The organism is Pelagibacterium lacus (assembly GCF_003345525.1).
Taxonomy (GTDB): Bacteria; Pseudomonadota; Alphaproteobacteria; order Rhizobiales; family Devosiaceae; genus Pelagibacterium; species Pelagibacterium lacus.
Genome location: NZ_QQNH01000023.1, coordinates 1 through 41,972, shown reverse-complemented (window position 1 = coordinate 41,972; position 41,972 = coordinate 1). Strand labels below are relative to the sequence as shown.

At 65.9% G+C, this 41,972-nt stretch carries 44 protein-coding genes and 1 tRNA gene; 27 read left to right on the top strand and 18 right to left on the bottom strand.

What is annotated here, in order from left to right; all coding sequences use genetic code 11:
• Positions 1-73 precede the first annotated feature (73 nt).
• The 6 genes from DVH29_RS13285 to DVH29_RS13260 all read right to left on the bottom strand — a co-directional run bounded on the left by DVH29_RS13285 (position 74) and on the right by DVH29_RS13260 (position 5,850).
• Positions 74-574 carry a copper chaperone PCu(A)C gene (locus tag DVH29_RS13285; RefSeq protein ID WP_114646671.1) on the bottom strand — a complete coding sequence of 167 codons (501 nt, stop codon included), beginning with the start codon at positions 572-574 and terminating at the stop codon, positions 74-76.
• Positions 575-603: 29 nt separating this feature from the next.
• Positions 604-1,932 carry an ABC transporter permease family protein gene (locus DVH29_RS13280; RefSeq protein WP_114646670.1) on the bottom strand — a complete coding sequence of 443 codons (1,329 nt, stop codon included), beginning with the start codon at positions 1,930-1,932 and terminating at the stop codon, positions 604-606.
• A 156-nt stretch (positions 1,933-2,088) separates the two neighbouring features.
• The gene (locus tag DVH29_RS13275; protein WP_114646669.1) at positions 2,089-2,772 is read right to left on the bottom strand and encodes an ABC transporter ATP-binding protein; all 684 of its coding nucleotides are present in this window, start codon (positions 2,770-2,772) and stop codon (positions 2,089-2,091) included.
• A gap of 9 nt (positions 2,773-2,781) precedes the next feature.
• A complete protein-coding gene (locus DVH29_RS13270; RefSeq protein ID WP_114646668.1) occupies positions 2,782-3,219 on the bottom strand; it encodes a hypothetical protein in 438 nt (145 codons plus the stop codon).
• Between the two features lie 118 nt (positions 3,220-3,337).
• On the bottom strand, positions 3,338-4,798 hold the full coding sequence (locus DVH29_RS13265; RefSeq protein WP_199562592.1) for an alkaline phosphatase: 1,461 nt from the start codon (positions 4,796-4,798) through the stop codon (positions 3,338-3,340).
• A gap of 137 nt (positions 4,799-4,935) precedes the next feature.
• Positions 4,936-5,850 (bottom strand): LysR family transcriptional regulator, encoded by a 915-nt coding sequence (locus tag DVH29_RS13260; protein WP_114646667.1) that lies wholly within the window; start codon positions 5,848-5,850, stop codon positions 4,936-4,938.
• A gap of 46 nt (positions 5,851-5,896) precedes the next feature.
• Here DVH29_RS13260 and DVH29_RS13255 point away from each other — a divergent pair, with 46 nt between their 5' ends.
• Entirely contained in the window at positions 5,897-8,776 is a 2,880-nt protein-coding gene (locus DVH29_RS13255; protein WP_114646666.1) for an FAD-binding and (Fe-S)-binding domain-containing protein, read from the top strand.
• A 258-nt stretch (positions 8,777-9,034) separates the two neighbouring features.
• Positions 9,035-10,483, top strand: coding sequence for an NAD-dependent succinate-semialdehyde dehydrogenase (locus tag DVH29_RS13250; protein WP_245944984.1), 1,449 nt, complete (start codon positions 9,035-9,037; stop codon positions 10,481-10,483).
• 63 nt (positions 10,484-10,546) lie between these two features.
• On the opposite strand, the gene guaA is transcribed toward DVH29_RS13250, so the two are convergent.
• The 5 genes from guaA to DVH29_RS13225 all read right to left on the bottom strand — a co-directional run bounded on the left by guaA (position 10,547) and on the right by DVH29_RS13225 (position 16,506).
• On the bottom strand, positions 10,547-12,109 hold the full coding sequence (gene guaA, locus DVH29_RS13245) for a glutamine-hydrolyzing GMP synthase (protein ID WP_114646664.1): 1,563 nt from the start codon (positions 12,107-12,109) through the stop codon (positions 10,547-10,549).
• A 284-nt stretch (positions 12,110-12,393) separates the two neighbouring features.
• Entirely contained in the window at positions 12,394-12,882 is a 489-nt protein-coding gene (locus tag DVH29_RS13240) for a TspO/MBR family protein (RefSeq protein WP_114646663.1), read from the bottom strand.
• A gap of 65 nt (positions 12,883-12,947) precedes the next feature.
• The gene (locus DVH29_RS13235; protein WP_114646662.1) at positions 12,948-14,237 is read right to left on the bottom strand and encodes an RsmB/NOP family class I SAM-dependent RNA methyltransferase; all 1,290 of its coding nucleotides are present in this window, start codon (positions 14,235-14,237) and stop codon (positions 12,948-12,950) included.
• A gap of 47 nt (positions 14,238-14,284) precedes the next feature.
• Positions 14,285-15,784: an IMP dehydrogenase gene (guaB, locus tag DVH29_RS13230; RefSeq protein ID WP_114646661.1), complete on the bottom strand. Its 1,500-nt coding sequence runs from the start codon at positions 15,782-15,784 to the stop codon at positions 14,285-14,287.
• A 308-nt stretch (positions 15,785-16,092) separates the two neighbouring features.
• A complete protein-coding gene (locus tag DVH29_RS13225; protein WP_114646660.1) occupies positions 16,093-16,506 on the bottom strand; it encodes a VOC family protein in 414 nt (137 codons plus the stop codon).
• A 189-nt stretch (positions 16,507-16,695) separates the two neighbouring features.
• On the opposite strand from DVH29_RS13225, the gene DVH29_RS13220 reads away from it, so the two are divergent.
• Positions 16,696-16,992 carry a PRC-barrel domain-containing protein gene (locus DVH29_RS13220; RefSeq protein ID WP_114646659.1) on the top strand — a complete coding sequence of 99 codons (297 nt, stop codon included), beginning with the start codon at positions 16,696-16,698 and terminating at the stop codon, positions 16,990-16,992.
• Between the two features lie 55 nt (positions 16,993-17,047).
• Here DVH29_RS13220 and DVH29_RS13215 read toward each other — a convergent pair whose 3' ends face one another.
• Both DVH29_RS13215 and DVH29_RS13210 read right to left on the bottom strand, forming a co-directional pair.
• Positions 17,048-17,878: a metallophosphoesterase family protein gene (locus DVH29_RS13215; protein ID WP_114646658.1), complete on the bottom strand. Its 831-nt coding sequence runs from the start codon at positions 17,876-17,878 to the stop codon at positions 17,048-17,050.
• Complete coding sequence (locus DVH29_RS13210) at positions 17,878-18,843, bottom strand: diacylglycerol/lipid kinase family protein (protein ID WP_245944983.1); 966 nt, start codon at positions 18,841-18,843, stop codon at positions 17,878-17,880. Before DVH29_RS13210 ends, DVH29_RS13215 begins: the two co-directional genes overlap by 1 nt.
• Before the next feature lie 159 nt (positions 18,844-19,002).
• On the opposite strand from DVH29_RS13210, the gene DVH29_RS13205 reads away from it, so the two are divergent.
• A complete protein-coding gene (locus DVH29_RS13205; RefSeq protein ID WP_114646656.1) occupies positions 19,003-20,448 on the top strand; it encodes an MFS transporter in 1,446 nt (481 codons plus the stop codon).
• Here DVH29_RS13205 and DVH29_RS13200 read toward each other — a convergent pair.
• Both DVH29_RS13200 and DVH29_RS13195 read right to left on the bottom strand, forming a co-directional pair.
• Positions 20,445-21,161 (bottom strand): RlmE family RNA methyltransferase, encoded by a 717-nt coding sequence (locus tag DVH29_RS13200; protein ID WP_114646655.1) that lies wholly within the window; start codon positions 21,159-21,161, stop codon positions 20,445-20,447. The two genes, DVH29_RS13205 and DVH29_RS13200, sit on opposite strands and share 4 nt — an antisense overlap.
• Entirely contained in the window at positions 21,151-22,344 is a 1,194-nt protein-coding gene (locus DVH29_RS13195; protein ID WP_114646676.1) for a Ppx/GppA phosphatase family protein, read from the bottom strand. Before DVH29_RS13195 ends, DVH29_RS13200 begins: the two co-directional genes overlap by 11 nt.
• 381 nt (positions 22,345-22,725) lie before the next feature.
• Between DVH29_RS13195 and DVH29_RS13190 the strand changes: the two genes are divergently transcribed.
• The 4 genes from DVH29_RS13190 (at position 22,726) to DVH29_RS13175 (ending at position 24,247) form a co-directional block, all read left to right on the top strand.
• Positions 22,726-23,145 carry a C40 family peptidase gene (locus tag DVH29_RS13190; protein WP_147276091.1) on the top strand — a complete coding sequence of 140 codons (420 nt, stop codon included), beginning with the start codon at positions 22,726-22,728 and terminating at the stop codon, positions 23,143-23,145.
• Positions 23,146-23,259: 114 nt separating this feature from the next.
• Positions 23,260-23,333 (top strand) — tRNA-Gln (locus DVH29_RS13185).
• Between the two features lie 172 nt (positions 23,334-23,505).
• Entirely contained in the window at positions 23,506-23,919 is a 414-nt protein-coding gene (locus DVH29_RS13180) for a hypothetical protein (RefSeq protein WP_114646653.1), read from the top strand.
• Positions 23,920-24,022: 103 nt separating this feature from the next.
• The gene (locus tag DVH29_RS13175) at positions 24,023-24,247 is read left to right on the top strand and encodes a hypothetical protein (protein ID WP_114646652.1); all 225 of its coding nucleotides are present in this window, start codon (positions 24,023-24,025) and stop codon (positions 24,245-24,247) included.
• 80 nt (positions 24,248-24,327) lie between these two features.
• Here DVH29_RS13175 and DVH29_RS13170 read toward each other — a convergent pair whose 3' ends face one another.
• Complete coding sequence (locus tag DVH29_RS13170; protein ID WP_114646651.1) at positions 24,328-24,924, bottom strand: C40 family peptidase; 597 nt, start codon at positions 24,922-24,924, stop codon at positions 24,328-24,330.
• A 253-nt stretch (positions 24,925-25,177) separates the two neighbouring features.
• Between DVH29_RS13170 and DVH29_RS13165 the strand changes: the two genes are divergently transcribed.
• The 3 genes from DVH29_RS13165 (at position 25,178) to DVH29_RS13155 (ending at position 27,546) form a co-directional block, all read left to right on the top strand.
• Positions 25,178-26,320, top strand: coding sequence for an alanine racemase (locus DVH29_RS13165; RefSeq protein ID WP_114646650.1), 1,143 nt, complete (start codon positions 25,178-25,180; stop codon positions 26,318-26,320).
• 9 nt (positions 26,321-26,329) lie between these two features.
• Positions 26,330-27,244: an ornithine cyclodeaminase family protein gene (locus tag DVH29_RS13160; RefSeq protein WP_114646649.1), complete on the top strand. Its 915-nt coding sequence runs from the start codon at positions 26,330-26,332 to the stop codon at positions 27,242-27,244.
• Between the two features lie 86 nt (positions 27,245-27,330).
• Positions 27,331-27,546: a hypothetical protein gene (locus tag DVH29_RS13155; RefSeq protein ID WP_114646648.1), complete on the top strand. Its 216-nt coding sequence runs from the start codon at positions 27,331-27,333 to the stop codon at positions 27,544-27,546.
• 13 nt (positions 27,547-27,559) lie between these two features.
• On the opposite strand, the gene DVH29_RS13150 is transcribed toward DVH29_RS13155, so the two are convergent.
• Positions 27,560-27,895 carry a hypothetical protein gene (locus DVH29_RS13150; protein WP_114646647.1) on the bottom strand — a complete coding sequence of 112 codons (336 nt, stop codon included), beginning with the start codon at positions 27,893-27,895 and terminating at the stop codon, positions 27,560-27,562.
• 285 nt (positions 27,896-28,180) lie between these two features.
• Between DVH29_RS13150 and DVH29_RS13145 the strand changes: the two genes are divergently transcribed.
• The gene (locus DVH29_RS13145; RefSeq protein ID WP_114646646.1) at positions 28,181-28,375 is read left to right on the top strand and encodes a hypothetical protein; all 195 of its coding nucleotides are present in this window, start codon (positions 28,181-28,183) and stop codon (positions 28,373-28,375) included.
• A gap of 29 nt (positions 28,376-28,404) precedes the next feature.
• Here DVH29_RS13145 and DVH29_RS13140 read toward each other — a convergent pair whose 3' ends face one another.
• Entirely contained in the window at positions 28,405-29,106 is a 702-nt protein-coding gene (locus DVH29_RS13140) for a GntR family transcriptional regulator (protein ID WP_114646645.1), read from the bottom strand.
• Positions 29,107-29,223: 117 nt separating this feature from the next.
• On the opposite strand from DVH29_RS13140, the gene DVH29_RS13135 reads away from it, so the two are divergent.
• From DVH29_RS13135 to DVH29_RS13070, 15 genes are all read left to right on the top strand, one after another.
• Entirely contained in the window at positions 29,224-30,243 is a 1,020-nt protein-coding gene (locus tag DVH29_RS13135; protein ID WP_114646644.1) for an ABC transporter substrate-binding protein, read from the top strand.
• Positions 30,244-30,245: 2 nt separating this feature from the next.
• On the top strand, positions 30,246-31,052 hold the full coding sequence (locus DVH29_RS13130) for an ABC transporter ATP-binding protein (RefSeq protein WP_114646643.1): 807 nt from the start codon (positions 30,246-30,248) through the stop codon (positions 31,050-31,052).
• Positions 31,049-31,894: an ABC transporter permease gene (locus DVH29_RS13125; RefSeq protein ID WP_114646642.1), complete on the top strand. Its 846-nt coding sequence runs from the start codon at positions 31,049-31,051 to the stop codon at positions 31,892-31,894. The genes DVH29_RS13130 and DVH29_RS13125 overlap by 4 nt, the downstream gene beginning before the upstream one ends.
• A 21-nt stretch (positions 31,895-31,915) precedes the next feature.
• A complete protein-coding gene (locus DVH29_RS13120; protein WP_114646675.1) occupies positions 31,916-32,851 on the top strand; it encodes an acetamidase/formamidase family protein in 936 nt (311 codons plus the stop codon).
• Between the two features lie 46 nt (positions 32,852-32,897).
• Positions 32,898-33,722 carry a fumarylacetoacetate hydrolase family protein gene (locus tag DVH29_RS13115; RefSeq protein WP_114646641.1) on the top strand — a complete coding sequence of 275 codons (825 nt, stop codon included), beginning with the start codon at positions 32,898-32,900 and terminating at the stop codon, positions 33,720-33,722.
• Between the two features lie 376 nt (positions 33,723-34,098).
• The gene (gene ccoN, locus DVH29_RS13110) at positions 34,099-35,751 is read left to right on the top strand and encodes a cytochrome-c oxidase, cbb3-type subunit I (RefSeq protein ID WP_114646674.1); all 1,653 of its coding nucleotides are present in this window, start codon (positions 34,099-34,101) and stop codon (positions 35,749-35,751) included.
• Positions 35,752-35,757: 6 nt separating this feature from the next.
• Positions 35,758-36,546: a cytochrome-c oxidase, cbb3-type subunit II gene (ccoO, locus tag DVH29_RS13105; protein ID WP_114646640.1), complete on the top strand. Its 789-nt coding sequence runs from the start codon at positions 35,758-35,760 to the stop codon at positions 36,544-36,546.
• A gap of 5 nt (positions 36,547-36,551) precedes the next feature.
• The gene (locus tag DVH29_RS13100) at positions 36,552-36,716 is read left to right on the top strand and encodes a cbb3-type cytochrome c oxidase subunit 3 (protein ID WP_114646639.1); all 165 of its coding nucleotides are present in this window, start codon (positions 36,552-36,554) and stop codon (positions 36,714-36,716) included.
• On the top strand, positions 36,713-37,597 hold the full coding sequence (ccoP, locus tag DVH29_RS13095; RefSeq protein ID WP_114646638.1) for a cytochrome-c oxidase, cbb3-type subunit III: 885 nt from the start codon (positions 36,713-36,715) through the stop codon (positions 37,595-37,597). The genes DVH29_RS13100 and ccoP overlap by 4 nt, the downstream gene beginning before the upstream one ends.
• A 1-nt stretch (position 37,598) precedes the next feature.
• Positions 37,599-37,802: a hypothetical protein gene (locus DVH29_RS13090; RefSeq protein WP_114646637.1), complete on the top strand. Its 204-nt coding sequence runs from the start codon at positions 37,599-37,601 to the stop codon at positions 37,800-37,802.
• Between the two features lie 13 nt (positions 37,803-37,815).
• Positions 37,816-38,628, top strand: coding sequence for a DUF2189 domain-containing protein (locus DVH29_RS13085; RefSeq protein ID WP_114646636.1), 813 nt, complete (start codon positions 37,816-37,818; stop codon positions 38,626-38,628).
• Between the two features lie 11 nt (positions 38,629-38,639).
• Positions 38,640-40,853 carry a heavy metal translocating P-type ATPase gene (locus DVH29_RS13080; protein WP_114646635.1) on the top strand — a complete coding sequence of 738 codons (2,214 nt, stop codon included), beginning with the start codon at positions 38,640-38,642 and terminating at the stop codon, positions 40,851-40,853.
• A gap of 1 nt (position 40,854) precedes the next feature.
• Positions 40,855-41,085 (top strand): cbb3-type cytochrome oxidase assembly protein CcoS, encoded by a 231-nt coding sequence (gene ccoS / locus DVH29_RS13075; RefSeq protein WP_439331626.1) that lies wholly within the window; start codon positions 40,855-40,857, stop codon positions 41,083-41,085.
• Between the two features lie 2 nt (positions 41,086-41,087).
• Positions 41,088-41,213 carry a hypothetical protein gene (locus DVH29_RS16695; RefSeq protein WP_281270831.1) on the top strand — a complete coding sequence of 42 codons (126 nt, stop codon included), beginning with the start codon at positions 41,088-41,090 and terminating at the stop codon, positions 41,211-41,213.
• Between the two features lie 169 nt (positions 41,214-41,382).
• The gene (locus DVH29_RS13070; RefSeq protein ID WP_114646672.1) at positions 41,383-41,898 is read left to right on the top strand and encodes a ferritin-like domain-containing protein; all 516 of its coding nucleotides are present in this window, start codon (positions 41,383-41,385) and stop codon (positions 41,896-41,898) included.
• Positions 41,899-41,972 lie beyond the last annotated feature (74 nt).

Here is a 41,972-nt window from a genome sequence, read left to right as displayed (position 1 = left end):
CGCGCGACCCACTTCCTAAGCTTCTTGCAACTCGCCGCAGCAATGCTGTGGATGCGATGAATGTCGATTCAGCCTAGTGATTGTGCCCGGCATGGCTGTGCTGGGTGGCGGAGGCGGATTCGATTTCCACGACCGCGTGCAGATGCGTGCCGCCAAAGCCCAGTTCGATCTCGAAGGTCTCGCCCTCGATGAGCGGGCCGGTCAGGCCGGACAGGCGGATGGCGAGGGCGTTGGGCGAGAGGACGATGCTCGATCCGGCGGCGATCGGCATCTCGGCGATCGGCTGGAAGCTCAGCTCGCCGCCGCTATTGGTCAAGCCGACCAGCTCCGCCGACGCGGCGATATCGCTCTCCACCTCGGAGAGGATCACCGTCTCCCCGGAAGTGTTCTCCAGTTCGATATAGACGAAGGCGCTGGACGCGTCCCCGGCATTGGCCCAGCCATGAATGGCGCGGATGCCTTCCGCTTCGGCGACGTGATGGTCGTGGTCGTGATCATGATCATGATCATGATCGTCCTGGGCATAGGCCGGGGCGGCCAGCAAGGCCAGGGAGAGGAGGATGGCGCGGATCATTGGGGCACGTCCTTTTGTCGATGTGCGGTTCAGCTGCGCAGATCAGTAACCACCGGCCGTGACAGGGCGATGAAGGCGGGCACCAGGGCAAGGATCACCGTCAGGCTGACGAATGCGCCCACCAGATGGAATTCCGGCCAGCTCAGGGTGGCGGTCACGAGGATATCGGTCTGCGCGCTGACCACGCGGGAGATGAGGGCCGCCGCGCCATAGCCGATGGCGACGCCCAGCACCGCCCCGGAAAAGATCAGCGTGGCCGCATAGGACCAGACCACCGAGAAGACGAAGCGCCCCGGCGCGCCGAGCGCCCGCAGCAGGGCCAGCCGGCGGGCGAACAGCCGCGTGAGGATGACCAGCCCGGCCAGCACCCCCGCCGTCACGAGGATCTGGGTCACCACCGCCATGATGCTCATCACCTGCCGGACGTCGCCCATCAGCGAATAGAGATTGGCGAGCACCGTGCCGGGAAAGAAGGCCATGGTGCGGTCGGTGGTGAACTGCGCCCGCAGGGCGTAGTTGACGTAAAGCTGTTCGGCCGAGACCAGGATGGCCGGGGTGCCGGGGAAATAGTCGGGGTCGAAGGGCGGGCCCAACTGGTCAGCATTCTCGGGCGCGTGGCCATTGGCGAGGCCGTGGATTTCCCACACCGCCTCCACCGGCACGATGATAGCCCGGTCCCAGGGGCTGCCCGTGGGCTGCATGCGCCCAGAGACCACATACTCCACATGGGCGTGGGCGTCATGTTCGGCCGCGTCGCCCACCCCATGGGCCGGGGTGAAGCTGTCGCCGAGGGCGAGGTCCACCCGCGATCCGATCACCGCCTCGAGCCGGTCGGCGAACATCGCCCCTTCGGCCAGATCAGGCGAGAGATGGGTGACGAATTGCGCCGTGGAGCCGACCACGGGCGAGGACACATAGCTGTCCCCGAAGGCAATGGGCGCGGCCAGCGTGACATCGGGGGCATTGGCCACCTCGTCATAGATCTCGCCCGACAGCAGCGGCACGTCCGAGGGCTGGAGATAGACGGCGGCGAACATCATGGTGATCTCGCTGCCCGGAGCGGAAATCACCAGATCGAACGGATCGGCGGCGCGCGCCGTCCCCTGCCGCAGGCCGCGCTCCTGCGCGATAAGGCCCACCCCGAGCCCCACCGAAACGGCGATGAGAAGGACGAACAGCGCATTGGTCCACCGGAAGCGCCACAGCATGGCGCGCACCAGGGGGAAGGGACGGAACCCGACCAGCACCAGCGCCCCAACGATCAGGGCCGGCATCACGAGAACCACGAGCACGGTGATGTCCTGGGCCAGCACCGGCATCCATTCGATCGCGCGATAGAGCGGAGCGAGGGGGTTCATCGGACGGCCCTCCGGCGGTCATGGGATTGCAAGGCCGCACCCGTCTCATGAAGCGTTTCAGAAAGCAGCAAGCGGCGGCAGGAAGAGCCCCCTTCTCCCCCGCTGGGAGAAGGGACCGGGATGAGGGCGGTGCTGAGGCTGTGGCGAAATTCCGATCTAGCCATCCCGTACCTCGTCGGAGACGATCGCGCCGTCGACGATTTCGATGACCCGGTCCATGCGTGTATAGACGGCCGGGTCGTGGCTGACCGCGATGAGGGTCTTGCCCTCCTCCCGCACCATGCGCACCAGATCCTCGATCAGCCGATCGGCCGTCTTGCGGTCGAGGCTGGCGGTGGGCTCGTCGGCGAGGACGATTTCCGGATCGGCGGCCAGCGCCCGGGCGATCGCCACGCGCTGGCGCTCCCCGCCGGAGAAGCTCTCCACCGTCCGTCCCCCATGGGCGATGCCGAGCCGGTCGAGCACGTCGCCCGCCTTGCGCGCGATGACCGCCTGGCGGGCGCGCCGGGAATAGGCGCCGGGCAGCGCCGCGTTGGCGGCGGCCGAGAGTTCTTCGAACAACAGGAAATCCTGAAACACCATGCCGATGTGATGGCGGCGGAATTTCGCCCGCGCTTCGGGCGACAGCACCATGAGGTCGGTCCCGCCCCAGGCGATGGCGCCGCTGCTGTTGGCGCCGAGCCCGGCGAGGGAAAAGAGGAAGGTCGACTTCCCGGCCCCCGAGGGCCCCTTGACCCCCAGGCACATGCCGGCGGCGACGGAAAGCCGGGGCACGCTCAGCAGCACCCGCCCCGAAGCCGCCCTGACCTCGAGGTCATCGATCTTGAGATCAAGGCTCATGGAATTTAGCTATGCCCGTTCCTGCACCGCATCGATCAGCCGGACGCGGCTGACAAAGCCCAACTCGGGGTCGGTATAGGTGCCCAGTTCGAGCGTGCCGCGGGTGATGATCTTCACGTTGAACGGGATGACGTTGACCACGCGCTGGGCGTAGACGGCCAGAATGTCGTTGGGCCATTCGGCTTCCGACGAGCAGAACGGGCAAACCGCCATGGGGATATTGGTCAACACGTAGAAATTGGAATCGGCCTTGAGCGGCGGGGCCATGAAGCCTTCGATCGCCACCCGTGTCCCCGCGTTTTCGAGGGCGAAGGGGGTGAAGCTCATGTCGCGCTCATAGAGCTCGCGCAAGCGGACCTGCGGTTCGGCGGCGGCAGCGCCGGTGACGATGAAGGGGGCAGCGAGGACGGCGCCCGTGGCAGTGGCGAAAAATCCGCGGCGGTTCATGGAAACTCTCCTTTGCCTGAACGTGGCCCGACGATAGCAGCGGCGCGGGCGAACTGTGTGACAGTTCAATGAAAAGAGGGCCGGCAGCCGGCCCTCTCCCAAGTATGTGATCGCTGGCTTATTCGGCCGAGCCGAACGCGGCGTGGTTCATGACGTGGAAGATGGTTTCCTGGTCCATGGTGCCGCCGAACAGGTGCGCCCAGGGGCCGGTGGCCCACAGGCCGACGTCGACGCCCGAGTGGGTTTCCGAGCTCATCGGGATCAGCGCCTGCTGGAGGTAGTCCGGATCGAGGACCTCTTCCTGGGTCAGCGCGGGGCGCGCACCGGCATAGGTGCCGTCTTCCTGCTCGATGAGGACCGAACCGGCGCCGTTGCCGAAGGTGACGACGGTGTAGGGCAGGCCGTCATCGGCAAGCGCGGGCTCGCCGGAGTGCTCGATCTGGCCGGACGCGATATCCATGCACAGGCCGGTGATCGGGGTGCCACGGCCGCAATAGCCCTGGAAGTTGATCACGTGCTCGTGGTCGGCAGTGACGATCACCAGGGTCTCTTCGAGATCGACCATGTCGAGGGCGGCCTGGATGGCCTCGGCGAAGATGGCGCCGTCGGTGAAGGCGCGGTGTGCGTTGCCGCCATGCAGGGCATGGTCGACGCGGCCGGCTTCCACCATCAGGTAGAACCCGTCTTCATTGGTCTGGAGCTGTTCGATGGCCGTGACGGTCATGTCGAGCAGCGAAGGCTCGCCTTCCGGGCGATCTTCCTGGTAGCTCATGTCCGAATTGGCGAACAGGCCGATGATCGGCTGGCTGCGGTCGGCGGCAGCGAGGGTTTCGGCGTCGTGGACGTACTGAACGCCAAGGCCATCGAGACGGGCCAGCAGGTCCTGGCCGTCGAGGCGGCGGCCCGTGCCATTGTCGAGCGCGGTGCCTTCGGGAGCGAAATCGCGGATGCCGCCGCCGAGTGCAACGTCGATGACGCCGGCTTCGAACTGGTTGACCAGCTGGAGGGCGATGTCGTCACAGCCTTCCGGAGCGTCGTGGAACCAGTTGCGGTTGGCGGTCTTGGCATAGACGGCGGCCGGGGTGGCGTGGGCGACCGAAGCGGTCGAGATGATGCCCACCGACTTGCCGGCATCAGCGACGATTTCCGAGAACAGGCGCAGCGGCACTTCGCTCGAGCAATCGTCATAGATCGCGGTGTCGTCGAGGTTGATGGTGTTGAAGACCTGCTTGACGCCGGAGTTCATCGCACCGGCGGTCGGGGCGGAGTCCGGGGTCTGGGCGTTGATGTTGTAGGTCTTCATGATCGCCGAATGCGGGAACAGATCGTGCGGGAGGTTGTACTCCTCGCCGAGCAAGCCCTGCTGCTGGCCGGCAAACAGGCGGATGCCGTAATTGGGGCCGATGCCCATGCCGTCGGCGACGAACAGGATGACGTTCTTGGCGGTGTTGGTGTTGGGCTCAGCCGCAACGCGCTCGGCGATCAGAGCCTGGCCGGCGGTGAAATATTCACTGCCTGCCTGGGGCAGATCCTGAGCGATGGCGGTGGATGCGCAAAGCGCGACGGAAAGGGTAGACACTAGCGTCCGACGAAACATGGTTGCCTCCATGGGGTTTCGATCGAGGCGGACGCTATTCAGGCGCCATGACCTTTCCATCTCGGTTTTGTGAAGGTTTGTTGAAGCACGGCGACGGCACCCTCGGATGGTGCGATCCCTCAATAGGCCGAAATTCTCGCCCTCGCCTCGGAGATCAGTCGCTCCGCCGCCGGGGGAAAGGCCGTGCGGGCGCGCGTGATGATGCAGATAGTGCGCCGAAGCTGCAGGTCCGCCACCTCCACGGCGCGGATGTCCGGACTCTGGATCACGGCCGCGGCAAGGCGGGACACCAGCGCCACGCCCAGCCCCTGCGACACCATGGTCAGCTGCGCGATGGTGTCATGGGCCTTGAGCCGGCCGCGCTTCAAGCTGTCGGGCACGTGCCGGGCCTGCGCGATGGCCTTGCCGATCCCGGTATCCCCGTCGAGGCTGATGATGTCGTCGGCCGGGATATCGGCCAGTTCCACTTTTCCCCGCCCCGCCAGGGGGTGGCCGGCATGGCAGGCCAGCACGAAGGGGTCGTCCTGCAGCGGCTCATGGGTGAGCTGATCGGTATCGTGCCAGCGTTCGGCGATGCCGAAATCGACCTCGCGGTCCAGCACCAGCGTCCCCACCCGCTCGGCCACCGCCGCATGCACCATGATCTCGACGCCCGGATGGAGCCGGCGGAAATCGGCAATGAGCGGCGCGAAATGAAAGCGCACCACCGAGGGCGCCGCCGCCACCCGCACCGTGCCCTGCTCGATTCCGGCCAGGCTGCGCATGTCGTGCAGCGTGCCGTGGAAATCGGCGACCACCCGGCGCGCCGCTTCGAGGAAATCCTCGCCAGCCTGGGTCGGCCTCACCGGGCGCTGCTGGCGGTCGAACAGCAAAAGCCCGACATCCTCCTCGAGCTGCCGTATGGTCTCGGTCAGGGCCGAAGGGACCACCCCGATCCGGTCGGCGGCCTTGGTGAAGGATTGCGCTTCCGCCAGGGCCAGCGCGGCGCGGAAATGGCGGATGTTAATGCTCGTATTTTCCGAATGACTTTTCATTTCATTCTAATTCTACGAATGAGCCGGATATGGTTCAAGGGTCCGCATGACCCTGCACGTTTCAATCCCCGGCCCGGCCTCCGCTTCCCTGTTCCACAAGGCGTGCGCCGCCATCATCGAGAGCGGCTTTGCCGGCGACGTGACGTTCGACTTTTCGGCCCGCGCCGCGGTGTCGACCGATAACAGCGTCTATGAGATCATGCCCGACCTCGTGGTCGCCCCCCGCGATTCCGACGATGTGCAGCTTCTGATGGCGGTGCTGGCCCGGCCCGAATTCGCAACGCTGCCGGTAACCGCCCGGGGCGGCGGCACCGGCACCAACGGGCAGAGCCTCAATCGCGGCGTCGTGGTGAATTTCCAGCGCTTCATGACCCGCATTCTCGAGGTCAACTCCGCCGAGGGTTGGGCCGATGTCGAACCGGGCATCGTGCTCGATGAATTCAACGCCGCCATCGCCGCGACCGGCCTCCAATTCGCGCCCAACACCTCGACGTCGAGCCGCTGCACCATCGGGGGCATGGTCGGCACCGACGCCTCGGGCAAGGGCTCGCGCCTTTACGGCAAGACCAGCGACAACATCCTCGGACTGGAGGTGGTGCTGGACCGGGGGCGCAAGCTGTCCAGCCTCTCGGGCGACCGGTCCGACGCGCCCGAGCTTTATGCCGAACTGGCCGCGGCCTGCGACGAAGGCCGCGAGGCGCTGATCGCCAACACGCCGCGCATCTCGCGCCGCTTCACCGGCTATGACCTCGAACGCGCCCGCCCCGACACGGACCGGCTGGACTGGTGGCGGCTGTTTCTCGGCGCCGAGGGTACGCTGGGCCTCGTGACCCGCATTCGCGTGCGGCTGGTCCCCCTGCCCCGGCACGAGCGGCTGGTGGTCGTCGCCTTCGACAGTTTCCGGCAGGCTCTGGCGGCGGGATCGGCCATTCTCGAGCACGACCCCCTCGCCATCGAGATCATGGACGAATGGGTTCATCGCCTGGCGCGCGAGGCGGGGCTGATGGCGCGCCTGCCGGCCCATGTGCAGGGCACGGGCGGCCAGCCCATCGCGCATATGTTCGTCGAATTCGTCGGCGCCGAGCCGGATACGCTCGACGCGCAGGTGGAGGGTTTTCTCGCCCGCGCCGCCACGCTCCCCGGCGTGGTGGGCACCCATGTCGCGGTCGATGCCGCCGAGCGGCAGGACCTGTGGGGCATTCGCTCCGCCGCCGTGGGGCTTTTGGGCAAGCGCGAGGGCACCCGCCGCCCCATCGCCTTTGTCGAGGATTGCGTGGTGCCGGTCGAGCATCTGGTTCCCTTCGTCAACGGCTTCGACCGCATCATGAAGCAGCACGGGCTCAATTACGGCATCTATGGCCATATCGATGTCGGATGCCTGCATGTGCGCCCCTCGCTCGACCTCGACGATCCGCTCGACCGCGACACCTTCCGCGCCATTTCCGATGCTGTCTATGCGCTGTGCAACGCCCATGGCGGCATTTTCTGGGGCGAGCACGGCAAGGGAATCCGCGGCGCCTACCTGCCCGATTTCGTCGGCCCGGTGGCCTATCGCGCCCTGCAGCGGGTCAAGGCCGCCTTCGATCCCGCCGAGCGCTTCAACCCCGGCAAGCTGGTGGTTGTCGACCGCGCGCGGCTGGGCATTTCCGATCCGGCCTTCCGCAAGGGCAATGCCCCGGGCGACGCGTTCGAGAAATCCTATCATTGCAACGGCAATTCGGCCTGCCTCAGCCATTCGCGCTTCACGTCCATGTGCCCCTCCTACCAGGCCACCCGCGACAATCGCCTGTCGCCCAAGGGCCGCTCGGACGCGCTGCGCAACTGGCGGGAGGCCCAGGCCGGACAGGCGGACGATCTCGACGCCATCGAGGCCAGCGTCCTTGCCACCCTCAATGACTGTCTGGGCTGCAATGCCTGTGCCAGTTCCTGCCCCGTGCAGGTCAGCATCCCTTCGATGAAATCGGCCTTTCTCGATCACTATTACCAGCGCCACCGCCGCCCCCTGCGCGACCATGCGGTCGCCGCCATCGAACCGATGGCGAGAACCGTCGATGCCCTTCGCCCGCTCGCCTGGCTGGGCATGGCCCTGGGTCGCGCCATCGCGGCCCGCGCCACCGGCATGGTCGACCTGCCGCGCATCGCCCCCCGCTCGCTGCGGGCACTCGGCCATCCCGTGCGCCGATGGGATCGGCTCGCGGCAACTGAGCTGACGGCCAACACCGTTCTTCTCCTCGAAGACGCCTTCACCACGACCTTCGATACCGACGCCGTCGCCGCCGTCGCCGGGGGATTGGCGGCGCTCGGCTATCGCCCCGTCATCGTCACCCTGCCCCCCGGCGGCAAGGGCGCCCATGTCAAGGGCATGACCCGGCGCTTCCGGGCCCGTGCCGCCCGCCAGATCGCCGCGCTCAAGGCCGTGGCGGCATTGAAAACGCCCATGCTGGGGATAGATCCCGCCTTCGTGCTGCTCACGCGCCAGGAATATCGGCGTCTGGACTCCGGCGTGCCCGCCCTCCTCCTCGTCCAGGAATTTCTCCATGGCGAGATGACGCGCGGTGCCGACTGGCCCAAAGCCCGGCCAGCGGCGCCCCTAAAACTGATGCTGCACTGCACGGAGGCCTCCGCGCTGCCCGCCTCCGGCCAACTCTGGCGCGACGTGTTCGCCGCCCTCGGCATCGATCTCCAGCCGATGAAGACCGGCTGCTGCGGCATGTCGGGGACCTTCGGCCATGAGCGCGAGCATCAGGAGATGTCGCGCAATCTGTTCGACGCGACCTGGCGCCCGCTCGTCGAGGGCGAAACCAGCGTATTGGCCACCGGCTTTTCCTGCCGCTGCCAGATTGAGCGCCTCAGCCCCGCCTCCGCCCTTCATCCCATGGCGGCCATCGTGGCCAATTTCCCACCAACCGGCGCTCAGGGAACCTGATACGTCTGCAAACGATAAAATCGGCCGGACTTATAGGTTTCATATATAAATCATATCTCTGCCAACACCGTGCGAATTTTCCTCCGCGCGCCGAATGCGTTACGCTTTGCCTCTCAGAGCGGCCAAGCGTCCGGTAATGGCTTGATCCCGGGCCCGCTTTGGTATTTGTGCCCATGCAAGGGCATGGGCTTGGAGGCGGAGGGCATGCTGCCGCCTGATGCTTTGCACTATCCGGAACGTTTAACCTGGGGAATGAACTTGGCCGAATCCGAGACTTTTCTGCGCCAGCAAATCCATATCGATGGGCACTGGTTCGATGCGGACACCCGAGAAACCATAGACGTCACCAATCCCGCCACCGGTGAGGTGATCGGCACCGTGCCCAATGCGGGCGCCGCGGAAACCCGGCGGGCGATCGAAGCGGCCCATCGCACCTTCCAGAGCTTTTCGCGCACCACGGCGGAGGAGCGGGCCGCCAAGCTGCGCATTCTGCATGGCCTGCTCGTCGAACACCAGGAAGCCTTGGCGCGCCTTCTGACCCTTGAGCAGGGCAAGCCGCTGCGCGAAGCGCGCGGCGAGATCGCCATGAGCGCCAAATATATCCTCTGGTTCTCCGAAGAGGCACGGCGGCAATATGGCGACATCATCGAATCGCCCTGGCCCAACCGGCAGTTGCAGGTGATCCACGCCCCGGTCGGCGTCGTCGCCGCCATCACGCCGTGGAACTTCCCCTCCTCCATGCTGGCCCGCAAGATCGGCCCGGCGCTGGCCGCCGGGTGCACCCTGGTCATCAAGCCGGCGACCCAGACGCCCTATTCGGCGCTGGCCTGGGCCATATTGTGCGAGCGCGCCGGTTTTCCGGCCGGCGCCGTCAACATTCTCACCGGCTCGGCCACGGCGATCGGGGGCGAGCTCACCGGCAATGGCCTGGTGCGCAAGGTCACCTTCACGGGCTCGACCGGGGTCGGCAAGCAGCTCCTCGCCCAATGCGCGGCCAGCGTGAAGCGGGTTTCCATGGAACTGGGCGGCAACGCGCCGTTCATCGTTTTCGACGACGCCAATCTCGACCGCGCGGTCGAGGGCGCCATCGCCTCGAAATTCCGCAATTCCGGCCAGACCTGCGTCTGCACCAACCGCATCTATGTGCAGTCCGGCATCCATGATGCCTTCCTCGACAAGCTGAGCGCGGCGGTGGCCGAGCTCAAGATCGGGCAAGGGCTCGACGAGGAGGTCGATTTCGGCCCCCTCATCGACGCCAAGGCCGTGGCCAGCACCGAGGCCTTCGTCCAGGATGCGGTCGCCAAGGGCGGCCGGCTGGTGGCCGGCGGCAAGGGCCTGGGCGGCAATTTCTTCGCCCCCACCATCATCGGCAATGCCACCAGCGACATGCTGTTCGCCAAGGACGAGATTTTTGGCCCCGTCGCCCCGATCTTTACCTTCGAGACCGAAGACGAATCCTTAGCCCTCGCCAACGACACCGAATACGGCCTCGCCTGCTACGTCTATACCAGCAGCCTGGGCCGCGCCCATCGCGCCGCGCAATCGCTCGAATATGGCATTGTGGGCATCAATGACGGGCTGATCACCACCGAAGTCGCCCCCTTCGGCGGCTTCAAGCAATCCGGCGTCGGCCGCGAAGGCTCCAAATACGGCATGCAGGACTACCTCGAAACCAAATATGTCAGCTTCGGCGCCCTGGACGAATAACCCATAAAAAACACCCGCTTCCCTTCGCCCGGGAAGCGGGTGTTTTCCGTTAGATGAAGGGAATCACTCCCACTCGATCGTCCCCGGGGGCTTGCTCGTGACGTCGTAGACGACGCGGTTGATGCCTTTGACCTCGTTGATGATCCGGGTCGCGGCGCGGCCGAGGAAGCTCATGTCGAAGGGGTAGAAATCGGCGGTCATGCCGTCCACCGAGGTCACCGCGCGCAGGGCGCAGACCGCTTCATAGGTGCGACCGTCGCCCATCACGCCCACCGTCTGCACCGGCAGCAGCACCGCGAAGGCCTGCCAGATGGTGTCGTAGAGGCCCGCCTTGCGAATCTCGTCGAGATAGATGGCGTCGGCCTGGCGCAAGATGTCCAGCTTTTCCCGCGTCACCCCGCCCGGCAGGCGGATGGCGAGGCCAGGGCCGGGGAACGGGTGGCGGCCCACGAAATGCTCGGGCAGGCCCAGTTCGCGCCCCAGCGCCCGCACCTCGTCCTTGAACAATTCGCGCAGCGGCTCGACGAGCTTCATGTTCATGCGCTCGGGCAGGCCCCCCACATTGTGGTGGCTCTTGATGGTCACCGAAGGTCCGCCGGTGAACGACACCGACTCGATCACGTCGGGATAGAGCGTGCCCTGCGCGAGGAACTCCACGCCGCCGATCTTGGCGGCCTCCTTCTCGAAGGTCTCGATGAACAGGCGCCCGATGATCTTGCGCTTGGCCTCGGGGTCGACCACCCCCTCCAGTTCGCCGATGAAGGTGTCGGCGGCATCCACATGCACCAGAGGAATATTGTACTGGTTGCGGAACATGGAGACCACTTCATCGGCCTCGTTCCTGCGCATCAGCCCGTGGTCGACAAAGATGCAGGTGAGCTGGTCGCCGATCGCCTCGTGGATCAATATGGCCGTCACCGAGGAATCGACGCCCCCGGACAGCCCGCAGATCACCTTCTTGTCGCCCACCTGCTCGCGGATCGCGGCGATGGCCTGGTCGCGATAGGCGGCCATGGTCCAATTGGCCGCGCAGCCGCAGATGGCGTGCACGAAATTGGCGTAGAGCTTCGCCCCGTCGGGCGTGTGGTAGACTTCCGGGTGGAATTGCACGCCGAAGAATTTCTTCTCCTCATTGGCGATGATGGCGAAGGGCGCGCCGGGCGAGGTGGCGACCGCCTCGAAACCCTCCGGAATGGCCGCGACCTTGTCCCCATGGCTCATCCACACCTGATAGGAATGGTCGAGCTCCCACACCCCGTCATAGAGCGAGCAATCCTTTTCGATGCGCACCTCGGCGCGGCCGAATTCGCGCACCGTGCCGGGCTCGACCATCCCGCCCAGCGCCACGCACATGGCCTGCTGGCCGTAGCAGATGCCGAGCACCGGCACCCCCTGCGCGAGCAGGCGCGGATCGACCTGGGGGGCGCCCTTCTCGATCACGCTGGCCGGGCCACCCGAGAGGATGATGCCCTTGGGCCGCAGCGCCTCGAGCCGGTCGGCGGCGAGGCTGAACGGATGGATTTCGCAGTATACGCCGGCTTCGCGCACCCGGCGCGCGATGAGCTGGGTCACCTGGGAGCCGAAATCGACGATGAGGATGGTGTCGGTATGGGGGTCTTGCTGCATTGGCGAGGCTTTAATCGGAAAAAGACGATCAGGCAATGGCCGCATAAAGCAATAAATCACGGAATGGGTGCAACCCAGCTTCGTCTGCCGCGTTATGGAGCCAAGACGCAGCGCCTTTTCGCGGTGCTGATGGAAAAACGGGCCAGCGCGCCATCCCCCATAAGCGTCCCACTCCGCGCTCCCCGGTCAAAAGGCCCCAGCGGTCCCATGCCCAAGGCCTTTTGCAGCCACCCCGGATGTCCCTCGCATCCGGGGTGGTTCCGTTTTGGCGCGGGGGGAAACCTTCAGGAATTGAGCATGGCGAGGGAGAGATTGAGCAGGGTCGCGAACCCCACCCAGGCGGCATAGGGGACGAACAGCAGCGCGCTGAGGCGGTCCGGGGTCCAGCGTTCGACGATGAAGGCGAGGATCGCCACCAGCATGGGGACGATGACCGCCAGCGCCAGCCACAGGTTTTCCGCGCCGAAGAACACCGGCGACCACAGCCAGTTGAGCAGCATCTGCGCCACCCACAGCCCCATCGCGGCGCTGATCGCCCCGACCATGAAGCTGCGCCAGCCGGCTATGGCGATCAGCACGTAGAGCGTGAACCAGACCGGACCGAACACAAAGTCGGGCGGGTTGAAGCTGGGCTTGTCCAGCGCCCTGTACCAGGGGCCGGGGGTGTTCTGGGTACCGATGAGGGCGCCCACCCCGACCACGACGACGAGGAATGCGGCCAATATGATGAGGGCGCGCGGCGATTTGAGGCTGGGCTGGATGACGGTGCTCATGACCGCCTTAACGGCCTTGGGGCCCTTTGGTTCAGGGCCTCGGGTTTTCCCCTTATGCGCCGGCCCTATTCCCGCCTCAGCACGGCGCAGAAAAACCCGTCCGTGCCGGTCGTCGCCGGGGTCAGCGTCACGCTGTGCCCGTTGCGGCTCAGGGGCGGCGCGGCGCCCGGAAAGAGCTCGGCCCAGCGCGCTGTGAGGGACACCGGGGCGAACGCGGCATGCTCGGCCAGGAAGTGTTCGATCTGGTCGTCGTTCTCCTCGAGGAGGATCGAGCAGGTGATATAGACCATCTCCGCGCCGGGCCTGACATAGCCTGCTGCTTCGGCCAGCACGGCGCGCTGGTCGGCGATCCGCTGTTCGAGCTGGGCCGGGGTGAGCTTCCATTTGGTGTCGGGGCGGCGGCGCCAGGTTCCCGTGCCGGTGCAGGGCGCGTCGACCACCACCCGGTCCATCCGTCCCGCCAGCCCGTCGAGAGCGCCGGGATCGGGGTTGCGGACCTGCACATTGCGCACGCCATTGCGCTTGAGGCGCTCATGGATGGGGGCCAGCCGCGTGCGGTCGGCGTCATAGGAAAAGATCTGCCCCGAATTGTGCATGGCGGCGGCCAGCGCCAGGGTCTTGCCGCCGGCCCCGGCGCACAGGTCCAGCACCTGCTCGCCCGGCTGCGCCCCGGCCAGCAGCGCCACGATCTGGCTGCCCTCGTCCTGGATCTCGAACCAGCCCTTCTGATAGCCTTCGTCGGCCTGCACATTGGCGGTGCGGGCATCGGCCGGGCCGGCGGCAAGGCGCAGGCCGTCCGGGGCGATCGCGGTGGGCGCGGGCCCAAAACGCGCCAGCGATTTCTCCACCCGCCTGCGATCCGCCTTGAGGCTGTTGATCCGCATGTCGAGCGGCGGGCGCGTGGTCATCCCCTGCCCTTCTTTCACCCAATCCGCCCCGAAATTGCGGGCCAGCGAGGGGGCCAGCCAATCGGGCACATCGGCCCGGACGGGGTCGGGCGCATCGGACAAAGCCGAATCGGAACAAAGTCTTGCGGCCTCGGCCTCCGAAATCGATTCCGGCGCGAAGCGGTCGGAGCTGAAGTCCTGATTCAAGGACTTCACGTCCTGAGTCCAGTCGTTGACCACTACCGAGAGGACGAGCGCGCGGGGCGTGTCCTCGCCCATGCGCCAGGCGTGCGAAGCCCGCTTGCGCAGCGCGTCATAGACGAGGTTGCCGATGGCCGCGCGGTCCCCCGCTCCGGCGAAGCGGTGGTCGAGCGCCCAGCCCTTGAGCGCCTCGGAAGCCGGACGCTTGCGGGCCTCCATGTCGGCCAGCACTTCGATGGCGGCGGCGATGCGCCCGGGGAGACGCATCAGAGGACCGCCTTTACGGACAGGGGATTTGGTTCACGCATATCCATTCACTTGCCGCGATAATTGGGGCTTTCGCGGGTGATCGTCACGTCATGGACGTGGCTTTCATGCAGTGCCGCGCCCGAGATCCGCACGAAGGTCGCCTCGCGGCGGAAGGTCTCGAGATCCTTGGCGCCGGTATAGCCCATGGCCGCCCGCAGGCCGCCGGCGAGCTGGTGCAGGACCGTGCCGACCTGGCCCTTATAGGCCACCTGCCCCTCGACCCCCTCGGGCACCAGCTTCATGGTGTCGTGGACTTCCTGCTGGAAATAGCGGTCGGCCGAGCCGCGCGCCATGGCGCCCACCGAGCCCATGCCGCGATAGGCTTTATAGCTGCGGCCCTGATAGAGGAAGACCTCGCCGGGGCTTTCGTCGGTGCCCGCGAGGAGCGAGCCGACCATGGCCACCGAGGCGCCCCCGGCCAGCGCCTTGGCGAGGTCGCCCGAGAACTTGATGCCGCCATCGGCGATCACCGGCACGTCGTGCCGGTCGGCCTCCTCGGCGCAGGCCATCACGGCGGCGAGCTGGGGCACGCCCACCCCGGCGACGATGCGCGTGGTGCAGATCGAGCCCGGCCCGATGCCGACCTTGATGGCGTCGGCGCCCGCGTCGATCAGCGCCTTGGTCGCGTCGGCGGTGGCCACATTGCCCGCCATGATGCGCACCGCGTTGTTGGCGCGCTTGACGCGCTCCACCGCTTCGGCGACGCGCACCGAATGCCCGTGGGCGGTGTCGATGACCAGCAGGTCCACCCCGGCCTCGATCAGCGCCATGGAGCGCTCGAAGCCCTGGTCGCCGGTGGTCGAGGCGGCGGCGACGCGCAGATGCCCCTTGTCGTCCTTGATGGCGTGGGGGTTGAGCTGGGCCTTCTCCATGTCCTTGACGGTGATCAGGCCGATGCAGTTGTTGTGCTCGTCCACCACCAGCAGCTTTTCGATGCGGTGCTGGTGCAGGAGGCGCTTGGCCTCGTCCTGGGTCACGCCCTCGCGCACCGTCACCAGTCTTTCGCGGGTCATGAGCTCGGAAATGGTCTGGCGGTCATTGTCGGCGAAGCGCACGTCGCGATTGGTGAGGATGCCCACCAGCGTGCCCTTGTTCCGCCCGCCGGTGCCGCCATTGGCGACCACGGGGATGCCGGAGATGTTGTAGCGGTCCATGAGCGCGTGGGCATCGGCGAGGACGGCATCGGGGCCGATGGTGATCGGATTGACCACCATGCCGGATTCGAAATGCTTGACCTGCTTGACCTGCTCGGCCTGCTGCTCGACCGTGAGGTTGCGGTGGATGACGCCCAGGCCGCCGGCCTGCGCCATGGCGATGGCCATCTTGGCCTCGGTCACCGTGTCCATGGCCGCCGAGAGGATGGGGAGGTTGAGGGTGATGTCGCGCGTCACCCGCGTCCTCAGGTCCACATCGGTCGGCAGCACGTCCGAGCGCGCCGGCTGGAGCAGAACGTCGTCGAAGGTGAGCGCCGCATCGCCCGTGATGGAGGAAATAATCTTCGCCAAGGCCAGACCCTTTCATGCCCTCATCCGGAACGCCGGATGAAATGATTTGAGCGCTGCCGGCAGGCGGACCATCCGCTTGCGGTTCGACAACGCGACAATTCACTGTTGTGTACGGGAAAGCGCCGACGGCCCCATGACCGCCTGCCAGCCCGCATTCGTCCGCTTGCCGACGGGAAACGAAGGGACTCACGCCGGCTTTGGGTTGGCGAGGGTGATTAACACCGGAAAACCGGTTTGGAAAGTGCCCGCGTGGCGCGGCGCGGCATAGCTGCCATGCGCCACGCCGTGCCGGGCCCCGGGGAAGGCGGTTATTCCTCCGCCATGGCGGCGTTCATATCCATCCAGACCGGCTCGAAGATATTGCCGTCCGGGTCCTCGAAGGCGCGCGAATACATGAACCCCAGGTCCTGCAGGTCGCGTATGTCGCCCCTGCCGCCATTGTCTGCGGCGGTCTTGTTGATCTCGTCGACCGCCGCCTTGCTGTCCATCGAGAGCGCGATCAGCACCCCGGTCGCCGCGTGAGCGTCGGCGATGGGCCGGGTGATGAAGGTCGAGAAATAGGCATGCTTGAGCAGCATGAAGGTGATCTCGTCCGACCACATCATCGAGGAGACGTCGTCATTGGAGAATTCGGGGTTCTTGGTGCAGCCGATCGCCTCGTAGAACCGCGTCGAGGCGGCGAGGTCTTTGACCGGCAGGTTGATGAAGATCATCTTGGGCATGGTTGTTTTCCTTGTTTTGGCGCCGTCCCCCTCCGGACGGCGAATTCTGCCATAGGACGGTTTCGGCGTCTTCCCGCCGACATCGCCCGCGCGGAATTTTCTCCCCCTTGGCGATTGGCCCATGTTGGTGGCGGGAACGGCCGGGCGGGCATGGGGGTTACCCCTCTCCCAAGCCAAAGGAGAAGACCGATGGATCATACCCACCATGTGCGCCTCGCCCCGGGCGAGCTCAACGAAACCATCCTCAAGGACGCCACCATCTATGGCGCGGACGATCACAAGGTGGGCACCGTCGCCCATCTGCACGGCTCGGGCGCCGGCGCGCAGGCCGTCATCGATGTCGGCGGCTTTCTCGGCATCGGCGCCAAGCCGGTGGCCGTGCCGGTCGACCAGCTCGATTTCATGCGCGACGAGAACGGCAAGGTGCATGCGGTCACCGGCTGGACCAAGGACGAGCTCAAGGACATGCCCGAGCATCGCCACTGAGCCGCTTCCGGCCCAATCAAAAACCCCGCTCCGGCGGGGTTTTCTTCGCCTGCCGCTAGGCCGCCTCGCGGGCCCGCTCCCGCGTCCGCCACCCCTCCCCCGCCCATTCGCGCACGGCGATGGAGATGTTCCCCTCGGCGATGTCGATGAGGTTATAGGCATTGGGCTCGCCCCGCAGGCGCGTCGAGGTGGTCGAGGCGGCCTGTGCCACGAGGATATGGGCGGCGGCGCTTTCGCGCGGCCCGGCCGGTTCGGCCTGCCGCACCGATCCGGCGTGTTCGTGCCGGCGAACATAGGACATGTGGAAATGGCCCGACAGCACCAGGCGCACCCCCAGCCGCCCGAAGGTTTCCAGTGCCCTATCGGCCCGGCGCACCCGGTTCTGGTGCCGCGCCATGGGCTCCTCGGGATGCATCAGGGGGTGGTGGGCGACGACGATCCTCACCGCATCCGCGTCCACCTCCGCGAACCGGGCTTCCAGCGTTTCAAGCTGATCGCTGCTGATCGCCCCGTCCGACCAGTTGAGGCTGTGGAGATTGGCGCGGCGCGAGGTCTTCACCCCGGCGATCGCCACCCCGTCGCGATAAAGGAAGGGTTCGAGCTCGGTGGCGATATAGGTCTTGTAATGGCTGTAGGGCGCGAAGAACCGGCGCAGCAGATTGCGCTCGGGCACGTCGTGATTGCCGGGCACGGCGAGAAACGGCGCCGGCAGCGTATCGAGGAATTCGCGGGCGCGGGCGAATTCCCTCGCGCTGCCGATCTGGGTGAAATCTCCCGAGACGACGATCAGGTCGGGGGTGTTGGCGGCGATTTCGGCTTCCAGCGACTGAACGACATCGTCGTCATGGCGGCCGAAATGCAGGTCGGAAAGGTGGATGATCCGCATCAGGCCATCTGCCCCATGGGCCGGGCCGTGCCTTCGGCCTGTTCCTCGGCGATCTCCTCCTTGATCGCCTGCAAGGGGGCGAGCACGGTCAGCGCGCGGGGATAGATCTTGAAATGCAGGGGCACCTCCATGGACTGCACCTCGCCGTCGATCATCAATTGCAGCCTGGGCTTGCGGGCGCGGATGGTGACGCTGCGCGCCGACGAGATGTCGAGGGCGTCATAATCGCGCCAGTGCCCGGCCAGCATGCCCGTGGCCAGTTTCACCATGTCGCCCACATTGAGATGGCGCAGCACATAGATGGTCAGCAGCCCGCTATCGAGCTTGTCGCGATGGAAGAACCGCCCCAGCCCCTCGTCATAGGCATTGGAGGCCACCGCGATGGCCTGCACCCGCTCGATCCGCGCCGGCCCGTCGCCGGGGGCGATCTCCAGCGCCAGCCGGCGGGCCCGGGCGATGCGGCGGAAGAAATAGCGCATATAGCCGATCTTGGCCCCAAAACCCTGCCCGCGAATATATTCGCGCCCCGCCGCCAGTTCGGGGATCACCCCGATCACCGCCTTGTGCAGGAAGATGGTGCCGTTGACCTCCGAGACGTCGATGGCCAGCGGCTCCATCTCGGCCAGAACCGCGATGCAGCTGTCGAGGTCGAGCGGCACCCCCAGGTCGCGCGCCAAAAGATTGGCCGTACCCAGCGGCAGGATGGCGAGGCTCTTGTCGCTGTCGATGATCGCCGTCGCCAGCGCGGTGACCGTGCCGTCGCCGCCGGCCGCGATGATGGTCTCGGCGTCGCTGGCCAGCGCCCGCGCGATGCGCTCGTCAAGGCTCGAATCGGGATCGGCGTCGATGGTCACGTCCAGTCCCTGGGCGGCGAATTTGGCCGTGAGGTCGTCGCCGGTCACCCCCAGGGCCTGCACGGTTCCGGAGTTGACGTTGAGTACCAGATAAAAGCGGCGCTGAGCCATGCCTGTCCTGCCCGATAAGATTGGTCCCGCCCCCATAACGCCCCTACCGGCAAAAGGTTCGTTCGCGACTAGAACTTCCGTCGTTATTGCCTTGTTTCGGCTATGGGTCGATGATGGTGGCTGAAAACTTATTCGTATCAACCTTCCCGGTCCCCAGAGTTGTCCCGTTTCATCCCGCTCATCCTGGCGGTTGCCCTGTTCATGGAGAACATGGACGCGACCGTGATCTCCACCTCGCTTCCGGCCATAGCGGCCGATATCGGTACAACTCCCGTCGCCTTGAAACTGGCCTTCACCGCCTATTTTGTCGCCCTGGCCATCTTCATCCCGATCAGCGCCTGGCTGGCCGACAAGTTCGGGGCCAAGAACGTGTTCCGCGCCGCCATCATCGTCTTCATGCTCGGCTCGGTCGCCTGCGCCATTTCCGGTTCGCTCACCGAATTCGTCTTCGCCCGCTTCCTCAAGGGCATGGGCGGGGCGATGATGACCCCGCTGGCCCGACTGATCCTCTTGCGCACCACCGAGCGCAAGGATCTCATCAACGCCATGGCCTGGCTGACCATTCCGGCCCTGGTGGGGCCCATGCTCGGCCCGCCGGTCGGCGGCTTTCTCACCACCTTCCTGTCCTGGCACTGGATTTTCCTCATCAACATCCCCATCGGCCTGCTCGGGGTGGTGCTGATCAGCAAATATCTGCCCCCTGTGGAATCGGCCACCCAGCGCCCCATGGATTTCCCGGGTTTCCTGCTCACCGCCATCGCGTTTTCGGGGATCACCTTCGGGCTCTCGCTGCTCTCCATGCCGATCCTGCCCCTGTGGATCGCCGCCGTCTCAACCCTTGCCGGCCTCCTCGCCCTGGCGCTCTACGTCCCCTATGCCCTGCGCGTCCCCAATCCCCTGCTCGATCTGCGCCTCTTCCTCCATCCCAGCTTCAGGGCGGTGGTGGTGGGCACCTCCTTCATGCTGATCGGCGCCGGCGCCATTCCCTTCCTCCTCCCGCTGATGCTCCAGGTCGCGTTCGGCTATTCGCCCTTCGAATCGGGCATGATCACCTTTGTCGGCGCCATCGGCTCGCTGCTGCTCAAATTCTACGCCAAGCCTGTCTATCGCCGCGTCGGCTTCCGCACGGCGCTGATGGCGGCGGCGGGGCTCTCCTCGCTCAGCCTCGTCATCAAGGGCACCTTCGTCGCCCAGACCCCTGTTGTGGTGATGATGCTGGTGATCTTCCTCAGCGGGCTGGTGCGCTCCACCTATTTCACCGGCCAGAATGCCCTCGCCTTCGTCGATATCGACGGCGACGAGGCCGGCCCCGCCACCGCCATCCATTCGGTGACCCGCCCCATCGCCACGGCGCTGGCGGTGGCCTTTGCCGGGGCGGTGCTGGAAATGAGCAGCTTCTGGCGCGGCGAGGCGCTGGCGACCGAGGATTTCCGCATCGCCTTTTTCGCCGTCGCCGCCGTGTCGGCGCTGGCCGTCATTCCCTATTGGCGGCTCGCCAAGGAGGCGGGCAGCGAGGTTTCCGGGCACATGACCGCGGCCCAGCGCGAAGCGGCGCTCGAAAAGACCAGCGCCGAGGGCTATGAGGGCCGCTCGCCGCGCTTTTAATCCTGCCGCTCGCCCCTGAAGCCGCGCGCCACCAGATAGGTTTCGGCCGATTCCTGCCGGCTGGAGGGCGGCTTGGCGTGGAAGGTCGCGGCGAAATTGCGCTTGAGCATGGCGAGCAGGTCGTGCTCGGTGCCGCCCTGGAACACCTTGGCGACGAAGGTGCCGCCCGGCGCCAGCACGTCGAGGGCGAAATCGGCGGCGATCTCCACCAGTGCCACGATGCGCAGATGGTCGGTCGCCTTGTGCCCCGTGGTCGGCGCCGCCATGTCCGACAGCACGATATCGGCCTTGTGCCCGCCGAGCAGGTCGAACAGGGCCTGCGGCGCGTCCTCGTCGGTAAAGTCCTTTTGCAGCAGCACCGCACCGGGCACCGGGTCCATTTCCAGATAGTCGATGCCGACCACGATGGGATTGTCCGGGGTCGATTTCACCGCCTTGACCGCCACCTGGCACCAGCCACCGGGCGCCGCGCCCAGGTCGACGACGCGCATGCCGGGCTTGAGCAGCCCGTATTTCTCGTCCAGCTCGAGCAGCTTATAGGCCGAGCGGGCCCGCCAGCCCTCGGCCCGCGCCCGCGCCACATAGGGGTCGTTGAGCTGGCGCTGCAGCCAGGCCGTGGACGATGTGGAGCGCTTGCGCGCCGTCTTGACCCGTATCTTGAGGTCGCGGTCGCCGCGCCGTCCGCTGCCCTTGCCCGTCGGCTTACTTGGCATCGCGGCCTCCCCGGCGGTTGCGGCCGGGCCGTCCGCGCATCCACACGCGATCGGCGGCCATCATGGAAATCAGAATCCCCTCGCGCAACCCCCGATCGGCGACCCGGATGCGCGAGCACGGCCATTCGCGGCGGATGGCCTCGAAGATGGCGCAGCCGGGGATGACCAGGTCGGCCCGTTCGCGCCCGATGCACGGATTGCCCATGCGCCGCTCATAGCTCATGCCCATTAGCACCCGCATGGTGGCGTCGATGTCCTCGGCCCGCATCCACAGCCCGTCCACCTTGGAGCGCTCATAGCGGTCGAGACCGAGATAGAGCCCGGCCAGGGTGGTCACCGTTCCCGAGGTGCCCAGGAAATGCACCGGATGGGTGGCGAGCATTTCGCGCAGCTTCTCGCGCCCGCGGAAGTGCCGTAGCTCATTGGTCACATGGGCGACCATGGCCTCGAAAATCTCCGGCGTGACATCGACGCCGCCGAATTTCTCGGCGATCGAGACCACGCCCACCGGCAGCGAATGCCAGGAGCGGATCGAGGCCGAGGTCTTGCCCTGGTTGCGCGGGCGCCCGCCGCGGAAATCGAGCCAGGCCAGTTCCGAGGACCCGCCGCCGATATCGAACAGGATGGCGCCGGGCGCGTCGAGCTCGATGAGGTCGGCGCAGCCGGTCACCGCCAGTTCGGCCTCGGTCTTGCGGTCGACCACCTCGAAGTGCAGCCCCGCCTCGCGCTTGACGCGGGCGAGAAAGCTCGCCGAATTGTCGGCCGAGCGGCAGGCCTCGGTGGCGATGATGCGCGCCTTGATGCCCTCGTGCTGGCGCAGCTTGCCGGCGCAGAGTTTCAGCGCCTCGACGGTGCGCTCCATGGCCGCCTCCGAAAGGCGCCCGGTCTGCGACAGGCCCTCTCCGAGCCGCACGATGCGCGAAAACCCGTCGAGCACCCGGAAGCCGTTTTCGGTGGGGCGGGCGATCAGCAGGCGGCAATTATTGGTGCCCAGGTCGAGCGCGGCATAGGTAGCCACGCGCCGCTTGCGCGACAGCTCGGGCTTGCTGGCGGACGTCCACCGCGCCGGGCGTTTGCCCCCATGGGATGCTGGGGCAGTATCGACCGGCGGACGCGACGGCCCACGCACGCGGTGACGCGTGCCGGCCGGCGGTGCCTCGGCGGACCGATCGTAATCGGTCAACTTGTCTCTCCGTGCCGTCCGGTCGCCTGGGTCGTGGGGCCGATCGGCCGCTGCATCGTCTGCCGGGCGCCCGGGACGGATCATTTCTCGTTCGACGACCACGGTAGTCCATGACGGCCGACAACGCAATGATCGGCTGCGCGCCGTGCCTTGGGCGCGCGGATCAATTTCTTGCCACAAAAATCGGGATGATCGGCGCATCGGTTGGGAGGGGGCCCGCAGCGAGGGTCATTGGCGCATGCCGCCCGTCTTCCCGCGCTCACGCAAATGTAATCCGCCGTTCGCATCCGGTCGAGGGACCCGGATGCGGCACTCCTTTCATTGCGCCGCGCGCCGGGCTTTTCGCGCGCGTCGAAGCTGAATCCGAGGACCTGACTTTCCGTGTTGCGTATCATCGTCATTCTCCTTTTCGCGGGGCTCGCCCTGCCCTCCCTTTCCGCTCCCGCCTCGGCGCGCGACGCCCAGGCCGTGATCAATGTCATGCTCGCCGAACTGGGCGCCTCGCGCCCTTCGGGCTGCCCCGGCCGCTGGTGCGCCTGCTATCTCGATACGGTCCTGGCCCGCACCGGCCTTGCCCCGCGCGGCTCCAATCTGGCCCGCGATTTCGCCAATTACGGCGAGGCGGCCGAGCCGGCGGCGATCGGATCGATCATGGTGATGGCCAACCATGTGGGCGTGGTGGTCGGCCATTGCGGCGGCGGGCAGGTGCAGATCGTTTCGGGCAATTACGCCAATTCGGTCGCCCTTGGCTGCTACAGCGCCAGCCGCGCCATCGCCTGGCGCGCCCCGATCGTGCATTGAGGGCGGGGTGCTGCGAAAACTTGCAAAATCGGCTTGAAATCCCCATCATGTATCGCTAAACAGGCGCCACTCAAGCGGCTCGCCCCGCGATCCGCCGCCAGCACTGGCGCCTGCTGGGGAATAGGTTAACGGTAGACCCACGGACTCTGACTCCGTTAGTCCTGGTTCGAATCCAGGTTCCCCAGCCAATCCTTCCCAAGTCATTGAACCTCGGCGCATATGGCGAGCTGAAGCTACCGTTCAGCTTCGGGCCTATGCCTGACAAAAGGCCGGAATACCCATTTGGGCTAGCCCCACCGATCCGGTTCCCACGGCGGCAAATCGGGCGCACTATGCCGGGCGCAATGGTGGGACAACGCGATGGGGCCGCTTGAAGTCGTGGGCTATCTGTTGGCCGTCATCGACCTGTTCGACAAGGCCGACACGGCTGAACGCATGCTGAGATCGTTCACGCGCTGGAGCCGGGAGAAATTGCGGTGGGTTCCTTTGCGGATATCCCTGGCCGTCGCCTTTCTGGCCAGCTTCATCGGAAGACTCTCGGTTCGGTCCTTTGACCTCACCTCGGATAGTGCATGGGAAAGCCCGTGGGGTCCGGCTCTGGGCGTTAGCACCATGGTCATCCTGCTTATTGCCCTCGGCGCCTTCGCGATCGTCCTGGCACACATCTTTGCGGCGGTGCTCCATTTTTTCCAGAAGCACCCGAAAGGGATAATGGGATCGATTGGGCTGCTATTGACCATCTTGCCCAGCCTTCTGCGTTGGGTAACGCGATGATCATATTTGCACCGGAGCATTGTGGCATCGCGCATTCGGTCAATATTGGTGCTATGAACGGCGCGAAGCCTCTGAGCCACGATCATCGTTGAAGGAATGAGCCATGAGTGAGATCGCAACCGACATCCCCCAGGATCGGCGCCATACCGGTCGCGGTCTGATTTCCGGACGCGGCCTTTTCGTCATCATGCTGCTGGCAAGCCTTGCCGCCGTCGTGTGGATCGCGCTCAAGGCATTCGACGCCGGCTACCCCCTCGGAGCGGTTGCGCTGCCCGCCCTTGTGGGCGCCTGCTGCGGCGCCGCTGCCGTCCTCGCGCTGCGCCGATAGAGTGTTTCCAGGATAAGTGGGCACCACTTATCCGGTTCGGAAACGCGACAAAACAATGACTTGGAGCGCCTCGACACCTCCTATGGCGCTTCGGGTTCGTGGCGCAGCCACTCTTCTCTCGCGTTGATCTGCAAGCGGCCGGCGGCAACGAACTTCTGCCCCCGCACTTCGCCTTCCACCGGCCAGGTCTGGCGCGCGACGCGCATCAGGCGCGATGACGCATCGAGAACTTCCATGATTCCGTCAGCCTCCCAGCCGACGAAAAACATGCCGTGGGTCACGTCCGCGGAACCATCGCTGATATAGACGAGATCACCCGGGCGCAGGTCGTCGAGCGGCATTTCCCGAAAGTTCCAGGTGTAGATATCGCGATGGTTGGCGTTGGACGAATAGCCCGGCCACCAGCCATCGCCCACTCTGAACGCGGTATAGGGCACCGCCTGCTGGTAGGCATATACGATGATGCCGCTGGAATCGAAGCTGTCGGGGCCTCTTGCCCCCCAGACATAGGGGTCACCGAGCTTTTCGAGAGCGATTTCCAGGGCGATCGCAGCCTGTCGGTCGGATACATCCTGCGGATGATGGCTATCGCGCAGGCGCCAGCCAATTGCGCCGGCGCCGAACACTATTACGGCGAGCAAAAGACCGGCACTCAACTTGACGATCTCACGGTTCATCACCAGAGCGCTCCCTCATTACCTACACGGTCAGGTTTTGTTTTGGCTGTCGCTGGCGCATTTGTCGAGCGCGGCCCTTCTGCATTACCCATTCCACCTCACCTTTCCCCGAAGCGGCCCGTCCTGGCCGCGTCGCGGCTTGCGTCCATGGGCGGTTGACGGCACCATGGGCGTGTTCGGGGGCAGTTCATGCCGGTGGAAGCGGTGCGGCGCCGCCCCCATCCTTGGCCTCGCCCCAAAAAGGGAGACCCGCATGACCCTCGCAGACCAGTTGGCCCAGCTTCCCACCCCTGCCCTCGTGCTCGACGAGCGGCGCATGCTCGCCAATATCGAGCGGCTGCGCCGGCGCATGGCCGGGCTCGGCGTTGCGCTGCGTCCCCATCTCAAGACCGCCAAATCGGTCGAGATCGCCCGTCGCCTACTCGCGGACGGCACCGGGCCGGCGACCGTCTCGACCTTGCGCGAGGCGGAAGTGTTCTTCGCGGCCGGGGTGCGGGACATCCTCTATGCCGTGGGCATCGCCCCGCAAAAGCTGCCGCGCGTCGCCGCCTTGCGGGCCGCCGGGTGCGACCTCGCCGTTATCCTCGATACGCCGGCCCAGGCCGATGCCGTGGTCGCCGCGTCGCGGGCCGCCGGCGCGCCCATCCCCGCCCTCATCGAGATCGATTGCGACGGCCATCGCGGCGGCATCGCGCCGGACGATGATCTGCTGCTCGACATCGGGCGCCGCCTCCATGCGGGGGCCGCGCTGCGGGGCGTTCTGGCCCATGCCGGCGAAAGCTATGGCGCGGTGGGCGAAGCGGCCCAGGCTGCCGCCGCCGAGGGCGAACGGGCCGCCGCTGCCGGCGCCGCAGGGCGTTTGCGCGCCGCCGGACTGCCCTGCCCGGTGGTCAGCGTCGGCTCCACCCCCACCGCCCATGCCGCCCGCAATCTCGACGGCGTCACCGAGGTGCGGGCCGGGGTGCACACCTTCTTCGACCTCGTCATGGCCGGCATCGGCGTCTGCGGCCTCGAGGACATCGCCCTGTCGGTGCTGACCACGGTGATCGGCCACCAGCCGGCCCGCGGCTGGATTCTCGTCGACGCCGGCTGGATGGCCATGTCGTCCGACCGGGGCACGGCAAGCCAGGCCGTCGATCAGGGCTATGGGCTGGTCTGCGACGTGGATGGCCGCGTGTTCCCCGACCTGATCCTCGTCTCCGCCAATCAGGAGCATGGCCTCATCGCCCTGCGACCCGGCAGCGACGCGGCCCTGCCCGATCTTGCGGTCGGCACGCAATTGCGCATCCTGCCCAACCATGCCTGCGCCACGGCGAGCCAGTTCGACCACTATGACGTCATCCCCGCCGGGGAGGGCCTGCCGCTGGCGCGGTGGGACCGCTTCGGCGGCTGGTAGGAGAACGCTATGCAGATCGTCACCGAGGAGCAATCCGCGCGCCTCATCACCCATGAGATCGCCTATGAAGCGGTGCGGGCGGCGCTGATCGCCGCCATCCAGCCGCAGACCGCGAGTTTCCCCGTGGTGCTGGGGCATGGGTCCGATCCGGCCGACACCTTCACCGTCAAGTCGGGCGCCGGGCCCGATATCGCCGGCCTCAAGGTCGGGTCCTACTGGCCCGGCAATGCGGCGCGCGGCTGGCCGCGGCACAATTCCACCGTCCTGCTCATCGATCAGGACAGCGGCCGCATCGGGGCGGTGATCGAGGCCGGCACGGTCAATGCCTATCGCACCGCGGCCGCCGATGCGGTGGCGACCGACGCGCTCGCCCGCCGCGACGCCTCGGTGCTGGCGGTGTTCGGCACCGGCCATCAGGCCGGCTACGAGGTCGCCGCGCTGGCCCGAATCCGCAAACTGCGCGACATCCTCGCGGTCGGGCGCTCGGAGCCGGCGCGCGACGCCTTCATCGCCGGGCTGGCCGAACGCGGCATTGCCGCCCGGGCCGCCGCCGCCGAGGAGGCCTGCCGCGCCGCCGACATCATCGTCACCGCGACCACGGCCCGCGCGGCGCTGTTCGATGCCGCGTGGGTGCGGCCGGGCACTCATGTGTCGTCCATGGGATCGGACGCGACGGGCAAGCAGGAACTCCCCGCGCAGCTCCTGTCCCGGGCCCGGCTGTTTTGCGACCTGCCCGAGCAGTCCCGCCGCATCGGCGAGTTCCAGCACGCGGCGCCCGACGCTTCTCTCACCGCCATCGGCGCCGTCCTCGCGGGCGAAGCGCCGGGGCGGCGCGACGACGACGAGATCACCGTCTTCGACAGCTCCGGCCTTGCCCTGCAGGACCTCTATGTCGCCCGGGCGCTCCTCGCCCTTCTCGGCTGAGCGCCGGGCAAGGTTTCGCCCCCGTTGCGCCATCACCCCGCCCGATAGGCGGGGCATGCTGGGGTCTCCTGCAACGGAGGCGCAGCGTGCGGCATCTGAGCATCGACAGCCTGGCGATCAATGCGGAGGGAACCGCGGTTTCGTTCACCGCCCGCCTGCGCAGCAGCAATGCGACCACGACCATCGCCTCCTATGCGCCGATCGATCGCGCACGGCCGACCGAGGGCGACATCCGCCGCCTCATCGAGCAGCGCGTCAGCCAGCTGACCCAACGGCCCTCGCCGTCAGGCCGTCCCTTGTGACCGCGCCGCCCGTTCAGTCATAATAGGTATAGACGCCGACCTCGCAGACATTGACGCCGGACCGCACCGCTTCGGAGCCATCGGCGAAGATGGCGCGGAAGTCGAAGCGGCAATAGCCCGATCCGTCATCGATGTTGATCATCACCGAATGGCCCGAGGCCACCACGGAACTGCCCAGGATGTCTTCCTCCCACGTGGTGCGATCCACATTCGAGGCGTAAAAATACATCATGGTCTTGGACGTATAGTTCTCGATCTTGACGCGGCGGTTATAGTTTTGGGCATGTGCCGCCGTCGCGACGAGCAACGCGGCCAGCGCAAGACCGGCGATAACAAGTTTGCTTTTCATAATTCAACTCCCCAAGGTTCGGGAAAAATCCGGGAAACCTCCCGCATCGCCGATGGCCGGCAATGAAATCGGCCCTTCCTCTCCCTCAACCGCCGAGTTTTTCGGCAGGATCGACGGCCGCGCCACCCCCTGTTCAGGGGGTATGGCGAAAGGCGGAGGGCGCCGCCCGGGCCTTCGGTTCGCTTTATTGAACAATAGCGGTGGGTTTAGAGGTCGGGAGGCTGGATTCGGGGCGCGTCCTGCGTCATACCGAACCCATGATCGGTTGGAGTTGGGGCGGTCCTCATGCGCTACAAGGTTTCACTTCGGAACGGGCAGGTCTTTGAGATCGAGGACAAGCGCCCGCTCGCGGCCCTGTCCATCGAACTGTGCGACAGCGGGTTCATCGTGGTCAACCGCGTCGCCGCCGGCTATTCCGACAAGACCGCCGAACTCTCGCTGTTCGAACGGGCCGTGTCCTCCATCGAACCGATCGGCTAGGGTTCGGAATTACCCCCGGCCCCTCGCCCTCACTCCCTGAAATACTCCTCCACCACCGTCAGCGTCATCCTGTAGTGGCGCTCGAGCAGGGCGGTCGCCGTTTCGGCGTTTCCGTCCATGGCCGCCTTGGCGATATTGGTGTGCTCCTCGTCATAGGAGGTCCGGGCCTGGGGGGAGATGGAGGCGATGTGCCGGTAGCGGTCGGATTTTTCGCGCAGTTCCTCGCAGAAATCGAGCAGGATGGACGAGTTGCAATTGGCCAGCAGGGCGCGGTGGAAGCGGTGGTGGTTGGTTTCCCAGTCCGGGTTGGCGCGCTTCTGGTCCCCCGGCGCGAAACGCGACGTGCGGGTCAGGCGGTGCAGCGAGAGGACGATCTCGTCCTCCCAGTCATTGGTGCGGTTCTGGATCGATTCGCGCAGCACGCAGCTTTCCACGAGGCACCGGGCCCGGACGATCTCCCGCCATTCGGCCAGTGACACGGCGGCCACCGAAAAGCCCCGCTGGTCGGCGAAATTGACCAGCCCCTCCGCCGCGAGGCGGTTGAGCGCTTCGCGCATCGGGTTGGCCGTATAATTGTAGGCCTGCCGCAAATCCTCGATCTTGAGCCGCTGGCCGGGCTTGAGCGCGCCGGTCAGGATGTCGCGCCGCAAGGCCAGAAAGGCGATGCTGGCCCCGGTCGCCTTGCTCGCAGGCCCCCCCGGCCCGTCCTTGTCGAGCGTCGCATTGCTCATTTTCGACCCCTTAAAAATCAACCATAATCCACATCATCCAGATATAATTAACCGGATTGACTGTCAATTTTTCATATCCTACAAAATCCGGGTTCCATACGCTCGGAGGATGTAATTATGTCGTATAGATCCAGAATCATTCATATTCTTGCCGGCACCACCCTGGCGCTTTCGTCGCCGGCCCTGGCCCAGGACCTCGAAGAGGTCATTCTCGTCGTCCCCAATCCGTCCGCCATCCTGATCCAGCCCGTCGCCGCCGCCATGGATCAGGGCTTTTTCGCCGATGAAGGCCTCCGCGTCCGCGTCGAGGCGGTCAATGGCTCGGGTCCGCTGATCCAGGCGCTTGCCGCCGGCCAGGCCCATATCGCCAATCCGGGCGCCGGCACCTTCCTTGCCGCCCATCAGAGCGGACTGGAAGCCAAGTGGATCTATCGCCTCAATCCCAACAGCTCCTTCAGCATCGTGGTGCTCGACAGCACCGAATTTCATGATCCCGCCGACCTTGAGGGCAAGATCATCGGCGTCGGCACCGCCGATGGCGCCGAAACCTCCTTCGCCCGCTCGATCTTCGACGAGATCGGCCTTGTCGAGGACGAAGACTACACGTTCCTCGAAGTCGGGGAAGGCGGGCAGGCCGTCGCCGCGTTCCTGCGCGGGGATATCGATGCCTATGCCGCCGCCACCAATGACGCGGCGATCATCAACACCCGCGGCATGACGCTGCGCAACCTCACCCCGGAAAAGTTCCGCTCCTTCTTCGGCAACGGCCTCGTGGTGCTCGACAGCCTCATCGCGGAAAACCCCGAGCTGGTCGAAGGCTTCGGCCGGGCTCTGGTGCGCGGCGCCGATTTCGTCTCCCAGCCGGAAAACATCGACGCGGTGATCCAGGCGGTGGCCGCTATCAACCCGCAGGAAGTCGAGGACCGGGAATTCGCCGAATCACTGATCGGCCAGATCGTCATCCGCCAGACCCCGCACGATCCGTCCCTGGGCTGGGGCTATCAGAGCCTTGAGGCCTGGGAAGCCTGGCATCAGAGCCTGCTCGCCTCGGGCGAACTGGCGACCCCGGTCGAAAACCTCGAAGACGTGTTCACCAATGAGTTCGTCGAAGAGTGGAACTCGGTCCTGAGTGAGTGACAATGGCCCTGGCTACATCCGAACAGGTCGACGCGCCCAGCGCGTCGACGGTCTATCGCCTTGAAAATGTCGGCAAGGTCTACCAGCGCAACGCGCTGGTGGCCCTCAAGGGCGTCAGTATCGACCTGCCCGAGGGGAGCTTCTCCTCGGTCATCGGGTCGTCGGGCTGCGGCAAGTCCACCCTGCTCAAGATCATGGCCGGCCTGTTGCCCGCCACCTCGGGCACCGTGGAGTTGCGCGGCACCCCGGTGACGAAGCCGCGCCCGGATATCGGCATGATGTTCCAGCAGGCAACGCTGCTGCCCTGGCGCACCACCATCGACAATATCCTGCTGCCCATCAGCATGCGCGAGGGCAAGGCCGCCGCCAAGGCGGCCCGCGAGAAGGCGGAAGCCCTCATGGATCTGGTCGGCATCAAGGGCTTCGAGGCGGCCTATGCCTCACAATTGTCGGGGGGCATGGCCCAGCGCGCCGCCATCTGCCGCATGCTGATCACCGAGCCCGCCGTGCTGCTGCTCGACGAGCCGTTCAGCGCGCTCGACGAGATCGTGCGCGATTTCATGAACATGGAATTGCAACGCATCTGCATGGAGCGCAACGCCACCGCCTTCCTCGTCACTCATTCCATCGCGGAAGCCGTTCTGCTGTCCGACACCGTCTATGTCATGGCGCCGAGGCCCGGCCGGGTGATCGAGGAAGTCAAGATCGAGCTTCCCCGGCCCCGCACGCTGGACATGACCACCGATCCGATGTTTGGCGACTATGTCAGACACATCCGCCGCTTGCTTGATGAGGGGAGCAGAACATGACCGTGGAGGCAGCCGAGCAGAGCGCTCCCATTGCAGATCATGGGGATGGCCCCACCCTGTTCGACCGGATTCCGCAGCCGGTCTCCATTCTCGGGTTCGGGGCGGCCATCGTCCTTCTGTGGTATCTGGTGACGGCGTCGGGCATCGTCTCGCCCCTGATCCTGCCCACGCCGCTGCAGACGCTCAACCAGCTCATCACCGTGGGCGCCAACCTCTTTACCGGCGGCTATGTGCTCAGCGCCATGTGGATCACCACCCAGGAGGTTCTCTGGGGCTTTGCCATCGCCGTTGTGGTGGGCATACTCCTCGGCATACTGGTCAGCGAGACCCGCTTCGGCGAGCGCGCCGTCATGCCTTATCTGGTGGCGCTCGACACCATGCCCAAGATCGCCTTCGCGCCGCTCTTTGTGGCCTGGTTCGGGTTCAGCATCGAATCCAAGATCGCGCTGGCGGTCTATGTCTCGCTGTTCCCGGTCATCGTGGGCACGGCGGCCGGGGTACGCTCGGCCGACGAGAATTCGCTCATGCTGTTCCGCACCATGGGCGTGTCACGCCTCAAGACGCTGATCCATCTCAAGATTCCGGCCGGGCTGCCGCAGATCTTCACCGGGCTGAAGATCGCCTCGCTCTCGGTGATGGCCGGGGCGATCACCGCCGAATTCCTCGGCGGCGGCAAGGGGGTCGGCGAGTTGATCCGCATCGCGGCGACCCAGCTCGATACGGCGCGCGTCTTTGCGCTCATCATCTATCTCAGCCTGCTCGGCGTCGCCCTGTTCGGCTTCGTCACCGTGCTGGAGCGCTATGTCGTCTTCTGGCGCAATAGCGATCCGGGGCGGGAATAGAGGCCGATCATGGACGCCATCATGCGCAAAGTTCTCAAAGCCACGCCGCAGACGGTGCATTGGGGCTATTTCAGCCCCGCCCTCTCCCCCGTGCTGGAGGTGGCGGACGGGGAGCGGCTCGAGGTCGAAACCCTCTCCTACCCGCGCGGTGAGCAGTTCCCCGAACTGCTCACCCCAGAGCTCGAAGCCATCATCGCTTCGGTGACCGATATCGGCCCCGGCCCGCACCTGTTGACCGGGCCGGTGCATGTGGAGGGGGCGGCGCCCGGCGACACCCTAGCCATCGATATCGAGGCGGTGGAGCCGTTGCTCGGCCATGCCTATAACCGCATCCAGCCGGGCGGGATGGGCTTTGGCCTGCTGCCCGAGGATTTTCCCGAGGGCCGGCTGACCGTGCTGGAGCTCGACCGCGCCCGGCGCGAGGTTCTGGTCTCCGATCGGGTCCGGGTGCCCATGCGCTGCTTTTTCGGCATCATGGGCGTCGCCCCCGATCTCGATGAGCGCTGGACCTCGCGGATTCCCGGACCGTTCGGCGGTAATCTCGACGTCACCGAATTGACCGCCGGGGCGACCCTCTATCTGCCGGTATTCCATGACGGGGCGCTGTTCTCGGTCGGCGACGGCCATGCCACGCAAGGGGATGGCGAGGTCAACCTCACGGCGGCGGAGGCCTCCCTGCGCGGCACGCTGCGCCTGCGGGTGGTCCGGGACATGCCCATCGCCGCGCCGCATGCGGAAACCGCCACCCATCTCATCACCATGGGCATGGACGAGGACCTGCACCAGGCCGCGAAAATGGCCGGGCGGGCGATGATCGCGTGGGTCGTGCGGGTGCACGGGCTCTCGCGCACCGACGCCTATATCCTGTGTTCCCTCGCCATGGATCTGCGGATCTCCCAGGTCGTCAACGGCCGCATGGGGGTCCACGCCATGCTCGCCAAATCGGTCTTTCACTGACCTCCCACTACAATGAGCCGCAACCGGCCTATCCAGGAGTATCACTATGCAGTTCGTCAGCTTCTCGCACAATTCCCGCCCCGGGGTGGGGGTGGTGGTCGGTGACACCATCCATCCCCTCGAGGCCGCCGGCATGATCGAGGTCATCGAAACTATCGAGGCGATCCGCGCCGGGCAGGACACCCTTGCTCCCGGCCTTGCCCTCTCCGAAGTCGAGCTGCTGCCGGCCGTGCCCAATCCGGGCAAGATCGTCTGCCTCGGCCTCAACTATCTCGAGCACGCCAAGGAGGGCGGGCGCACGCCCCCCGAGCATCCGACCCTCTTTTTGCGCACCACCACCAGCCTCGCGGCAGCCAATGAGGACATCGCCGTGCCGGCCGTGTCGCACAAGCTCGACTATGAGGCCGAGTTGGCGGTGATCATCGGCAAGACCGGCCGGAACATCTCCCAGGCCGACGCAGCCGACCACATCTTCGGCTACACCGCCTTCAACGACATCTCGGTCCGCGACTACCAGTCACGCACGCTGCAATGGGCCTCGGGCAAGAATTTCGACCGCACCGGCCCGCTCGGTCCGGTGATCGTCACCGCCGACGAACTGCCGCCCTTCGCCAGCGGCCTGTCCATCCGCACCGTGCTCAACGGCGAGGTGATGCAGGACGGCAATACCGCAGACATGATCTTCGACCTGCCCCGGATCATCGCCGATGTCAGCGAGATCATGACCCTCCATCCCGGCGACGTCATCGTCACCGGCACCCCGTCCGGCGTGGGCTTCGCTCGTAAGCCGCCGGTGTGGATGAAGGCCGGCGACGTGGTGCGGATCGAGATCGAGGGCATCCCCACCCTGGAAAACCGCATCACCGCCTGACCCCCGGTCACGGCGAGAAACAGGGCAGGATGCCGCAGCGGCATCCTGCCCTCTTTTTTTTCTTCGCCGCGACTGTAATCGAGACAGTAACGACAGAACCCACCGGTTCTCCAATTTGCCGCAGACTTTCTGAGCCCTTGTCCGTTGAACATTTCGGGGATTTAATACATGAATCGGATGTGCATGTTTGGAGGGGCCAATGGCTGCGCTCACCGAGACGGGCCCGCGATGGCGGGTCGACCGGCAGACCGGAACACGAGCATCTGCTCCCGACCGTCATTTTCCCGCAATACCAACTCGTTAGCAGCACGTTCACATTGACGGGCCACGCCGCTTGTGTAGCCTCTCGGGGCGCGGCAGCATCAAGGAGGGCCACATGGTCGCACAACTCACCAAGCCGGAACGCCAGGAGTGCATTGTCATCGTTCTGGCCGTCCTCGCCCTCGGGGCGATCCTGGCCATCGCCGGGATCAGGGACCCGCTGGGCGTCCATGGCCTCCTGATCGTCGCCCTGTGCCTGGGCGCCCTGCTCTATCTCCTCAACCGCTACAACGACCCCGAGCCGACCGGAGACCGCTCCACGGTCTATTATGACGACCCGACCCGGGTCGGCATCGCCTTCACCATGGTGTGGGCCATTTTCGGCATGTTCATGGGGGTCTGGGTTGCCGCCCAGCTCGCCTGGCCCGAGCTGGAATTCGGCCAGGCCTGGTCGGGCTTCGGGCGCCTCCGCCCCAGCCATACCACCGGCGTCATCTTCGGCTTCGGCGGCAACGCGCTGATCGCCACCTCCTTCCACGTGGTGCAGCGCACCTCGCGCGCCCGGCTGGCCGGCAACGTCTCGCCGTGGTTCGTGCTGTTCGGCTACAACCTGTTCTGCATCCTGGCCGTCACCGGCTATTTCATGGGCATCACCCAGTCCAAGGAATATGCCGAGCCGGAATGGTATGCCGATATCTGGCTGGTCGTCGTCTGGGTCACCTATCTGATCCTCTATCTGCGCACCCTGGCGCGGCGCAAGGAACCCCATATCTACGTCTCGAACTGGTATTACCTGGCGTTCATCGTCGTGGTTGCCATGCTGCACATCGTCAACAACATCGCCGTGCCGGTCTCGCTGGGCAGCGCCAAGAGCTACATCGTCTGGGCCGGGGTGCAGGATGCGATGATCCAGTGGTGGTACGGGCATAACGCGGTGGCGTTCTTCCTCACCGCGGGCTTCCTGGCCATGCTGTATTACTATCTGCCCAAGCGGGCCAACCGGCCGATCTTTTCCTATCGCCTGTCGATCCTGGGCTTCTGGGGCATTACCTTCTTCTATATGTGGGCCGGTTCGCACCACCTGCACTATACCGCCCTGCCCCATTGGGTGCAGACCCTGGGGGTGACCTTCTCGGTCATGCTGCTGGTGCCCTCCTGGGCCTCGGCCGGCAACGCGCTGATGACCCTGCGGGGGGCATGGCACAAGGTCCGCGACGATGCGACGTTGCGCTTCATGGTGGTCGCCGCGATCTTTTACGGTCTCACCACCTTCGAGGGCTCGTTCATGGCCATCCGGCCGGTCAACGCGCTGTCGCACTATACCGACTGGACGGTGGGGCACGTGCATGCCGGGGCGCTGGGCTGGGTGGCGCTGATCACCTTCGGCTCGCTCTATACGGTGGTTCCCTCGCTGTGGAAGCGCTCGGGCATGTATTCGAACAAGTTGGTCGAGGTGCATTTCTGGCTCTCGCTGGCCGGAACGCTGATCTACGTCTTTGCCATGTGGAATTCCGGCATCGTGCAGGGCCTCATGTGGCGCACCTATACCGAGGGCAATACGCTGGCCTATTCCTTCGTCGATACGCTGGTGGCCATGTATCCCTACTACATCGCCCGGACCCTGGGGGGCCTGTTGTTCCTCATCGGCGCGATCGTTGCGACGTACAATATCTACATGACCGCCAAGCGCGGCCCCGTCGCCGACGAGGACAGGGCCGATACGCCCATCCTGGTCGCTTCCGATCCCCAACCCACTCCGGCGGAGTAAAGAACCGTGGCAGAAATCTTCCATCGCAAACTGGAACGGACGGCGATCGGCTTCGTTCTCGCCATCATCGCGGCGGCCAGCGTCGGCGGCATCGTGGAGATCATTCCGCTTTTCACCATCGACGAGACGGTCGAGGACGTGCCCGACATGCGGCTCTATACGCCGCTGGAACTGGCCGGGCGCGACATCTACGTCAAGGAAGGCTGCTATGCCTGCCATTCGCAGATGGTGCGCACCCTGGCCGACGAGGTCGACCGCTACGGGCCCTATTCCCTCGCCGCCGAGTCGCAATATGACCACCCGCACCAATGGGGTTCCAAGCGGACGGGGCCGGACCTCGCCCGCGTGGGCGGGAAATATTCCGACATCTGGCACGTGGCGCATCTGATCAATCCGCGCCAGGTGACCCCGGAATCCAACATGCCCGCCTATCCGTGGCTGGCCGAGAACCAGCTCGACGTCTATCAGCTCCCCGCCATGCTGCGCGCCCAGCGCATGGTCGGCGTTCCCTACACCGACGAGATGATCGAGAATGCGGCCATGGACGCCATCGGCCAGGCCAATCCCGACAGCAGCCAGGCCAGCGCGGTCATCGAGCGCTATGGCGAAGCCACCGAGATCAGCACCTTCGACGGCATAAGGGGAACGGTTACCGAGATGGACGCATTGGTTGCGTATCTGCAAGTGCTCGGACGCTTGACCGATGTGGCCTATCTACAGCCCGATTCCGACGAAGCGCCCGCCGCCGCTGGCGCGCTCGCTTCGGAATTGATCGCGCCTCCCGACCAGGAGTGAGTCTGATGGATATCGATCACGGCACGTTGGTAGCCTTTTCCAAGAGCTGGGGATTGTTTTATCTGATCGCCATGGCGATCGCGGTCTGCATCTACACGTTCTGGCCCAGGAACCGGAAGAAGTTCACCGATGCCAAGAACTCCATTCTGCGCAAGGACGATAGGCCATGAGCGAGGTTAAACGGGACGATTTAACCGGGGAGTCCACCACGGGACACGAATGGAACGGCCTCACGGAGCTCGATACGCCCGTGCCGCGCGGCATCCTGCTCTTTGTGATCGTGACCCATGCGTTCGCGCTCATCTGGTGGATTCTGATGCCGGCCTTCCCGCTTGGGACCACCTATACGCCGGGCATTCTTGGCGTCAGCCAGTTCACCAGCGCCGATGAAGCAGTGGCCGAGAACCGGCTCGCCCGCGCCTCCTGGAGCGATGCGCTGCTGGAGAAGTCGGATGCGGAAATCCTCGCCGACCGGGCGCTCATGGTGCGGGTCACCGAAGCCGGGCACCAGCTGTTCGGCGACAATTGTGCCGCCTGCCATGGTCGCGACGCGCGCGGGGGCATCGGCTATCCCAACCTCACCGACCATGACTGGATCTGGGGTGACGGCAGCGTGGCCGACATTATGGATACCATGCGCATCGGCATCAACGCCCAGCATGCCGAGACCCGCTTTGCGCAGATGCCCGCCTTCGGCCGCGAGCAGATGCTGACCACCGCCGAGGTCCGCAACGTCGCCCATTACGTCTATTCGCTGAGCAATCCCGACTATTCCACCGTGGACAATTTCGAGCGCCTCGAAGCCGGAAGCCAGACCTTCGCGACCAATTGCGCCGGCTGTCACGGCCAGGATGCCACCGGCATTCCGGGGTCGGGTGCGCCCAACCTCACCGATGACGCCTGGGTTTATGGCGGCGAGATCGAGCAGATCATCGCCTCGGTGCATGGCGGGCGCGTCGGACACATGCCCTATTGGGAAGACCGCCTGACCCCGACCGAGATCCAGGTCCTGGCGCTCTATGTCCATTCGCTGAGCTCGGGGAGACCCTAGCATGGCGGTGAGCAACCCAGCCCGGAGCCGTGGCCGTACGCGATGGCTGGTCATCGCGGCCATCGTTCTGGGCGTCGCCGTCTTTGTCGGCGCCAATGCTCACCTCATCTATGTCTCTTTCGCTTCCCAGCCCGCTTGCGTCGATCACGCCAAGCCGGGCGAAATGCGGGCGGGGCAATACAGCGCCGCCAAATCGTCGTGCTAGAGAGGGCTTTCCCATGAGTGAAACGGACGAACGTTACTGGCTCTTGAGCAAGCCTTCGGGCATCGAGAAGACCCATTCGCCCGAATTGCAGCGCAATTACCCGCCCAGCCGCGTCTTTTCCTGGCTCAAGGCCGGCTGGCACGATGTCTATACCGATCCGTGGCCGAGCCTTCTCTATGGCCTGATGGTGAGCTTCATCTCGGCGCTGCTCATCTATTGCCTGTTCGAGTTCAATATCGACTATATCCTCCTGCCGACGCTTTCGGGCTTTCTCATCATGGCCCCGCTGCTGGCCATGGGCCTCTATCAAAAGAGCGCCAAGCTGGCGCGGAACGAGCCCGTCACCCTCGCCGACCTGATGGGCGTCAAGGCCGCGTCGGGCGGGCAGGTGTTTTTCGTCGGGCTGATGCTGTCGCTGCTCGCCCTGGTCTGGATCCGCGCGGCGGTCATCGTCTATGCGCTGTTCTACGGCTATCGCGCCTTTCCGGGCATCGCCGAATCCATTCCGCTGATCTTCGGGACGCCTCTGGGCCTCGCCATGCTGTTCACCGGCGTCTGCGTGGGCGGGCTGTTCGCCGCCTTCGGCTTCGCCGTCAGCGCCTTTTCGGTTCCGATGCTGCTCGACCGGCGCACCGACGCCCTCACCGCCATGGGCACATCCATGGCGCTGGTGTGGAACAATTTTCCGGTGATGCTGGCCTGGGGCGCCGTGGTTCTGGCGCTGGTGATCGTCTCGATCGCCACGGCGCTCATCGGCTTCATCGTCATCTTCCCGCTGCTCGGCCACGCCACCTGGCACGCCTATCGCGACATGATCGGGGACTGAAGGGCACGGCCATGAGCGTCGAGGCGACATTGGAGGGTCCCGGCACCGAGCCCGTCATGGGCGGCGAGAACGAGCTTGTGCTCGCCAGCCAGAGCCTCGGCAATGGCGTGTTCCGCACCAATCTCTCGGTGCCGGGCATGCATTGCGGCGGCTGCATGAGCAAGGTCGAGAAGGCCCTCGCCGCGCTGCCGGCGGTGTCGCACGCCCGGGTCAATCTCTCCACCCGCCGCGCCACGGTGGAATGGTCGGGCGACGCCGCCCCGCCCCTGGTCGAGACCCTGGCCGGGGTCGGGTTCGAGGCCAATTTCGTCGACGAGCCGGGCCAGAAGGGCGATCCCGAATACCGCAGGCTGGTCCGGGCCATGGCCGTGGCCGGGTTTGCCTCGGCCAATATCATGATGCTGTCGGTGGCGGTGTGGGCCGGGGCCGATGCGGCGAGCCGCGACCTCTTCCACTGGATATCGGCCGCCATCGCCCTGCCGACCCTCCTCTATTCCGGCCGGGTGTTCTTCGAGCCGGCCGCAAAGGCGCTGCGGCGCGGCCGCACCAATATGGACGTGCCGATCTCCATCGGCGTCACCCTCGCCTTCGCCCTCAGCCTCTACGAGACCGTCACCAGCGGCCAGCACGCCTATTTCGACGCCTCGGTGACGCTGCTGTTCTTCCTCCTCATCGGCCGCACCCTCGACTACGCCATGCGCGACCGGGCCCGCAGCGCCGTCAAGGGGCTGGCCAATCTCACCCCGCGCGGCGCCAACACAGTCGAGCCCGATGGCCGGTTCCGCTATCGGCCGGTGGCCGAACTGGTGCCGGGCATGACCCTCTCCATCGCCGCCGGCGAAAGGCTGCCGGTCGATGGGCGCGTGGTTTCGGGCGCCTCGATCCTCGATTGCGCCATGGTGACCGGGGAGAGCCAGCCGGTCGCCGTCGCGGCCGACGATACCGTGCGGGCCGGCACCATGAACCTGCAATCCCCGCTCCTCGTCGAAGTCACCGCACGGGCGCGCGATTCCTTCCTCGCCGAGATGATCCGCCTGATGGAAGTGGCCGAGGGCGGCCGCACGCGCTATCGGCGGCTGGCCGACCGGGTGTCCGAGCTCTATTCCCCGGTCGTGCACCTCACCGCGGCGGCGACCGGGCTGGGCTGGATGCTGGTCGGCGGCGACTGGTATCATTCGCTCACCATCGCCATCGCGGTGCTGATCATCACCTGCCCCTGCGCGCTGGGGCTCGCCGTGCCCATCGTGCATGTGGTCGCAGCGCGAAAACTGTTCGAGAACGGGCTGCTCACCAAGGACGGCTCGGCCATCGAGCGGCTGGTGCAGAGCGACACGGTGGTGTTCGACAAGACCGGCACCCTGACACGCGGCCTGCCCAGCCTCGTCAACCCCGAGGCCATCGATCCCCAGGCCCTTGCCCTGGCCGGGGCGCTGGCGCGGCATTCGCGGCACCCGCTGTCGCACGCCATCGTCGAGGCGGCGGGCAATCTGGCCAGCCCCGAAAGAATCGCCGATATCGAGGAGATCGCCGGCCAGGGCGTCGCCGCCCTTATCGGAGGCCATGCCTATCGCATGGGCCGGCGCAGCTGGGCCGCGGCGGACGCCCCCGCCGACAGCGGCACCGAGGGCTCGGAAGTGGTGCTCAGCCGGGACGGGGTCGCCATCGCCACCTTCGCCTTCGCGGACGCCTATCGCGACGACGCCCGCCCGGCCCTCGACGCCCTGCGCGCCAAAGGTTTTGAGGTCATCCTGCTGTCGGGCGACCGGGAGCGGGCGGTGGCCTCGGCGGCCCGCGACCTGGGCATTGCCCAATATCACGCCGAATGCCTGCCGCAGGACAAGGTGGCCGTGCTCGAGCGTCTCGCCGCCCAGGGCCGCAAGGTGGTGATGGTCGGCGACGGGCTCAACGACGCCCCGGCGCTGGCGGCGGCGCATGTGTCCATCGCCCCCTCCTCGGCCGCCGATATCGGGCGCCAGGCCGCCGATATCGTCTTCACCCGCCCCAGCCTGCTGGCGGTCCCCGCCGCACTCTCCATCGCCCGGGATGCCGACAGGCTGGTGCGACAGAATATCGGCTTCTCGATGCTCTACAATGTGGTGGCGGTGCCCATCGCGGTGCTCGGCTTCGTGACGCCGCTGGTGGCGGCGCTGGCCATGTCGCTCTCCTCCATCGTCGTCGTCCTCAACGCCATGCGCCTCAGCCGGGGCGGGCCGGAAAGTTCATGAGATGGAGATCGACGGCATCTTCTTTCTCATCCCGCTGGGCCTGGTGATGGGCCTGGTGGGGCTGGGAGCCTTTCTCTGGTCGCTGCGCAGCGGCCAATATGAAGACCTCAAGGGTGCCGCCGAGCGGATACTCTTTGAGGATGACGAGCAACAGGACACCGGCCGGCCCGCTCCGGCCGAGGATGACCACAAACACGATGGAGGGCCGGGCAACCCGGCGACACGGCAATGATCTTGAACCGGAAAACCAAGGATACCCTGATCGTGGCGCTGACCGTCCTCTCGGGCATCATCGTCCTCGCCCCCAGCGCGGTCGCCGCCGCGGCCAGCGTCCTTGCCCTTATCGGCGGCCTGTTCTGACAGGCGTTTCGCGGCTCGGAAGCGCGACACGATAAGGACCTGGGGCCCCGGCCCGTCCGGCCCGCAACGCAGCCGTTCCCGGCCGCCGGAACGTTCTTCTCCCCGTCTTCGTTTTCTTCTCATCCCTCGGCGCCGCTCCCGGGCGGCTTGCCGTGTCATGGAGATCGAAATGAAGCGAGATGATGAGGCGTTCCTGGCCCTTGCGGCGGGGCTCAGGAACGCGCACGCCATGGAAAAGCAGGCCCTCTCCGTCCTCAAGCCGCAGGCCGCGCGGATCGACGACTATCCCGACATGCAGGCGCGCATCGCCCGGCACATCGCCGAAACCGAGGGACAGATCGAGCGCCTCGACGCGGCCTTCGCCCTGGTCGGCGAGAAGCGCTCGGGCTTGAGGGACATGGTGCTGTCCCTGGGCGGCGCCATGGCCGCCCTCGGCCACATCGCCGCCGATGACGAAGTGCTCAAGGACGTTTTCGCCAATTACGCCTTCGAGCACTATGAGATCGCCGCCTACAAATCGCTGATCCAGATCAGCGACCGGCTCGGCCTCGCCAATGTCGCCCTGCTGCTGCGGCAGAACCTCGACGAGGAGGAGCGCATGGCCCAGTGGCTCGACGAGCATGTGGGGCTGGTGACCGAGCAATATCTCGCCCTGCGCGAGGCCGAACCGTCGGGGAGGCTCTAGGTTCAATCGACATTCAGGATTCAATTCTGTCGGGGAGTGTGATTCATGGGTTTCCAGATTCAATGATCTGGAGG

Coding starts and splice junctions, on each gene's coding strand:
- DVH29_RS13285 (WP_114646671.1), bottom strand. CDS start 574: ATGATCCGCGCCATCCTCCTCTCCCTGGCCTTGCTGGCCGCCCCGGCC.
- DVH29_RS13280 (WP_114646670.1), bottom strand. CDS start 1,932: ATGAACCCCCTCGCTCCGCTCTATCGCGCGATCGAATGGATGCCGGTG.
- DVH29_RS13275 (WP_114646669.1), bottom strand. CDS start 2,772: ATGAGCCTTGATCTCAAGATCGATGACCTCGAGGTCAGGGCGGCTTCG.
- DVH29_RS13270 (WP_114646668.1), bottom strand. CDS start 3,219: ATGAACCGCCGCGGATTTTTCGCCACTGCCACGGGCGCCGTCCTCGCT.
- DVH29_RS13260 (WP_114646667.1), bottom strand. CDS start 5,850: ATGAAAAGTCATTCGGAAAATACGAGCATTAACATCCGCCATTTCCGC.
- DVH29_RS13255 (WP_114646666.1), top strand. CDS start 5,897: ATGACCCTGCACGTTTCAATCCCCGGCCCGGCCTCCGCTTCCCTGTTC.
- guaA (WP_114646664.1), bottom strand. CDS start 12,109: ATGCAGCAAGACCCCCATACCGACACCATCCTCATCGTCGATTTCGGC.
- DVH29_RS13240 (WP_114646663.1), bottom strand. CDS start 12,882: ATGAGCACCGTCATCCAGCCCAGCCTCAAATCGCCGCGCGCCCTCATC.
- DVH29_RS13235 (WP_114646662.1), bottom strand. CDS start 14,237: ATGCGTCTCCCCGGGCGCATCGCCGCCGCCATCGAAGTGCTGGCCGAC.
- DVH29_RS13225 (WP_114646660.1), bottom strand. CDS start 16,506: ATGCCCAAGATGATCTTCATCAACCTGCCGGTCAAAGACCTCGCCGCC.
- DVH29_RS13220 (WP_114646659.1), top strand. CDS start 16,696: ATGGATCATACCCACCATGTGCGCCTCGCCCCGGGCGAGCTCAACGAA.
- DVH29_RS13215 (WP_114646658.1), bottom strand. CDS start 17,878: ATGCGGATCATCCACCTTTCCGACCTGCATTTCGGCCGCCATGACGAC.
- DVH29_RS13210 (WP_245944983.1), bottom strand. CDS start 18,843: ATGGCTCAGCGCCGCTTTTATCTGGTACTCAACGTCAACTCCGGAACC.
- DVH29_RS13200 (WP_114646655.1), bottom strand. CDS start 21,161: ATGCCAAGTAAGCCGACGGGCAAGGGCAGCGGACGGCGCGGCGACCGC.
- DVH29_RS13180 (WP_114646653.1), top strand. CDS start 23,506: ATGGGGCCGCTTGAAGTCGTGGGCTATCTGTTGGCCGTCATCGACCTG.
- DVH29_RS13175 (WP_114646652.1), top strand. CDS start 24,023: ATGAGTGAGATCGCAACCGACATCCCCCAGGATCGGCGCCATACCGGT.
- DVH29_RS13170 (WP_114646651.1), bottom strand. CDS start 24,924: ATGAACCGTGAGATCGTCAAGTTGAGTGCCGGTCTTTTGCTCGCCGTA.
- DVH29_RS13165 (WP_114646650.1), top strand. CDS start 25,178: ATGACCCTCGCAGACCAGTTGGCCCAGCTTCCCACCCCTGCCCTCGTG.
- DVH29_RS13160 (WP_114646649.1), top strand. CDS start 26,330: ATGCAGATCGTCACCGAGGAGCAATCCGCGCGCCTCATCACCCATGAG.
- DVH29_RS13150 (WP_114646647.1), bottom strand. CDS start 27,895: ATGAAAAGCAAACTTGTTATCGCCGGTCTTGCGCTGGCCGCGTTGCTC.
- DVH29_RS13145 (WP_114646646.1), top strand. CDS start 28,181: ATGCGCTACAAGGTTTCACTTCGGAACGGGCAGGTCTTTGAGATCGAG.
- DVH29_RS13140 (WP_114646645.1), bottom strand. CDS start 29,106: ATGAGCAATGCGACGCTCGACAAGGACGGGCCGGGGGGGCCTGCGAGC.
- DVH29_RS13135 (WP_114646644.1), top strand. CDS start 29,224: ATGTCGTATAGATCCAGAATCATTCATATTCTTGCCGGCACCACCCTG.
- DVH29_RS13130 (WP_114646643.1), top strand. CDS start 30,246: ATGGCCCTGGCTACATCCGAACAGGTCGACGCGCCCAGCGCGTCGACG.
- DVH29_RS13125 (WP_114646642.1), top strand. CDS start 31,049: ATGACCGTGGAGGCAGCCGAGCAGAGCGCTCCCATTGCAGATCATGGG.
- DVH29_RS13120 (WP_114646675.1), top strand. CDS start 31,916: ATGCGCAAAGTTCTCAAAGCCACGCCGCAGACGGTGCATTGGGGCTAT.
- DVH29_RS13115 (WP_114646641.1), top strand. CDS start 32,898: ATGCAGTTCGTCAGCTTCTCGCACAATTCCCGCCCCGGGGTGGGGGTG.
- ccoN (WP_114646674.1), top strand. CDS start 34,099: ATGGTCGCACAACTCACCAAGCCGGAACGCCAGGAGTGCATTGTCATC.
- DVH29_RS13100 (WP_114646639.1), top strand. CDS start 36,552: ATGGATATCGATCACGGCACGTTGGTAGCCTTTTCCAAGAGCTGGGGA.
- ccoP (WP_114646638.1), top strand. CDS start 36,713: ATGAGCGAGGTTAAACGGGACGATTTAACCGGGGAGTCCACCACGGGA.
- DVH29_RS13090 (WP_114646637.1), top strand. CDS start 37,599: ATGGCGGTGAGCAACCCAGCCCGGAGCCGTGGCCGTACGCGATGGCTG.
- DVH29_RS13085 (WP_114646636.1), top strand. CDS start 37,816: ATGAGTGAAACGGACGAACGTTACTGGCTCTTGAGCAAGCCTTCGGGC.
- DVH29_RS13080 (WP_114646635.1), top strand. CDS start 38,640: ATGAGCGTCGAGGCGACATTGGAGGGTCCCGGCACCGAGCCCGTCATG.
- ccoS (WP_439331626.1), top strand. CDS start 40,855: ATGGAGATCGACGGCATCTTCTTTCTCATCCCGCTGGGCCTGGTGATG.
- DVH29_RS13070 (WP_114646672.1), top strand. CDS start 41,383: ATGAAGCGAGATGATGAGGCGTTCCTGGCCCTTGCGGCGGGGCTCAGG.